The 49,655-nt window shown below is 61.7% G+C and carries 44 protein-coding genes and 2 tRNA genes; 38 read left to right on the top strand and 8 right to left on the bottom strand.

The window, feature by feature from the left end:
• Positions 1–618: 618 nt before the first annotated feature.
• The 3 genes from QZY07_RS15745 to QZY07_RS15735 all read left to right on the top strand — a co-directional run bounded on the left by QZY07_RS15745 (position 619) and on the right by QZY07_RS15735 (position 2,660).
• On the top strand, positions 619–846 hold the full coding sequence (locus QZY07_RS15745) for a DUF4160 domain-containing protein (RefSeq protein ID WP_295404679.1): 228 nt from the start codon (positions 619–621) through the stop codon (positions 844–846).
• A gap of 108 nt (positions 847–954) precedes the next feature.
• Complete coding sequence (locus tag QZY07_RS15740) at positions 955–1,446, top strand: hypothetical protein (RefSeq protein ID WP_295404676.1); 492 nt, start codon at positions 955–957, stop codon at positions 1,444–1,446.
• Positions 1,447–1,589: 143 nt separating this feature from the next.
• Positions 1,590–2,660, top strand: a complete 1,071-nt coding sequence (locus tag QZY07_RS15735) for an OmpA family protein (protein WP_295404673.1) — start codon at positions 1,590–1,592, stop codon at positions 2,658–2,660.
• A 20-nt stretch (positions 2,661–2,680) separates the two neighbouring features.
• On the opposite strand, the gene QZY07_RS15730 is transcribed toward QZY07_RS15735, so the two are convergent.
• Positions 2,681–3,634 (bottom strand): DUF808 domain-containing protein, encoded by a 954-nt coding sequence (locus QZY07_RS15730; protein ID WP_295404671.1) that lies wholly within the window; start codon positions 3,632–3,634, stop codon positions 2,681–2,683.
• A gap of 125 nt (positions 3,635–3,759) precedes the next feature.
• On the opposite strand from QZY07_RS15730, the gene QZY07_RS15725 reads away from it, so the two are divergent.
• Entirely contained in the window at positions 3,760–4,224 is a 465-nt protein-coding gene (locus tag QZY07_RS15725; protein WP_295404668.1) for an SCP2 sterol-binding domain-containing protein, read from the top strand.
• Between the two features lie 76 nt (positions 4,225–4,300).
• Here the strand turns inward: QZY07_RS15725 and QZY07_RS15720 are convergent, their stop codons facing one another.
• The 3 genes from QZY07_RS15720 to QZY07_RS15710 form a co-directional block, all read right to left on the bottom strand.
• Positions 4,301–4,954 carry a cytochrome b/b6 domain-containing protein gene (locus QZY07_RS15720; protein ID WP_295404665.1) on the bottom strand — a complete coding sequence of 218 codons (654 nt, stop codon included), beginning with the start codon at positions 4,952–4,954 and terminating at the stop codon, positions 4,301–4,303.
• Positions 4,954–6,597, bottom strand: coding sequence for a tetrathionate reductase family octaheme c-type cytochrome (locus tag QZY07_RS15715; protein WP_295404663.1), 1,644 nt, complete (start codon positions 6,595–6,597; stop codon positions 4,954–4,956). The genes QZY07_RS15720 and QZY07_RS15715 overlap by 1 nt, the downstream gene beginning before the upstream one ends.
• A gap of 276 nt (positions 6,598–6,873) precedes the next feature.
• Positions 6,874–8,580 (bottom strand): hypothetical protein, encoded by a 1,707-nt coding sequence (locus QZY07_RS15710; RefSeq protein ID WP_295404660.1) that lies wholly within the window; start codon positions 8,578–8,580, stop codon positions 6,874–6,876.
• A 199-nt stretch (positions 8,581–8,779) separates the two neighbouring features.
• Between QZY07_RS15710 and QZY07_RS15705 the strand changes: the two genes are divergently transcribed.
• Positions 8,780–9,193 (top strand): PilZ domain-containing protein, encoded by a 414-nt coding sequence (locus QZY07_RS15705; RefSeq protein WP_295404658.1) that lies wholly within the window; start codon positions 8,780–8,782, stop codon positions 9,191–9,193.
• Positions 9,194–9,370: 177 nt separating this feature from the next.
• On the opposite strand, the gene QZY07_RS15700 is transcribed toward QZY07_RS15705, so the two are convergent.
• A complete protein-coding gene (locus QZY07_RS15700; protein ID WP_295404656.1) occupies positions 9,371–11,005 on the bottom strand; it encodes an alpha-D-glucose phosphate-specific phosphoglucomutase in 1,635 nt (544 codons plus the stop codon).
• A 241-nt stretch (positions 11,006–11,246) separates the two neighbouring features.
• On the opposite strand from QZY07_RS15700, the gene htpG reads away from it, so the two are divergent.
• The 19 genes from htpG to QZY07_RS15605 all read left to right on the top strand — a co-directional run bounded on the left by htpG (position 11,247) and on the right by QZY07_RS15605 (position 31,917).
• Positions 11,247–13,166, top strand: a complete 1,920-nt coding sequence (gene htpG / locus QZY07_RS15695; RefSeq protein WP_295404654.1) for a molecular chaperone HtpG — start codon at positions 11,247–11,249, stop codon at positions 13,164–13,166.
• A 166-nt stretch (positions 13,167–13,332) separates the two neighbouring features.
• On the top strand, positions 13,333–13,992 hold the full coding sequence (gene adk / locus QZY07_RS15690) for an adenylate kinase (RefSeq protein WP_295404651.1): 660 nt from the start codon (positions 13,333–13,335) through the stop codon (positions 13,990–13,992).
• Between the two features lie 170 nt (positions 13,993–14,162).
• Positions 14,163–14,534, top strand: a complete 372-nt coding sequence (trxA, locus tag QZY07_RS15685; protein WP_295404649.1) for a thioredoxin — start codon at positions 14,163–14,165, stop codon at positions 14,532–14,534.
• A gap of 125 nt (positions 14,535–14,659) precedes the next feature.
• Complete coding sequence (locus tag QZY07_RS15680; protein ID WP_295404682.1) at positions 14,660–15,166, top strand: DUF1249 domain-containing protein; 507 nt, start codon at positions 14,660–14,662, stop codon at positions 15,164–15,166.
• 169 nt (positions 15,167–15,335) lie between these two features.
• On the top strand, positions 15,336–15,812 hold the full coding sequence (locus tag QZY07_RS15675; protein WP_295404648.1) for an Rrf2 family transcriptional regulator: 477 nt from the start codon (positions 15,336–15,338) through the stop codon (positions 15,810–15,812).
• Positions 15,813–16,008: 196 nt separating this feature from the next.
• The gene (gene prmB, locus QZY07_RS15670) at positions 16,009–16,932 is read left to right on the top strand and encodes a 50S ribosomal protein L3 N(5)-glutamine methyltransferase (RefSeq protein ID WP_295404645.1); all 924 of its coding nucleotides are present in this window, start codon (positions 16,009–16,011) and stop codon (positions 16,930–16,932) included.
• Positions 16,929–17,252, top strand: coding sequence for a general secretion pathway protein GspF (locus tag QZY07_RS15665; protein ID WP_295404642.1), 324 nt, complete (start codon positions 16,929–16,931; stop codon positions 17,250–17,252). Before prmB ends, QZY07_RS15665 begins: the two co-directional genes overlap by 4 nt.
• A 64-nt stretch (positions 17,253–17,316) precedes the next feature.
• On the top strand, positions 17,317–18,702 hold the full coding sequence (gene hemN, locus QZY07_RS15660) for an oxygen-independent coproporphyrinogen III oxidase (RefSeq protein WP_295404639.1): 1,386 nt from the start codon (positions 17,317–17,319) through the stop codon (positions 18,700–18,702).
• Positions 18,703–18,830: 128 nt separating this feature from the next.
• Positions 18,831–20,126: a trigger factor gene (gene tig / locus QZY07_RS15655; RefSeq protein WP_295404636.1), complete on the top strand. Its 1,296-nt coding sequence runs from the start codon at positions 18,831–18,833 to the stop codon at positions 20,124–20,126.
• Between the two features lie 88 nt (positions 20,127–20,214).
• Complete coding sequence (gene clpP / locus QZY07_RS15650) at positions 20,215–20,859, top strand: ATP-dependent Clp endopeptidase proteolytic subunit ClpP (RefSeq protein WP_295404634.1); 645 nt, start codon at positions 20,215–20,217, stop codon at positions 20,857–20,859.
• Between the two features lie 189 nt (positions 20,860–21,048).
• Positions 21,049–22,323, top strand: a complete 1,275-nt coding sequence (gene clpX, locus QZY07_RS15645) for an ATP-dependent Clp protease ATP-binding subunit ClpX (RefSeq protein WP_295404631.1) — start codon at positions 21,049–21,051, stop codon at positions 22,321–22,323.
• 208 nt (positions 22,324–22,531) lie between these two features.
• Entirely contained in the window at positions 22,532–24,997 is a 2,466-nt protein-coding gene (gene lon, locus QZY07_RS15640; RefSeq protein ID WP_295404628.1) for an endopeptidase La, read from the top strand.
• A 214-nt stretch (positions 24,998–25,211) separates the two neighbouring features.
• A complete protein-coding gene (locus QZY07_RS15635; protein ID WP_295404626.1) occupies positions 25,212–25,484 on the top strand; it encodes an HU family DNA-binding protein in 273 nt (90 codons plus the stop codon).
• A gap of 13 nt (positions 25,485–25,497) precedes the next feature.
• Positions 25,498–25,573: transfer RNA gene (locus QZY07_RS15630), tRNA-Val, on the top strand.
• A gap of 37 nt (positions 25,574–25,610) precedes the next feature.
• Positions 25,611–25,687, top strand: a tRNA-Asp gene (locus QZY07_RS15625).
• A gap of 76 nt (positions 25,688–25,763) precedes the next feature.
• Positions 25,764–27,686 carry a SurA N-terminal domain-containing protein gene (locus QZY07_RS15620; RefSeq protein ID WP_295404624.1) on the top strand — a complete coding sequence of 641 codons (1,923 nt, stop codon included), beginning with the start codon at positions 25,764–25,766 and terminating at the stop codon, positions 27,684–27,686.
• Between the two features lie 585 nt (positions 27,687–28,271).
• Positions 28,272–29,162 (top strand): electron transfer flavoprotein subunit beta/FixA family protein, encoded by an 891-nt coding sequence (locus QZY07_RS15615; protein WP_295404621.1) that lies wholly within the window; start codon positions 28,272–28,274, stop codon positions 29,160–29,162.
• A 6-nt stretch (positions 29,163–29,168) separates the two neighbouring features.
• Complete coding sequence (locus tag QZY07_RS15610) at positions 29,169–30,188, top strand: electron transfer flavoprotein subunit alpha/FixB family protein (protein ID WP_295404618.1); 1,020 nt, start codon at positions 29,169–29,171, stop codon at positions 30,186–30,188.
• 7 nt (positions 30,189–30,195) lie between these two features.
• Positions 30,196–31,917 carry an acyl-CoA dehydrogenase family protein gene (locus QZY07_RS15605; RefSeq protein WP_295404617.1) on the top strand — a complete coding sequence of 574 codons (1,722 nt, stop codon included), beginning with the start codon at positions 30,196–30,198 and terminating at the stop codon, positions 31,915–31,917.
• A gap of 173 nt (positions 31,918–32,090) precedes the next feature.
• On the opposite strand, the gene QZY07_RS15600 is transcribed toward QZY07_RS15605, so the two are convergent.
• Entirely contained in the window at positions 32,091–33,026 is a 936-nt protein-coding gene (locus tag QZY07_RS15600) for a histone deacetylase family protein (RefSeq protein WP_295404614.1), read from the bottom strand.
• Between the two features lie 146 nt (positions 33,027–33,172).
• Here QZY07_RS15600 and QZY07_RS15595 point away from each other — a divergent pair, with 146 nt between their 5' ends.
• Complete coding sequence (locus QZY07_RS15595) at positions 33,173–35,851, top strand: bifunctional acetate--CoA ligase family protein/GNAT family N-acetyltransferase (protein ID WP_295404612.1); 2,679 nt, start codon at positions 33,173–33,175, stop codon at positions 35,849–35,851.
• Between the two features lie 233 nt (positions 35,852–36,084).
• Positions 36,085–36,297 (top strand): hypothetical protein, encoded by a 213-nt coding sequence (locus QZY07_RS15590; RefSeq protein WP_295404609.1) that lies wholly within the window; start codon positions 36,085–36,087, stop codon positions 36,295–36,297.
• A gap of 152 nt (positions 36,298–36,449) precedes the next feature.
• On the opposite strand, the gene nadB is transcribed toward QZY07_RS15590, so the two are convergent.
• A complete protein-coding gene (nadB, locus tag QZY07_RS15585; RefSeq protein WP_295404606.1) occupies positions 36,450–38,078 on the bottom strand; it encodes an L-aspartate oxidase in 1,629 nt (542 codons plus the stop codon).
• A gap of 236 nt (positions 38,079–38,314) precedes the next feature.
• On the opposite strand from nadB, the gene rpoE reads away from it, so the two are divergent.
• The 11 genes from rpoE to pdxJ all read left to right on the top strand — a co-directional run bounded on the left by rpoE (position 38,315) and on the right by pdxJ (position 48,848).
• Complete coding sequence (rpoE, locus tag QZY07_RS15580; protein ID WP_295404603.1) at positions 38,315–38,893, top strand: RNA polymerase sigma factor RpoE; 579 nt, start codon at positions 38,315–38,317, stop codon at positions 38,891–38,893.
• 136 nt (positions 38,894–39,029) lie between these two features.
• A complete protein-coding gene (locus tag QZY07_RS15575) occupies positions 39,030–39,608 on the top strand; it encodes a sigma-E factor negative regulatory protein (RefSeq protein ID WP_295404600.1) in 579 nt (192 codons plus the stop codon).
• 7 nt (positions 39,609–39,615) lie between these two features.
• Positions 39,616–40,575, top strand: a complete 960-nt coding sequence (locus QZY07_RS15570; protein ID WP_295404598.1) for a MucB/RseB C-terminal domain-containing protein — start codon at positions 39,616–39,618, stop codon at positions 40,573–40,575.
• 235 nt (positions 40,576–40,810) lie between these two features.
• The gene (locus QZY07_RS15565) at positions 40,811–42,235 is read left to right on the top strand and encodes a DegQ family serine endoprotease (protein WP_295404595.1); all 1,425 of its coding nucleotides are present in this window, start codon (positions 40,811–40,813) and stop codon (positions 42,233–42,235) included.
• Between the two features lie 227 nt (positions 42,236–42,462).
• The gene (lepA, locus tag QZY07_RS15560; RefSeq protein ID WP_295404592.1) at positions 42,463–44,265 is read left to right on the top strand and encodes a translation elongation factor 4; all 1,803 of its coding nucleotides are present in this window, start codon (positions 42,463–42,465) and stop codon (positions 44,263–44,265) included.
• A 123-nt stretch (positions 44,266–44,388) separates the two neighbouring features.
• Positions 44,389–45,231, top strand: a complete 843-nt coding sequence (gene lepB, locus QZY07_RS15555) for a signal peptidase I (protein ID WP_295404590.1) — start codon at positions 44,389–44,391, stop codon at positions 45,229–45,231.
• 25 nt (positions 45,232–45,256) lie between these two features.
• The gene (locus QZY07_RS15550; RefSeq protein WP_295404588.1) at positions 45,257–45,646 is read left to right on the top strand and encodes a DUF4845 domain-containing protein; all 390 of its coding nucleotides are present in this window, start codon (positions 45,257–45,259) and stop codon (positions 45,644–45,646) included.
• Complete coding sequence (rnc, locus tag QZY07_RS15545; protein WP_295404586.1) at positions 45,643–46,317, top strand: ribonuclease III; 675 nt, start codon at positions 45,643–45,645, stop codon at positions 46,315–46,317. The genes QZY07_RS15550 and rnc overlap by 4 nt, the downstream gene beginning before the upstream one ends.
• Complete coding sequence (gene era, locus QZY07_RS15540) at positions 46,314–47,249, top strand: GTPase Era (RefSeq protein WP_295404584.1); 936 nt, start codon at positions 46,314–46,316, stop codon at positions 47,247–47,249. The genes rnc and era overlap by 4 nt, the downstream gene beginning before the upstream one ends.
• 14 nt (positions 47,250–47,263) lie before the next feature.
• Positions 47,264–48,022, top strand: a complete 759-nt coding sequence (recO, locus tag QZY07_RS15535) for a DNA repair protein RecO (RefSeq protein WP_295404582.1) — start codon at positions 47,264–47,266, stop codon at positions 48,020–48,022.
• Between the two features lie 70 nt (positions 48,023–48,092).
• Positions 48,093–48,848, top strand: a complete 756-nt coding sequence (gene pdxJ, locus QZY07_RS15530; protein ID WP_295404581.1) for a pyridoxine 5'-phosphate synthase — start codon at positions 48,093–48,095, stop codon at positions 48,846–48,848.
• 99 nt (positions 48,849–48,947) lie between these two features.
• Here the strand turns inward: pdxJ and QZY07_RS15525 are convergent, their stop codons facing one another.
• Positions 48,948–49,076, bottom strand: coding sequence for a hypothetical protein (locus QZY07_RS15525; protein ID WP_295404579.1), 129 nt, complete (start codon positions 49,074–49,076; stop codon positions 48,948–48,950).
• A 24-nt stretch (positions 49,077–49,100) separates the two neighbouring features.
• Here QZY07_RS15525 and QZY07_RS15520 point away from each other — a divergent pair.
• On the top strand, positions 49,101–49,655 hold a 555-nt coding region (locus tag QZY07_RS15520), incomplete at its 3' end, for a PAS domain-containing protein (protein ID WP_295404576.1).

Raw genomic sequence — 49,655 nt, 5'->3', positions numbered from 1 at the left:
GGGCATCGTTGAGCTCCCCCAGATACAGCACGTGGCGCTGCACTACCCGCCCGTCGGCCACGCGGCGGTTCTCCACCACGCTCCAGGAGCGATGCTCTTTGCCGTCTTTTTTGCGCGTCTTCGATCGCAGGAACATGCCGACAGTGTCAGCAAGAATGCCAACCCGTTCAACAGTTTAGGTCGGCACTACAGACACTTTTGCCAGGCTCAATCACGGACAATCAGCGACTTGCAGACATTTCGGCGTGGGAAACTGCCTCCAATTGGGCCGGGAGCGGCTCGAATCGCGGAAGTCGGGTTAGCGCAGATGGCATCGTTGGGCCGATCACCACCAAGGCGCTATTGGGCGCCGTGCATGGTACGGTGACGACCGGGAACGCGTTTTTTGGCTGATCGAAAGGTCTCAACCGCGGCATCGGTGCAGTGCCAGCCCATCTGGGAAAAGGTGCTAAGCGCAACTAACTGCACACAGTCACACAGTTAGGGGGCCATAGATATTCTTTATGGCTAGACCCCTGCGAATCGAATTTGCCGGCGCGCTGTTAAAGTCAGAAAAGGCTTGGAATCTGGAGTCACATTGAGCATCGCGGGCGACAAGCGAAAATGACTTGAAGGTAGATGCCACCAGTTCTCCGAATAGGTCCGTACAGATTCTTTTTCTACGCGGGTGATCGAGATGAACCACCGCACATTCATGTGGAAAGAGACGACGAGGTCTGTAAAATCTGGCTAGATCCGATAAGACTACAGAGAAGCGGAGGCTTCAACCGCGCAGAGAGCGGCCGCAATCATGATCTCGTACAAACGCATCAAGAAGACGTAGCCATTTTCACGAGTTGTCTCTAATCACGGCCGAGGTTAGCATCTGTTCTTTTCGTGCATCCGGTCGATGCTTGCCCTACGCATTGGCGTTCTGATTTTCCGGTCACGCATCACCCTCCGAGGACGAGAACCATGTTGCAGATAATAACGCGGGTAGCCGTGTATGCCCTCGCACTTAGCTTGGGCGCTAGTGGTTGCAGCGATTCCTCTGGCGACCACAATCTATCGTGTGATCTTGCACCGGCCAGCGAGGTCGACGCGACCCTCGGCTTGACCGGCCTGCTCGCGCCCGTTGCCGAGATCGAATTTCCTGGGACCGCCTACGCCGTCACGAGTTGCAGTTATGGCCTCGGCAACAACTCTCGCACGGTCATCATCAACTTCGACGCCGGGACCGATGCCGAAGGTTTTGCGGCCAGCAAACAGTCGTTCGTCCAGGCTGGCGTGCCCGTGACCGATGTCTCGGGCCTGGGAGAGGCGGCGTATTTCTGTGCCGCGGGTACCCAACAGATTGCCAGCAACACCCTCGTGGTGCTCAAAGGGAGCACCTCGGTGCTTATTACCTCCGGCGCCTCGCGCGCTCAGGAGGAAGCGCTGGCCAGACAGATCCTCGCCAAGCTCTAGTTCCAACGATCTAAATCCCGCGCGCGAGGCGTTTGACCCTGAGGGCGTCTCGGCCGGCGCGGCGCAAGGCGAGGATCGCCGGCGTTTGATTCGCCGCGTTCATCGACCGTTTCGATCCACCATCTGCCCGAGGAGTTGTCGCCATGCTTCGTACCATCCTGATCACGTTGAGCCTCTCCCTGTGCGCCGCTGGCGCCTGGTCAGACGCCACCCTTCCCACCAAGGATCTGGAGGGCACCCAGGACCACCCGCTGCTGAAGCGCTACGAGGGATCGTTCATCGTTGCCCATGACGGCAAAGCCTTCGACGAATTCGTTCTGCCAACAGGGCCGCTCCAGGAAGACGCGGACAAAGAACGGCGCGATCAGCATAACAACCATTGGTTTGCGCCGGAGCAGAGTCTGGCGTTGGAGGGGCGGACCACCCGCCTGGTCTATGTCGTCCCGGCGGGTCGCTCGCCCCTGGAGATCGTGCGCAATTACCAGGACGAGATCGAGGCGCTCGGGGGTCAGGTGCTGTTCGCCTGCAAGGGCGAGGCGTGCGGAGGAGACCCAGGCCGTTCGAGCAGCGGGGGTGGCGGCGAGATGAGCCTCGCGATGGTGTTGTACCCCGAGGAGCGGATCAACGCCCCCGCCTTTTCCAATGGCAACTGCGCGCTGACGGAGCGGATCAAGGACCAGCGCTACCTGGCGGCCGAACTGCCGGAGCAGCAGGCCCATGTCTCGGTGCTCGCCTACACCCTGAAAGCGGGACACTCGTGTCAGGCGCTCGACGGGCGCACGGTCGCCGTGGTGGATGTCGTGGAGGCCAAGGGACGCGAGCGGAAGATGGTCAAGGTCGACGCGGCCGCGATGGCGCGCGCCATCGCAACCACCGGGCGCATTGCCCTCTACGGCATCCTGTTCGACTTCGATCAGGCCACGGTGAAAGCAGAATCGGCACCGGCCCTGACGGAAATCGCCGCGCTGCTGACCGCCAACCCGGATCTCAAGCTGCTGGTGGTCGGGCATACGGACATGGCCGGCACCTTCGAGTACAACCGGACCCTCTCCCAGCGGCGCGCCGAAGCGGTGGTCGCGGCCCTGGTCCGCGACCATGACGTCGACAAAGCGCGGCTGTTGCCGGTGGGCGTGTCATTTGCGGCCCCGTTGGCGTCGAATCAGACGGAGGAGGGACGCGCGCAGAATCGGCGGGTGGAGTTAGTGCAGTATTGACGTCGCGGACTACATCAATCTTAATCCTGTCTCAACAGCGCCACCCGTAGTCCTCTCGCCAGGCTGACGACAGCCAGCACGGCCGCGCCGGAGATGGCGCCAATCAGGGCAGTGATTGAGATTGGGGCGATCGCGGCCAAGCCGCCGCCGGCTCCCGGAAAATTGGCCAGACCTTGGCTCAGATGGTGGATCCAGTCATGCAGGCCGGGGATTCCATGCACCAGGATTCCGCCGCCGACCAGAAACATCGCGATGGTGCCCGCGATGGAGAGTCCCTTCATGAGTAAAGGCGCCGCGCGCAGAATCCCGCGTCCGAAGGCGCGTTGCCACCGGCTGAAAAAACTTTCGCCGGTTCGGCGGCTCAGGGCGAGTCCGGCATCGTCCAGCTTGACGATCCCCCCGACCAGGCCATAGACGCCGACGGTCATCAGCAGGGCAATGCCGCTCAGAACCAGAATCTGGGTCAGGAGCGGAGCCGCCTCGACGGTCCCGAGCGTGATGACGATGATCTCGGCGGACAGGATGAAATCCGTTCTGACCGCGCCGGCGATCTTGTCTCGCTCCAGCGTCAGTAGATCCGTCTCGGGATCCGCGAGCGCGGCGGTCAGCGCGGCATGATGCGCATCGGTCTCGGCCCCGGCATGCAGAAATTTGTGCGCGACCTTTTCAACGCCTTCGTAACAGAGATAAAGCCCGCCGACCATCAATAACGGCAGGATCGCCCAGGGCGCGAACAGGCTGATCGCGAGCGCGGTCGGCACCAGAATGAGTTTGTTGATCAGCGAACCCTTGAACACGGACCAGACGACGGGCAGTTCCCGCTCGGCCCGGACCCCCTGAACCTGCTCGGCATTCAGCGCGAGGTCGTCGCCCAGGACGCTGGCGGTCTTTCTGGCCGCAACCTTGGTCAACAGAGACACGTCGTCCAGCACGGTCGCGATATCGTCAATCAATGCAAGCAGGCTGGTGGCCATGGTGTCCTTACTTCCTGTCTCTTGAACGAAGATGCGTATTTGACCTGCTGGATTCGCTTGTGTCGAGCCTGGAGAGCGTGGAAAATTCCCGGTTATTTTGTTGGATGATCCGAACGAGACCCGTCATGTCTGCTCCCCCACGTTTTCTCTACCCCTTGACCTTCCCCTTGCGGCTGATGCCGAGCGTCATGCACAGCCGGGTGCTCGCGACGCTGCTCAACCAGGTGATGAAGGACGCGCTGCTGGAAGGCGAACTGGATTTTCTGCAAGGGCGCCGGGTCGCGATCGAGATCGACGATATCGGGGTGCGTTATCTGTTGGGGCTCACCGATGGGCGCATCCGGGGATATGGCGACGAGGCCAAGGCCGATGCCAGCATCGCGGGCGGTCTGCGGGAGTTTCTGCTGCTTGCCGCGCGGCGCGAGGATGCGGATACACTGTTTTTTCAACGTCGGCTGAGGATGTCCGGCGACACTGAATTGGGTCTCTATCTGAAGAACTTTTTCGATGCCTTCGAGCCGCCAGCTCGCTGGGCGCCTTTGATGCGCGCACTGGATCGGATGGCGAGTATCCGCTTTCCCGGACGCTGACTTCGGATTGGCGCGGAGCGATCCGCGCCAATCCGAGGATTGACCGTGGGAAAAATCGCTTTGATGCGATCTCTCTCTAGCGAATGACCTCCGGCTCGTCCTTCAGCAGATAGGCTTCTTCCTCGGGAGTCAGATCCACTTCATCGAATCCGCTGATCATCGGCATGATGTGCTCGCGGAACGAATGACCGGTGGTCAGCATGTAGACGTGGATCAGCACGAATACCACCATCGTAAAGGCAGCCCCGGTATGGACCAGTGCTGCGCCTTCCAGCCACTCGGTCGCCTGGGGAGCATCCCGCCACAGAAAATAGAAGAGATAAGCCAACCCCGACACCCAGATCAGCGGGAACAGCACGATCTTGAGCATCAGATAGGTGAGTGCCTGCAAGGGGTTGTGCTTACGCCAGTAAGCCTTGCGGTAGGGATGGTGCTCGCCCTTGAAGATGCCGAGGATATAGTAACGAAGGACCTGCCACATCCCTTTGACGGTCGGGATGAAGTGACGCCAATTCCGGGTCGTGAAGAGCCAGAAGATACTGAAGGCCCACAGCAACAGCAGCGCGAAGGCGGCGAAAGTATGCACGGTGACCGCATGTTCGAAATTCAGCAGGTGATGGAAACCGTGCAGCCCGAATCCGGTGAACATCAGGGTCATGATCAACAGCATCTGCGACCAATGCCAGAAGCGCTCGAACAGACTGAAAATTTTAACGCGGCGAATGGCCATCAGTGTTTTGCCCCCTTGGGCGAGAAGAGACGGATCAGGGCATGACCCAAAATTGCAATCAAGGTTCCAGCAATCGCAATGATGCCGATCAGATCCAGCCATCGGTTGTGATCGCGGCCTGGCAGGTAGATGCCTTCCACTCCCTTGAGACGGCCCTGTTCGGCGTGGCACGACTCGCAGGCGAGCGCGTCTTCCTTCGGCGCGACCATGTGGGTGATGGGCCAGTAGGAGAGGGTTTCGACGAAGCCGAACTGGCCGGAGTAGGGCAGCCCGAATTCCTTCATTCCATGCTCGATGGCCTTGCCCATGTCGTAATTACCCCAGTAGGAGTCGTCATCCTCGCCCCACAGGTGGTTATAGACCAGGGTTCCGTTGCCGACATCGGCGGGCATCCAGGTACGCATGACCTTGAAGGGCCAGATGCGTGAGTCGCCATCCTCGCGCGAGCCGGTGAAGTCGTTGATCGCGACGGGTTGGTTCACATCGAACTTAGTGTCGATGGTGGTGTAACGCATCTGTCCGTCGAACCAGCGATAGAGCGGCACCAGGTTTTCGGCGTAGGTGAAGGACCCCTTGATGGACTTATAGGTGTAGCGGTGCGCGCCGTTTCCCTGGGTGTAGCCGCTCTCGTGATAGCCCGCGCCGTTGCGCGTTTTACCAGCGGTCCGCCAGTCCCAGTCGGTCATGGTGGCGACGCCGCCGCGGGCGAACTCGGGGATATGACAAGTCTGGCAGGCGACGCTCGATATATGGTCGTTACGTTTGAAGGCGGCAAGCGAATCGACCGGATGCGGGGCAAGACCGTGACAGGATTCGCAGGTGGCGACATCGCGGCGCTGGCCGGGTTTCCCGATTCCCTCATGATCCTTGGCGGCAATCTCATAACGGCTGCCGGCCCAGACATGCGACTTGGTGACGTGGCAGGCGGTGCAGGCGAAGTTGAGTCCGTCCACGCCCATGTGCACGTCGAGTTCCCGAGTGGGGCTCTTCAGGGCGGAAGAAAGGTCGCCATGCTTGACGTTGTCGCCACCACCACCATTGAAGTGACAGGCACCGCAGTTCGCGCGCTGCGGCAGGTCGACGCTTTGGGCCACCAGCGCCAGATCGATGGCCGGCTTACCCTCGAACATGACCGAACAGGCCGGACTGCCCGCGCTGTTCGGCGTCTTATAGTAGGTGCCGGTGGTGTCGTGACAGATCAGGCAGTCGATATTGGTCTCGTCGCTGAAGTCGAAGTTCTCGTCCTTCCAGCCATACCCGGCGTGACATTGGGCGCACATGCCTTCGTTGCCGCGGGCATTGGTGCAGAAGTTGTTCACCAGATGCTTCTTTCCGAGCAACTGACCGGTATCCGGGTTACGACGCTCCCAGGTCCAGTGGATATTCTTCATGAAGTGCTGCCCGGTCTCGGTATGGCAGCTCAGACAGGCCTTGGTGACTTCCGGACCCGAGGCGAATGGCTGTTTCAATGCCTCGAATTTGGTGTGATCGGCGGTTCCGCCGGTGAGCGGGCCGGAGATCTGCGGAGGAACTGGCGCGACCGTGGCGGGTGGCGTCGGCCAGTTGTCCGCCGTGGACTGGGTCGAGGTTAGCGCGAAAGATCCCAGCACCAGCGCCAGGAGAAATCCGATTGTGGGTCGCATAGGATGATGTGCTCCAATTCTGAAAGACCGGGCTGGGCGATCAATGAACCTGCGATCGCCAGTCTGCGGTCTAAGCCGCGTCATCCTGCTATCAATCGTTGTTTGTTTCCATGACTTGCGGCAAGGCGACAGCTTCTGCATATCGGTCATCGCCAAGTCATGCTGTCGTCGGGATCCAAACGGATATCCTGCGCATCCATGCTCAATGAACGCTGGCCGAAGGGACGATCGCGGCCGAATGTCTTCAGGTTCGGCGTTCCTAAATTTCCTCGCCCCTCAATACCGAACTCGCAGGATGTACAAATCCCCCCCCCGGCGCTCGAAGAGAAATTCGATGACGCTCGCTTGTGTGGCCAGATGCCCCTGAGCGTCCAGATAGCTGACCTGGAAGATGGCGATCGCCGCGCAACGTGACGGGTTGGCGGTCGGTTGCACATGCAGCTGCTCGAAAACGATCCGGCGCGCCGAGGTCTTTCCGAACCATTCGGCATAGGTGTGGCGGATGCTTAACCAGTTAACGAGGTCGTTTTCGCGCGACTCCGGACTGTAGAGCGCCATGAGTTCGTTGAGCGCGCCGGCTTCGTAGGCGCGCTGAAAATTCGCCAGAAGCTCGGGTACGGAGCCGCAGTCCACAGCCGCCGCATCGGCGCTTGAGGCGATGGCGGGGGCGAGCGGGGCGGCCAAGCCCGCGAGCGCGGGCGGGTTGGGCTGCGTCGGCGGCGCGGGGGCGCTTGGCGGCGAGACGGACGGAATCGTCATCCGGGGTCTGGTCGTCATCGGCGGGGGCGCGGGATCCGGCAACCTGTCTGGCAGGACGGGGCGGGGCGACTCCTGAGCTTGATCCGGCGGGCGCGCGACCGGCCCAGCGCTCGCTTGAGTCGAGGCGCTCGGCGGTTCCGACGGTTGGGTGATGACGTGCTCCCGGACGATCGGAGGCGCGCGTTCGACAGGAGTTGGCGTTGCGGGCTCGGCCGGGACGACGATGGGCGAGGGCGTCTCTGTCGCAACCATCGGTTCGGCCGGCGTCGGCGGTGTCGGTGCGGTCTCCGGGGTTTCTGCGTCCGGTTCCGGACGTGACTCGGGCCGTGGTTCAAGGTTGTCCGCGCGCTCGCTGCGCACCGTCATTCGGGAAGACTCCTCGGACTCAAGCCTGGGCTCGGCCGGGGGCTGCGCGGGCTCGGTGTCCGAGCTGACCGAGTCAGCCGGCGTGTCGGGCGCCTGGTCAGGCTGGTTCGCGACCGCAACCGCGGAGTTTGTTTCTCGGGTCTCCGCCGCGCCCGGCCGCGGTTCGCTCTGAGGCGTGGGTTGAGGCAGAGTTTCCACGCTCGGGCGGATCACTCTTGGGGCAGGGACGGGACGGGGCTCATGGGAAAAGATCCCAATGCCGATTGCCAGCAGGCAGGTCAAGGCAATACCAGCCAATAAGCGTCCACGAAAACCCTCGGTCATCTCCAGTGACCGGATGAGCCAGGACCAGACCGTCGGCCCGATCCAGGCCGGTGCAACGCTGTCTCGTTGCGGACGGTCGCCGGCGGTCGGATCGGTGGTGGCGCTCTGGCTCGTCCATCCATTGGCGCCCCGTCGATGGGCATCGAAAGCGAGATTGATCCGCTCGGTGCGATGCGTCGCCCAGGCGACTTGTGTTGGATGTCGATCAGGGTGATAGACCTGGATCAAACGCCGGTAACGCTGCTTGGCCAGGGTCGGGTTGGCATCCGGGGGAAGGCCCAGCGTGCGCGGCGAGGATCGGTTGGCATCGGCAAAGAGCCACTGGTCGAGTAGCTCATAGGCGCGCGCGGTAGCCTGCCGCCGGCTGAGACCGGCCCGGCGGAGCGCGCCGCCTATCTCGGCTGCGTGGGGATTGTCCGGGTTGCTCAGCCACAGCAGGAGCGCATCGAGGTGTGACTCAAGCGTTGACGTCAGCCGTCCAGCCGCTAAAGCGCGGGCGAGTTGGTGCGTCCAGTGGGAGGTTATCGAGGACAATGGCTAGGCGGCGCGTCGGGTGAAACAAACGTTAAAGACACGCGGGTTCTGTTGCGGGGTGCGTGCTGATGGCGGTCGCTCGATGATAAAGTTTGAGGCTAGCACTCGACGGATTCCTTCTGTTTGCCCCCTGAGTCCTGATCGGCTTTAGGCTATGCTTCGCCAGGATACAGCCAGCGTAGCCGGAAGCTTAATGCTCATGACCATGCGCCAATATCTACGCCATCCCTCCGACGTTCCACTCGCCTATCATCTCGGGGAGGTGGTAACCGACCGCAACCATTATCTTCGCAATATTGGCGCCGGCGGGCTGTGCTTCGCGTCGCGCATCGCCATTGCGCCGGGCGCCCATATCTATATCGAGATTCCGATCGCCGAACCCGTCTTCAAGGCCGACGGGGTCGTCGTCTGGTGCGAACCAGCCGAGGAATACTTCGAGGTCGGTGTCCGTTTCGATGGAGTGGATACCGAATACGGACTCCGGATGGTCGAGCAGGTTTGTCAGATCGAACATTACCGCCATGAAATTTTCAAGTCGGAAGGGCGGGTTCTGGGTAGCGAGGAGGCAGCGCTGGAGTGGATCCAGAAATATGCCGCGCGCTTTCCTCAGTGATCGGCAACGGCGTCTGGCGGCAAGCGTCCATCGCGAGCGCCAGCAGACGGTTGGCTGAACGGCTCCAAAACCAGCGACTGAACGGGTGACGGGCCTCTCGCCCGTCAGACGTGTCGGAGGTCCGTTCCCCGTGGGTAGCGTACCCCGATTTCCGCATCGCGAACCGAGCGGCCGCGATCAGGTCACCACATCCGGCTCGCCGCGCCCCGTCCGCGCCTCGATCTGCCCCAGTTCGCGGGCGATCAGGATCAGCGGCGCCATGGCCTCCTGCGTCTCGCGATGATGGCGGGTCGGATCCGGCTCGTAGAATTCGAGATAGACGCGCAGCGTCGCGCCCTCGGTGCCGGTGCCGGAGAGACGGAAGACGATGCGCGCGCCGCTCTCGAAGCCGAGGCGGATGCCCTGCTGTTTGGAGACGCTGCCGTCGATGGGGTCGGTATAGGCGAAATCGTCGGCGTAGCTGACGGTCTGGTCGCCCAGTTTGCGGCCGGGCAGTTCGGGCAGCAGAATCCGCAGATGGTCCATCAGACCCTCGGCGCCGGCGAGATCCACGCCTTCGTAGTCGTGGCGGGTGTAGTAATTGCGCCCGAAGCGGCGCCAGTGATCGCTGACGATGTCGGCCACCGACTGCTGACGCATGGCGAGCAGATTCAGCCAGAACAGCACCGCCCAGAGTCCGTCCTTTTCGCGGACATGATCCGAACCGGTGCCGAAGCTCTCCTCGCCGCAGAGCGTGATGCGCCCCGCATCGAGCAGGTTGCCGAAGAATTTCCAGCCGGTCGGGGTCTCGAAGCATTCCACGCCCATCTGCTCGGCGACGCGGTCGGCGGCCTGGCTGGTCGGCATGGAGCGGGCGATGCCGCGAATGCCGGTCTTGTAGCCCGGCGTCAGGTGCGCGTTGGCCGCCAGCACCGCGAGACTGTCGCTCGGGGTGACGAAAAAGTTCTTGCCGAGGATCATGTTGCGATCGCCATCGCCATCGGAGGCGGCGCCGAAGTCGAGTCCATCGGAGCCTTCGGTCAGGGCGACCAGTTCCTTGGCATGGGCTAGATTCGGGTCCGGATGTCCGCCGCCGAAATCCTCCAGCGGGATCGCGTTCATCACCGTGCCGGGCGCGGCGCCGAGCCGGTTTTCCAGGATGGCGACGGCATAGGGGCCGGTGACGGCATGCATGGCGTCGAAGCGCATCCGGAAAATGCCGGAGTTGAACAACTGATGGATGGCGTTGAAGTCGAACAGCGATTCCATCAGCGCGGCATAGTCGCTGACCGGGTCCATGACCACGACCTCCATCGCGCCGAGCAGGAAACTGCCGTCGTGGTCGAGATCGAGCGCCGGGGCGTCGAGCGTGAGATAGCGGTCGAGGGTGCAGGTACGCTCGAAAATGGCGTTGGTGACCGATTCGGGCGCGGGACCGCCGTTAGCGGAATTGAACTTGATCCCGAAATCCTCGTCGGGACCGCCGGGGTTGTGGCTCGCCGACAGCACGATGCCGCCCTGGGTCTTGTATTTGCGGATGACGCAGGAGACGGCGGGGGTCGAAAAAATGCCGCCGCGACCGACCAGCGTCTTGCGCACGCCATTCGCCGCCGCCATGCGCAGGATGACCTGGATCGCCTCGCGGTTATAAAAACGTCCATCGCCGCCGACCGCTAGCACGCCGCCGTTCAGCTCGGGCTGGGTGTCGAAGATCGCCTGGACGAAATTCTCCAGGTAATGCGGCTGCTGGAAGACCTTGACCTTCTTGCGCAGGCCGGAGGTTCCGGGGCGTTGCCCCTCGAAAGGCGTGGTGGCGATGATCCGTGGTTCCATTTTCAACCCCTTGAATGATGATCGGATGACCTGCACTGATGCGGATGAGTGCAAGCGTCGGGAGGCGGCAATGCGCGGTGAACAAGTCGGGCATTGTATCCCCCGGAGCCCGTGCGACAATACGCGGATTGGCAGCGAAGACGACTTCGCGCCAGTCTTGCGGTGGTTTCCAGCAGGGCAGTGACCCAGAAATCGCCGTCAACAACCCAATCGAAATCGAAACAGAAGGTAGCAAAACAAGATGATCGTTGAAGCGCATAAGGAAACATTGGACTTTAAGGCCGAGGTCAGCCAGGTGCTGGATCTCGTGATCCGGTCGCTGTATTCGAACAAGGAAATCTTTCTGCGCGAGTTGGTCTCGAATGCCTCGGACGCCGCCGAGAAGCTCCGCTTCGAGGCGTTGAGCGACGACGGGCTGTACGAGGGCGATACCGAGTTGCGCATTCGGGTCGAAATGGACAAGGACGCGGGCACCCTGACGATCTCCGATAATGGCATCGGGCTGGGCCGTGTCGAGGTGATGGAGACCATCGGCAGCATCGCCAGCTCGGGCACCCGCCGGTTCATCGAGAGCATGTCCGGCGACCAGGCCAAGGACAGCAAGCTGATCGGCCAGTTTGGCGTCGGTTTTTATTCCGCCTATATCGTCGCCGACAAGGTGACGCTGATCTCGCGCCGGGCGGGCGTCGGCGCCGAACATGGCGTGCGCTGGGAGTCCGACGGACGCGGCAGTTACACGCTCGAAACGGTCGAGAAGGCCACGCGGGGCACGGATGTCATTCTGCATCTGAAGGAAGAGGAAAAGGAGTTTCTGGATAGCTGGCGCCTGCGTTCGATCATCGGCAAGTTCTCCGATCACATCGCGCTGCCGGTGGAGATGCGCAAAGAGCTGTATGGCGAGGAGGCCGAGGCGAAAAAGGACGAGCCGCCCGAATACGAGCAGGTCAACCGCGGCACGGCGCTCTGGATGCGCAACAAGTCGGAGATTACCGAGGAGGAGTATCACGACTTCTACAAGCACGTTTCACATGACTTCGAGCCGCCGCTGGCCTATGCCCACAACCGGGTCGAGGGCACCAACGAGTACACGGCGCTGCTGTACCTGCCGAAGAAAGCGCCCTGGGATCTCTGGGATCGCGATCAGAAGCACGGCGTCAAGCTCTATGTGAAGCGCGTCTTCATCATGGACGAGGCCGACAAGCTGATGCCGCACTATCTGCGCTTTGTGAAGGGCGTGGTGGATTCGGACGACCTGCCGCTCAATGTCTCGCGCGAGATCCTGCAACACAATCGCAAGATCGACACCATCCGTCAGGCCAACACCAAGCGCGTGCTCGGCCTGCTGGAGACGATGGCGACGGAAGACGCCGAGAAATATGGCGCGTTCTGGGACGAGTTCGGGCGCGTCATCAAGGAAGGCCCGGCCGAGGATTTCGCCAACAAGGAACGTCTTTCGAGTCTCATGCGTTTCGCCACCACCCACCGCGAGGACGACGCCCAGCGCGAATCGCTCGACGCCTATATCGAGCGCATGAAGGACGGTCAGGACAAGATCTACTACATCACCGCCGACAGCGCGACCGCCGCCCGCCATAGCCCGCATCTGGAAGTCTTCCGCAAGAAGGGCGTCGAGGTGCTGCTGCTGTCCGATCGGGTCGACGAATGGCTGGTCAGCCATCTGACCGAGTACAAGGAAAAACACTTCCAGTCAGTCACCAAGGGCGATCTGGATCTCGGCGAACTGGCGGACAAGGAAGAGAAGGAAGCCAAGGAAAAGGCCGCCGCCGAGCATGGCAACCTGTTGGAGCGTCTCAAGACCGCGCTCGGCAACCAGGTCGAGGCGGTCCGTCCCAGTACCCGCCTGGTTGATTCGCCGGCCTGTCTGGTGGTCGGCGAGCATGATATGAGCGCCAACCTGGCCCGCGTCCTCAAGGCAGTCGGTCAGAACGCGCCCGAGAGCAAGCCGACGCTGGAGGTCAATCTGGATCATCCGCTGGTCAAGCGGCTGGAATCGGAGAGCGACGAGGGGCGTTTCGGCGATCTCGGGATGATCCTGTTCGATCAGGCGCAACTGGCCGAGGGCGGTCAGCTCGACGATCCGGCCGGGTTTGTCGCACGGCTGAACAGTCTGATGATGAAGATGATGATGGCGGGCGGCTAAGACGCTGGCGGTTCGGGCCATGTCCGGAACGCCAACCCGTTGGAGCGGGCCTCAAGCCCGCGCCGCGGCGATCGAGACGGGGCGATGCGTGACGAGTAATCGCGCCAGCGAACCCGTGGCACACTCCGGCCACGGATCCCTTTCAACCAATTGAGGAAGCACAGCGATGCGCATCATTCTGCTCGGCGGCCCCGGTGCCGGCAAAGGCACCCAGGCCGGGTTCATCAAGGCACATTTCAACATTCCGCAGATTTCCACCGGCGACATGCTCCGGGCGCATGTCAAAGCGGGCACCGAGCTTGGCAAGGCGGCCAAGAAGATCATGGACGAGGGCGGTCTGGTCTCCGACGACATCATCCTGGGCATGGTCAAGCAACGTATCGCCGATGACGATTGTGCGACCGGCTATCTGTTCGACGGCTTCCCGCGTACCTTGCCCCAGGCGGATGCGCTGAAGGAGGCGGGCGTGTTCGTCGACGCGGTGGTCGAAATCGATGTGCCGGACGCGGAAATCATCCGCCGGATGTCCGGGCGCCGGGTACATCTTTCCTCCGGCCGGACCTACCATGTCGCGTTTAACCCGCCACGGCAGGAGGGTCTGGACGACGAGACGGGCGAACCCTTGATCCAGCGCGAGGATGATCGGGAAGACACCGTCAAGGCACGCCTGAAGGTCTATCACGATCAGACCGAACCCCTGATCGACTACTATTCCTCGTGGGCCAGTCGGGGCGGCGAGGGCGCTCCGAAATATCTCAAGGTGCCTGGAATCGGTGGCGTCGAGGAGATTCGCGCAGGGATCCTCGGGCAACTCGACGTCGTGTAAGCCGCGTCCGGCATGACCGGCGGCGGGGGCGCGATGGCCGGGCCTTGCGGCTGCCGTAGACTGGTGCCGCGCGTAACGGCGCGCACCGTGACGGTTGGTTGGTCATGGAAAAACGCAGGGAGCCCCCCATTCTGATAAAATCTCCGCCATCTTTTTTACGGGAAACGCTCATGGCCGTCGTTGAACTCGAGACATCCAACTTTGAACAGACCATCCAGGACAACGATTTTGTGATCGTTGATTTCTGGGCGCCCTGGTGCGGACCCTGTCGTTCGTTCGCGCCGGTTTACGAGAAGGTTTCGCAAGATTTCGACGAGGTGGTCTTCGCCAAGGTCAATACGGAAGAGCATCAAGAGATTGCGGCGCACTTTCAGATCCGCTCCATTCCGACCCTGATGATCTTTCGGGAGCAGGTCATTATCTTCTCCCAGGCCGGCGCCTTGCCGGAGGGATCCTTCCGCGATCTTCTCGCGAAGGCCGGGGAACTCGACATGGTCGATGTGAAACGCCAGATTGCCGAACAAGCCGCCAGTCAAGCCTAGTCGCGCAGTCGGATGTCCGTCATCCACGCTGAGCGAACCTCACGTTATTGGATTGCGCGGTGAGTGACGTCGTCAGGTTCGCCACGGATCCGGCGATGTCGCATCGAGTGCCTTGAATTCCGATGATGCAGCCTTCCTCTCACCCCTGGTTCGCGGCTTGCCTGCTCTCGGGGCGTCCCACTGTGGGCGCCCTGATGAGTTTGTGCGAGGAAAACCACGGCCGGTTGCTGCGTCTGGCTCCGGGGCTTCGACAGGCCACGGGGCGACTCACCTCGCGTCGTTCCGGTGGCGTCGATCTGCACCTTGAGGTTGAGGAGCAGGCCCGCTATACCACGCAACTGCGTCTGACCCACGTTTTCCATCTCCCCGACTCCACGGATCCACGCCCCGAACCCAACGCGTGTCTGCGGGTCTACCACGATGCGCGACAGGTCGAGGTGCTGGATTTGCGTCAATCGGTGCTGCCGCTGCGGGGCGGCTATCAGCCGCCGGCGCTGGTGGACAAGTGGCAGGCCAACCTCTTCCTCGCAAAATGGCTAACTTTTTGTCTGCGTCAGGGACATTGTTTTCAGCATCCGGGGGTGGCGACGCCGCCCCTGGGGTCTGTCGCGTCCACGCCGTTCTGTACCTGAAACGCGTTCGGCTAGGCATGCGTCGTGGGTGTGTCGGTGCGGACTTCTCCCGAATCCACAAGCGTCGTCTTGAAATGGCGAAAATGTTGACTAATTTAGTCGATAAGACAAGGCGGTTGATCTGCCGACCGACTCGACCATCACAGACACGCTTGCAGGCACCCGAATTATGAGACTCTCGACAAAAGGCCGATATGCGGTGACCGCCATGCTTGAGCTTGCGCTGCATTCAGGCAAAGGTCCGGTGACCTTGGCGGACATCTCCGTGAGCCAGGGGATTTCGCTTTCCTATCTCGAACAATTGTTTGCTGCCTTACGCGCGAAAAAACTCGTGCGCGGCGTCCGCGGGCCGGGCGGGGGATACTATCTCGGCAACACGGCGGGGGAGATTACGGTCGCCAACATTATCTGTGCCGTGGACGAATGGGTCGAATTCACTCGCTGTGGAGGGCGGGAGAATTGTCGCGATGGACAACGCTGCCTGACGCATCATCTGTGGGATCAACTGAGCGATGAAATCTTTCGTTTCCTGGACGCGATCACGCTCCAGGATTTGATCGATCGCGGTCAGCGGCAAGTCCCGGCACCCTTGAAGGCCGAGCCGGAACCTGGTCTGAAGCAGGACAGAAAGCGCCGGGCGGCGTGAATCTCCGCGCTGGCCTGGCCGATCCGACGACGCGCCGGGTTTCTCGAAACCCCATCCACCGCGAAAATGCGTTCGCCAAAAGGTCAAGCTGAAAACATCCCCCTAGCGGTGTTATGCTTGACCGCTTATCTGCATGTCGCGGTCCTTGCCGCGACATCCCTTTTCTGGCCAAGGACCAACCTGACCGATATTCGCTATGGCAGAACAGCCGGACGGTTTGATCACGATTCAAGACTTCGTGCGCTGGGGCGCGAGCCGGTTTAACGCGGCGGGTCTTTTTTTTGGGCACGGCACCGACAATGCCATCGATGAAGCCGCGCAACTGGTGCTGGGAGGTCTGCATCTGGAGCCTGGACTGCCCACGGGCTTCTACGATTGCCGCTTGACTCCAGCCGAACGGGTGTTGGTGTGCGATCTGATCGAGCGGCGCGTCGTCGAACGGGTTCCCGCCGCCTACCTGACCGGACGCGCCTGGTTCGCCGGGCTGGAATTCGCGGTCAATCCGCATGTGCTGGTGCCCCGTTCGCCGATCGCCGAGCTGGTCGAGGCCGGCTTCGATCCCTGGATCGACAGCGAGCGGGTTGGCCGCGTCCTGGATCTCTGTACCGGCAGCGGCTGTATCGGGATCGCGGCGGCGACCTATCTCCCGGACGCGGACGTGGATCTGGCGGATATTTCGCCGGAGGCATTGGCGGTCGCTCGCCGCAATGTCGAACGTTCTGGCATCGGGGAGCGGATTCGGGTGCTGGAATCCGATCTGTTCGCCGCACTGGCGGGAAGTCGATACGACGTCATTGTCTCCAATCCACCGTATGTCTCGCGACTCGAACTCGCAGGACTCCCCGCCGAATATCACCGCGAGCCGGAATTGGGGCTGTTGGGCGGCGAGGATGGGCTCGACTTCGTGATCCGCATCCTCAGCGACGCCGCCCGGTATCTGACCGAGGGCGGCATCCTGATCATCGAGGTGGGTAATTCGGCCCAGGCCCTTCAACAACGTTTACCGATGGTTCCCTTTACCTGGCTCGAATTCGAACGCGGTGGCGAGGGCGTGTTTCTGCTGCTGCGCGAACAGCTTGTCGAGTACCAGCCGCAATTCGAGGAGGCATTCATCACATGAGTCTGAGACGCGCGCGGAGCGTCGACGAGTATGTCGAGTGGGTGCGTCAGGCCGTCTTCGAGGTGGACGATCTGCGCGACTGTCTGGACTACGAAAGCGAGGACATGGCGAGATTCCCCGCCTTTCTCGACCCGCTCGACGCCGGCATCAAGGCCATTTACACCGCCATGAAGGACGGTACTTACGCCTTCGGACGCGAGGATCTGCCGTTCATGGACCTGGCCGGCAAGTACGCGGAAGAGATTCCATTCCATACCCTGCTCAAACAGATCAACGAGACCCATCGGCGGGGGATCGAAGTGGGCGGGGATGATGCCTGAACAGGCTTTACGATCAATGTCGTTCGGGGGCCAGACGCGCGCCCCGCGGCTGGAGGACTGAACGGTGGAGCAAGGTGTTTCCTTTGATCTTGAGTTGATTCGTCGCTACGACCAGAGCGGTCCGCGCTATACCTCCTACCCGACCGCGGTGGAGTTCGACGAGTCCTTCGACGAGGCGGCCTATCAGGCGGCCTGCGCGCGCAGCAACGCGAGCGGGCGACCGCTGTCGCTCTATTTCCATATCCCATTCTGCGACACGGTCTGCTTCTATTGCGCCTGTAACAAGATCGCGACCAAGGACCGTTCGCTGGCGCCGCCTTATCTGGAGCGGGTCCATCGCGAACTGGCCATGCAGTCCGCGCTGTTCGATCGCTCGCGTCAGGTGGAGCAGCTGCACTGGGGCGGCGGCACGCCGACCTTCCTCAGCCACGATCAGATGACCGAGTTGATGGACGTGACGCGCCGCCACTTCACCCTGGCCGGCGACGACGTGGGCGAGTATTCCATCGAGATCGATCCGCGCGAGGCCGATGCCGCCACGGTGAAGCTGTTGCGCCGCATCGGCTTCAACCGCATGAGTCTGGGCGTGCAGGACTTCGATCCCCGGGTGCAGGTGGCGGTCAATCGCGTTCAGACCGAGGCCGAGACCATGGCGGTGCTGGACGCGGCGATCGCCGAAGGCTTCCGGTCGACCAGCATCGATCTGATCTATGGCCTGCCGTTCCAGACCGTCGAGAGCTTCTCGAAGACCCTGGAGCGCATCATCGCGGTCAATCCGCAGCGCCTGTCGATCTTCAATTACGCCCATCTGCCGGAGCGATTCAAGCCGCAGCGCCGCATCCAGGACGACGATCTTCCGGCCCCCGAGGTCAAGCTGGACATTCTCCAGTCCACCATCGCGCGGCTGACCGAGGCGGGCTATGTCTATATCGGCATGGACCATTTCGCGCGCCCCGACGACGAACTGGCCCTGGCCCAGCAGGCGGGGACGCTCTACCGCAACTTCCAGGGCTACTCGACCCATGCCGACTGCGATCTGATCGGCCTCGGCGTGACCTCGATCGGCATGATCGACAACACTTACGGTCAGAACCGCCGCGAACTCGACGAGTATTACGCGGACATCGACGCCGGGCGTCTGGCCGTGTTCCGCGGCATCGAACTGAATCGCGACGATCTGATCCGCCGCGACATGATCACCAAGCTGATCTGTCACTTCCAGTTGGATATCCGTGCCGCCGAGGCCGCCTGGGACATCCGGTTCGCCGAGTATTTCGCCGAGGCGCTGGCGAAGCTCAAGGGCATGGCCGAGGATGGTCTGGTGGAGATCGGCGCGGATCAGATTCGCATCCTGCCGCGCGGACGCCTGCTGGTGCGCAACATCTGCATGGCCTTCGATGCCTATCTGGCGACCAAGACGGGGCCGATCGGTTTCTCCCGGGTGATCTGATGGCGCTTGGAGCCTTCATCGCCCGCGGGCTATACTGGATGGCTTTTAACGGGACGGGCGAATTGTCCGTGTCAGAATTCAGCAAGGTACGGACCGGAGCTTCGGCCGGTGCCCACGGGAGAGAATGAATGCAAGTTTCGGTGGAAGCGGGCGAGGGGCTCGAACGACGGATGAAGATTGTCCTGCCTTTCGAGCAGGTCGAGGTTGAAGTCGACAAGCGTTTGCAGAAGCTGGCGCGGACGGTTCGGCTGCCCGGCTTCCGTCCGGGCAAGGTGCCGATGAAGGTGCTGCGGCAACGCTTCGCGGGGCAGGTGCATCAGGAAGTCTTCGGCGAGATGGTGCAGTCCAGTTACGAGGATGCGCTCACTCAGTCGTCCCTGCGCCCCGCCGGGATGCCACGGATCGAGCCGGAGATCGATCTGGACGAAAAACGCTTGAGCTATACGGCGGTCTTCGAGGTGATGCCGGAGTTCGAACTTGCGTCCCTGGAGGGCAAGAGCCTGAGGCGTCCCGTCTGCGAACTGACGGATGCCGACCTGGACGCGATGGTCGAGCGGCTACGCACTCAGCGCAAGACCTGGACACCGGTCGAACGGCCGTGCCAGAGCGGCGATCAGGTTACCCTGTCCTTTACCGGCAGCGTGGACGGAGAAGCCTTCGAGGGCGGATCCACGACCGGCTTGACCATCGAGCTTGGCGCCAGCCGGATGATCCCGGGCTTCGAGGAGGCGCTGATCGGCGCGCGCGTCGGCGAGCAGCGCACGCTTGATCTCGTCTTCCCAGAGGACTACCAAGCCGCTAACCTGGCCGGCAAACCGGTCCGCTTCGAGGTGACCCTGGACGCCGTGGCCGAACCCACCTTGCCGGCTGTCGATGCGGAGTTCGCGAAGGCGTTCGGTGTCGAGGACGGCGATCTGGAGCGATTTCTGGCCGACGTGCGCGCGAACATGGAACGGGAATTGAAAGAACGGCTCAATGCCCGCATCAAGGAACGTGTGATGGATCTGCTGGTCGAGGCCAATCCGCTCGATCTGCCCAGTGCGCTGGTCGAGAACGAGATGAACGCCATGGCAGGGAAAGCGGCCAAGTCGCTCGGTGGCACCAAGCTGAATCTGCCGCCCGCGCTGTTCGAGGCGGGTGCGCGACGACGCGTGGCGCTGGGGTTGATTCTCGGCAAGATCGTCAATGAACACAGTCTCAAGGTCGATGCCGGGCGGGTCCGGGGCATTATCGAGCAACTGGCATCCACCTACGATCAGCCGCAGGCGGTGGTCGACTATTATTACAGCGACCGCGAACGTCTCGGTGCGGTTGAGGTGGTCGTCCTTGAGGATCAAATCGTCGAGCGGATGATGGAGCGGATGACGGTCGAAGACGAGGCCATCGATTTCGCGGAATTGACGAACCCGACACCGGAGCTCTGAGCGTCATGCGTCGCATGCGCACGGAGCGACCGTCGCCAGGCGGTTCGCCCTGCGCACAATCATTCAGTTACAGGTGAAGACCCCTATCATGATCAATCCTCTGAGTCGTACCGACTGGCAGCCCCAAGGGCTCGGGCTGGTACCGATGGTCGTCGAGCAGACCGCGCGCGGCGAACGTGCGTTCGACATCTATTCCCGGCTCTTGAAAGAGCGTGTCATCTTTCTGATCGGTCAGGTGGAGGACCACATGTCGAATCTGGTGGTCGCGCAGCTCCTGTTCCTGGAGTCCGAGAATCCGGATAAGGATATCCACCTCTATATCAACTCTCCGGGCGGTTCGGTGACGGCCGGCCTCGCGATCTATGACACCATGCGCTTCGTCCGTCCCGATGTCAGCACCATGTGTATCGGGCAGGCCGCGAGCATGGGCGCACTTCTGCTCGCCGGCGGGGCGAAGGGCAAGCGTTATTGTCTGCCGCACTCGCGCATGATGATCCATCAGCCATTGGGCGGCTTCCAGGGGCAGGCGACCGATATCGATATCCATGCCCGCGAAATCCTCTACATCCGCGATAGCCTGAATCAGATCCTGGCCGAGCATACGGGACAGCCGATCGAAAAGATCGCCGAGGACACCGAGCGCGATCGGTTCATGAGCGGAGAAGTGGCCCAGAAATACGGGCTCATCGATAAAGTGATCAACGAGCGTGGACCCGCGCCCGGCAGAACCTGATTCAGGCGACCCTGACAAGAAATCCTCGGCGATCCGTTCTTGGGGTCGTCGTCATTTTGAATCTGTGATGCGCGACCAAGTGCGCATTGCCGAACTTGCCATATAAGTCCAAATGGTTATGATTGAAACGGCATTGACCGGGACTGCAGGTATCGCGTCCTCAAACGACCCACTGGAGACCCATCCTCGATGAGTGGAAACAATCACGGCAAGAGCGACGAAGGCAAACTGCTTTATTGTTCGTTCTGCGGCAAGAGCCAGCATGAAGTCCGCAAACTCATCGCCGGACCTTCCGTGTTCATCTGCGACGAATGCGTCGAACTCTGTAACGACATCATCCGCGAGGAGATGCAGGAAAACGTTGGCGAGACCACCAGCCACCTGCCCAAACCGCGCGAGATCAAGGCGCGACTGGATGAATTCGTGATCGGGCAGGAGAAGGCCAAAAAGGTGCTCTCCGTCGCGGTCTATAACCACTACAAGCGTCTTGAAGTGGCCGAGGCCAAGGAAGACATCGAAATTGCCAAGAGCAATATCATGCTGATCGGGCCGACCGGCTCGGGCAAGACCCTGCTCGCCGAGACCCTGGCCCGTTTGCTCAATGTACCCTTCACCATCGCCGACGCGACCACCCTGACCGAGGCGGGCTATGTCGGCGAGGATGTCGAAAACATCATCCAGAAGCTGCTGCAAAAGTGCGACTACGATGTCGAGAAGGCACAGACCGGGATCGTCTATATCGACGAGATCGACAAGATTTCGCGCAAGTCGGATAACCCTTCGATCACCCGCGACGTGTCGGGCGAGGGTGTCCAGCAGGCGCTGCTGAAACTGATCGAGGGCACCATCGCCTCGGTGCCGCCGCAGGGGGGTCGCAAACACCCGCAGCAGGAGTTTCTCCAGGTCGATACCTCCAACATCCTCTTCATTGTCGGCGGCGCCTTCGCCGGGCTCGACAAGGTCATCCAGAATCGTTCGCGCAAGACGGGCATCGGTTTCTCGGCCGAGGTTCACAGCAAGGACGACAGCCGTCAGATCGGTGAGCTCCTGAGCGCCGTGGAGCCCGAGGATCTCATTCGCTACGGGCTGATCCCGGAATTCGTCGGCCGTCTGCCCGTCATGGCGACGCTCGAAGAGCTTGACGAGCCGGCACTGATGCGGATTCTGACCGAACCCAAGCATGCGCTGGTCAAACAGTACGCGCGGCTGTTCGAGATGGAAGGCGTCGTCATGGAACTCCGCGATGACGCGCTGGGCGGGATTGCGCGCAAGGCCATGGAGCGCAAGACCGGTGCCCGCGGTTTGCGGACCATCATGGAGCAGGTGCTGCTCGACATCATGTATGACCTTCCCTCCATGGATCATGTGAGCAAGGTGGTGATCGACGCCTCCGTGATCGCTGGCGACAACAAGCCTTTCCTCATCTATGAAGGCATCGAGAAGCAGGCCGCCGTGGCGGAGTGAGCGGTTCCCCGATCAGCAGAACATCTAGCGCATCGGTTTGCGTGTCTCAAGGTCGGGGGTGAGCGGTCGTTGAACTGAATGCCTATCGCCCCGACCCTTTCCTTATTCCCATCACACCGACATCCGCGGTGGCGATTCGCCGGTCGCTGACCTAGACAACTCGCATCGCTAACCCCGTGGACTGTCGCTTGAACGAGTACAGGTATCCATGGCGCTACAGAATACTGCTTCCTCGACCGTCTCTTCCCAGGAAGTCCCGGTACTTCCGCTGCGGGATGTCGTTGTCTATCCCCATATGGTCATTCCGCTCTTTGTGGGTCGCGACAAATCCATTCGAGCGCTCGACGGGGCCATGACGACTGACAAGCAGATCCTCCTGATCGCGCAGAGGAGCGCCGATGTGGACGATCCGGGCGTCAAGGATCTGTACGAAATCGGAACCCTCGCGAACATTCTGCAACTCCTGAAACTGCCCGATGGTACGGTCAAGGTGTTGGTGGAAGGCAATCAGCGGGCTGTCATCAGTCGGTTCGTCGCCACGGAAGACTCCTTTTCCGCCATCATCAGGCCCATGGAGGAGATCCTGGATGCCGATGATCGCGAGCAGGAAGTGCTGATGCGATCGGCCATGACCCTGTTCGATCAGTATGTCAAGCTCAACAAAAAAGTGCCGCCCGAAGTGCCGCCCGAGGTGCTTACCTCGCTGGCCAGCATTGAGGATGCGGGCCGGCTCGCCGATACCATGGCCGCGCACATGGCACTCAAGCTCGACGAGAAGCAGCGTGTTCTGGAAATTATCGACGTGCAGGGCCGGCTCGAACATCTGATGGGCTTGATGGAGTCCGAGAACGATATCCTGCAGATGGAAAAGCGCATCCGTGGACGCGTCAAGCGTCAGATGGAGAAGAATCAGCGCGAGTACTATCTGAACGAACAGATGAAGGCGATTCAGAAGGAACTTGGGGAACTTGAGGACGCGCCCAACGAGATCGAGGATCTCGCCAAGCGGATTCAGGCCGCCGGGATGCCGCGGGAAGCCAAGAGCAAGGCGCAGGCCGAGTTGAACAAACTCAAGCTGATGTCGCCGATGTCAGCCGAGGCGACCGTGGTGCGCAACTATATCGATACCCTGGTCAGCGTTCCCTGGAAAAAGCGCACCCGGATTCACAATGACATCAAGGTCGCCGAGGCGGTTCTGGATAAGGATCATTACGGGCTGGAGCGAGTGAAGGAACGCATCCTGGAATACCTCGCGGTGCAGCAGCGCGTGCGCAAGCTGAAAGGGCCGATCCTCTGTCTGGTCGGACCGCCGGGCGTTGGCAAGACCTCGCTGGGTCAGTCGATCGCGCGCGCGACCAATCGCAAATTCGTGCGCATGTCGCTCGGTGGCGTGCGCGACGAAGCCGAGATTCGCGGTCATCGCCGCACCTATATCGGCGCTCTGCCGGGCAAGATCATTCAGAATCTGTCCAAGGCCGGATCGCGCAACGCCTTCTTTCTGCTTGACGAGATCGACAAGATGGCGATGGATTTTCGGGGCGACCCGGCATCCGCGCTGCTCGAAGTGCTGGATCCGGAACAGAACCACACCTTCGTCGACCACTATCTGGAGGTGGATTTCGACCTCTCCGAGGTGATGTTCGTTGGCACGGCCAATACTTTGAACATCCCGCCCGCGCTCCTGGATCGCATGGAAGTGATTCGTCTCTCGGGCTATACGGAAGACGAGAAGGTCGCGATCGCCGAACGCTACCTGGTCCCTAAGCAGACTCAGAACAATGGGCTCAAGGAGGGGGAGCTGGCGATTCGCGAAAGCGCCCTGCGCGACATCGTCCGGCATTACACCCGCGAGGCGGGGGTACGGAATCTGGAGCGCGAGATTTCCAAGATTTGCCGCAAGGTCGTAAAGGAGGTTCTGCTCAAGAAGCGGGATACGCCAACGACGGTGAGTTCCAAAACGCTCGAAAAATATCTGGGTGTCCAGCGTTTTCGCTATGGTCGCGCCGACGAGCACGATCAGGTCGGGCAGGTCACCGGACTGGCCTGGACCGAGGTTGGCGGCGAGTTGCTGCGGATCGAGTCCGCGCTCGTGCCTGGCAAGGGGAAATTCAGCTATACCGGCCAACTGGGCGATGTGATGCAGGAGTCCATCCAGGCCGCCATGACCGTGGTGCGCTCGCGCGCAGACGCCCTCGGCGTGCCGCCGGATTTCCATACGAACTTCGATGTGCATATCCATGTGCCCGAGGGCGCGACCCCCAAGGACGGTCCGAGCGCGGGCGTTGCGATGTGCACGGCCCTGGTGTCCGCCCTGACCAAGATCCCAGTCCGTTCGAGCGTTGCGATGACCGGCGAGATCACCCTGCGTGGCGAAGTCTTGCCGATCGGCGGACTCAAGGAAAAATTGCTGGCCGCGCACCGCGGCGGCATCGAGACGGTGATCATCCCACTGGAAAACGAACGCGATCTGACTGAAATTCCGAAAAACATCAAGCAACATCTGAAAATCTATCCGGTGCGCTGGATCGATGAAGTGCTTGAACTAGCGCTGACGGAGCGCCCAGAGGCGGTTGGGTTAAAGATCGACGGCGATGATCCGGTGACGGTCGACGCCGATACCCATGAGTCGACTGCCGATACGGCGCGCGATCAAACCGCACGGCTGCATCATTAAACCGCGTTGATCTGGCCTGCCGCATCGTTTGCGCATGGAGAGAAGGTTGAAAAAGTCGGTTGCCCTCGTGCTGTCTCCGTCTTAGCATGCGGCATCGTTTCAGGATGCCTTCGAGAGGGATCCTGGCCCGCCTCGATGGCGAGCCCTTTTGGTCAGATCACGTTGGGCGCGCCGCTGGACTCTCGAAAACTCAGTCAGTTAATAGGGGAAATAAATGAATAAATCGGAACTCATCGAAAAAATGGCGGATGCCGCCGATATTTCTAAGGCCGCCGCGGCGCGTGCCCTGGACGCAATGACCGATGAGATCGCCATCGCCTTAAAGGATGGCGGCACGGTTTCGCTGATCGGCTTTGGCACCTTTTCGATCAAGGAGCGGGCCGCGCGCACCGGACGCAATCCTCAGACCGGCAACCCCATTGAAATCAAGGCATCCAAAACACCTTCATTTAAAGCTGGCAAAGCGCTCAAGGACGCCGTACAATAGTCCCTCGCTTGAAGGGTGCTTAGCTCAGCTGGGAGAGCATCGCCCTTACAAGGCGAGGGTCGCAGGTTCGATCCCTGCAGCACCCACCAAGATTTCTGATTCGTCAGATTTCGGAGTCAGAATTTAGGAGCGGTAGTTCAGTTGGTTAGAATACCGGCCTGTCACGCCGGGGGTCGCGGGTTCGAGCCCCGTCCGCTCCGCCATCTCGGATAGAACGGGGTACCCAAAGGGTACCCCGTTCTCTTTTCCACGTCCCACTCGCTATCTCTACCTATCGCCATGCTTCAAACCATACGGGATCGTGCTCAAGGTTGGATTGCCTGGGTCATCGTCGTGCTGATCAGCGTTCCATTCGCTCTCTGGGGGATTCAGTCCTATCTGGGTGTCAGTGGAGAGCTGATCGCGGCCAAGATTAATGGCGTGGAGATTCCCGCCCGTGATGTAGATCGACGGGTTCAGGAGGCTAGAATCGAACTCCGGGAGCGTCTCGGCGCGGCCTATGACCTTGCGGCCTTCGATGACAAGCAACTCCGCGCCGAGGTGCTCGACGAGATGGTTCGCGAGGTTCTGTTACTGGATGTGACACGGCGTCTGGGGCTGCGTGTGTCGGATCGTGAAATCCAGATTCAGGTGCTCTCCGAGCCGGCGTTCCAGCAGAATGGGCGCTTCGATCAGGGTGCCTATGAGCGAATTCTTGAACTCCAGGGAATGACGCCCGCCCTGTTCGAGGCGCGTCTGCGCCAGCAGATGACCGGCACTCAGCTGGTGCGCGCCGTGGCTGGCAGCGAATTCGTCACCCGATCCGAGCTCTCGCAGTATCGGCGTCTGGCGAAGCAGAAGCGCGAATTGGCCTATGCGCGCTTCCCCGTCGCCGATTTTGCGTCCGCGGAGCCAATAGACGAGACCGCGATCGCGGCCTACTATGCATCGAATGCAGCACGCTTTCAGACTCCCGAGCAAGTCAAACTCGACTACCTGATCCTCGACGCGAGCACGCTGTCAGGTAAGGCCGAGATCGGCGAAGAGGAACTGCGCCGTCATTACGATGACGATCAGGCGCGTTTCACTCAACCAGAGCGTCGCAAGGTTAGCCATCTGCTGCTCAGTGTCCCGAGCGATGCCGATGAGGCCGCGGCCGATCAGGTCTTGTCCGACATCAAAGGGGTTCGCGAGCGTCTCCAGGCCGGCGAATCCTTTGCGCAATTGGCCAGCGAATTGTCCGACGATCCCGGCAGTGCCGAGAAGGGCGGTTCGCTCGGCGTGATCGAGAAAGGCGTCATGGTGCCGGCCTTCGAACAGGTCGCGTTTACGCTTCCAGTGGGCGAACTGAGCGAACCGGTGCGGACCCAGTTCGGTTATCACCTGATCCGGGTCGACGAAATCGTGCCCTCGGTGGTCAAGCCCTTCGAGGATGTTCGCGACCAGTTACGCGCGGAACTCGTCAAGCAAAGCGCCGACACCCTGTTCTATGAGCTGGGCGAGCGACTGGCCACTCTCGTCTACGAATCCCCGGACAGTCTGGAACCGGCCGCCGAGGAATTGGGGCTCGCGATCCAGCAAAGCGACTGGATCGGTCGCGAGGGCGGCGAGGGGATCCTTGGCCAGCCCAAGGCGCTTGCCGCCGCATTCAGCAATGAGGTGCTTGTCGAGGGTAACAACAGCGACCTGATCGAGCCGGAGCGCGACGCGCTTCAGGCAATCGTGTTGCGGGTTGTCGAGCATCGCCCCGCGGCGACCAAACCGCTGGACGAGGTGCGCGAGGAGATCGTCGCCGAGATCGGCAGTGAAAAAGCCCGGCTGGCCGCCCAAACGGCCGCCGAGTCCGCTGCCACGAAGTTGCGCGCCGGGGCGGACTGGGCGGCGACGCTCGGAACGCGCAAACTGGAGGAGCCAGGCCTGGTGGATCGACAGGCGACGAACGTGCCCGCGTCAATTCTCGACACCGCCTTCAAGCTGCCATTCCCGAGCGAAAAAACCATCAGTGTTGGGACGTCTACCCTCGATCATGGCGACGCGGCGGTCGTGCGTCTGATCCGCATACAGGATGGAGAGGTCGAGTCGGAGGATGCCGGTCAGGCGGCGCCAGAGGCTTCCATGCTCTCTCAATTGATGGCGCGTCAGCTCTATGCGGATATGCTGCGCGACATGGAGAGTCGTGCAAACATCGAGCGAACGTCTGTTAGTGCCCTGGAAGATCTCTGATTGCGTCAACGCGATGCTTGCTTTTTTCGCACCACGCCGCGGTGATGTCGGGGATAGCCCCTGCCGCTTTTTCCGTTCGCCCTTCGACCAGCCTGTCCTGAGCGAAGTCGAGGGGCTCAGGGCAAACAGACAAACGTCACCGCCGGAAATTTAATCCGTTGCGCGGATAGGCCATTCTGGCCTGTCCCGTCAGGGCTGGACGCCCGCATCGCCGCTGGAATGGCCCGCCATACCCGCCTAATGCGGTTGAATTTCGGATCCGTATCCGTCAACATGGGTCCGGAGTCCCTGAAGTTCATAACCTAACCTGAACGCCCCACGCGAATCGCGCCGGTCGACAAGATCAAGGTTGGAATTTCGCGCCCTTTTTTCAGGTGGTGGCAAGCGTCGACACTCAAGGGATCCCATTCAACCGCCCCGACTTTGGCATGCCGGCCTGAACTATCGGCGGCTCCGGGTTTGGCTGGACGTCGACACGAACTACCTTCCGGGCGATGTCGCCATCGCAGCCCCGCGTCCTCTGATCGCCGGGCCTTGCCGTGACCGCGTCCCCAACGCTTCCAGACGAATGTGACAAGGCAGAGCATGAGCTACCATTCCATCGTAATGGTCAAACAGGTTCCCGACACGGCCAATATTTCCGGTCAGGTGATGAAGCCGGACGGGACCGTCAACCGCAGTAAACTCCCCACCATCTTCAATCCCGAGGACAAGGTCGCCCTGGAACTGGCGCTGCAACTGCGGGACCGTTACGGCGGCACCGTGCGCGTGATGACCATGGGGCCATTGAAAGCCTCGGATCTGCTGCGCGACTGTCTCTACATGGGCGCCGACGAGGCCATCCTCATCAGCGACCGCAAATTCGCCGGCGCCGATACCCTCGCGACCTCCTATGTGCTGTCCGAGGCGCTGCGTCAACTGGCGCCCTACGATATCGTCTTTGCCGGACGGCAGGCGATCGATGGCGACACCGCCCAGGTCGGCCCTCAGACCGCTGAAAAACTGGGCCTGCCGCAGATCACCTATGCCGAAGAGATCCTCCAGGCGGATGGCGCGAAGATCACCGTCAAACGTAAGGTGGATCACGGCTTCGAGATTCTGGAAGGCACATTGCCTCTGTTGATCACCGTGATCAAGGACGCCGCCACGCCCCGGCCCTTCATGGCCAAGCGGGTCATGGCCTACAAGAATGCCCATACCCTGCTTGAACTGGAGAAGATGACCGAGGGCAATTCGTTGCTCTACATGGATCAGCTCAAGGAAGAGTATGTCTCCAAGGGTTTGTTTATCCCCACCCTGACCGCCGACGATCTGGATGTCGATCTTGAACGTTGTGGTCTCGGCGGTTCGCCGACCAAAGTCCACAAGATCGAGTCGGTGGTGTTGGGCGGTGGCGCGCATGAAATCATCCCCGCCACCAAGGATGGCATGTATGCGCTGATCGATAAACTGATGGAAGATCACATCTTCGGATAAGCCCCTATGAGCGAAAATCAACAACAGGTCTGGGTGTTCATTGAGCAGCGCGAGGGCAAGCCCGCCGATGTGAGCTTCGAGCTGCTGTCCAAGGGCAGAAAGCTGGCGGAAAGCCTGCACGGCGAATTGAAGGCGGTACTGATCGGTCATGACCTGCAGGCCCTGGCCGCGGAGACCTTTCGGTATGGCGCCACCGAAGTCCTGCTGGCGGATCACCCCGAACTGAAGCACTACAACACGCTGCCCTACAGTCGTATCGTGAGCGCGCTGGTCGACCAGCATCAACCGCGCATCCTGCTGTTCGGCGGCACCTTCATCGGGCGGGATCTGGCGCCTCGGGTGGCATCCCATACCCGCAGCGGATTGACCGCGGACTGCACGGATCTGCAAATCTCCGATGTGACCTATCTGCGCCAGGAGTATTCGCAGCTCCTGCTCCAGATTCGCCCGGCCTTCGGCGGCAACATCATCGCCACCATTATCTGCCCGGACGCCCCGGTCCAGATGGCGACGGTGCGCGAGGGGGTGATGGAAAAGATCCCGCTGGCGCAGCCGGTCGCCGGACGCATCACGCCCGTCCCCTATACGCCCGACGCTGCCGACCGGCTCGTGCGTATCATCGAGCAGCATCACGAAGCGAGTAAAGTCAATCTCAAGGCCGCCCCGATCATCGTCTCCGGCGGCTACGGCATGGGCAACTTTCAGAACTTCCAGATCCTCTACGATCTGGCCCATGTCATCGGGGGCGAGGTCGCCGGTACGCGCGCGGCAGTGGACGCCGGCTTTATCGATCATGTTCGGCAGGTCGGACAGACCGGCGTCACCGTGCGGCCCAAGCTCTATATCGCCTGCGGCATTTCCGGCGCGATCCAGCACCGGGCCGGCATGAGCGACTCCAACAAGATCATCGCCATCAACGAGGATCCCGACGCGCCGATTTTCGGCGTCTGCCATTACGGTATCGTCGGCGATGTGATGGACGTGATTCCGAAGCTCATCGATGCCTACAAGCACAAATTAAAGTAGTCGAGCCATGGCCAACTATTTCACCGACAACACCGATCTACTCTTTCATTTCGACCGCCTGAAGCTTCAGGAGGTGGTCGACATCGCCGAGCACGGCTACACCGAGTCCGCTGACTACAACTTCGCCCCGGTCGACTACCAGGATGCCCTGGATAACTATCGCAAGGTGCTGGAGATCGTCGGCGACATCACGGCGAACAACGTGGCCCCCCAGGCCGCCGCCGTGGACGAGGAGGGGAGCCATTTCGCCGACGGCAAGGTCGCCTACGCCAAGGGCATCCAGGAGGCGCTGGCTCTGCTGACCCAGGCGGAATTGATGGGCTTCACGCTGCCCCGGCGTTATGGCGGTCTGAATATCCCGACCACCCTCTACACCATGGCGATCGAGATGGTCTCCCGTGCCGAGGCCTCGCTGATGAACCTGTTCGGCCTACAGGACATCGCCGAGACCATCAACAAATATGGCACCGAGGAGCAGCGTCAGGAATTCCTGCCGCAATTCGCCAGCGGCGCGGCCACGGGCGCGATGGCGCTCACCGAGCCGGACGCGGGTTCCGACCTGCAGGCCGTCAACATGCTGGCCTATCTGGACGATGACGGGCAATGGCGGCTCAAGGGCGTCAAACGCTTCATCACCAACGGCAACGCCGAGATCCTGCTGGTCCTGGCCCGTTCCGAGCCCGGCACCAAGGATGGCCGCGGACTGAGTCTGTTCGCCTGCTACGGCAAGGATAACGTCGTCGTGCGACGCATCGAGAACAAGCTCGGGATCCATGGCTCGCCGACCTGCGAGTTGCAGTTCAACGATACCCCGGCGCAGCTCATCGGCAAGCGCAAGTTCGGCCTGATCAAGTACGTCATGGACATGATGAATGGCGCGCGTCTCGGCGTTGCCGCGCAGGGTCTGGGCATCTCTCAGGCGGCCTATGACGAGGCGCTGCGTTACGCTAAGGCGCGCGAGCAGTTCGGCAAGAGCATCTACGCGATCCCCGTGATCACCAATCTGCTCATGGACATGCGCGTGACCCTGGAGAGCGATCGCTCGCTGCTCTACGCCGCCTGCCACTGGGTCGACCTGCGCAACAAACTGGAAGAGAAAGTCGAGGAACTCAAGGCCGAGGGCAAGGATTCCAGCGCGCAAAGCGCCAAGCTCAAGGAGGCGACCCGGGTTGCCGCGCTGCTCACCCCGATGGCCAAGTATGTGCTAAGCGAGAACGCCAACCGGGTCACCTATGACGCCCTGCAGATCCACGGCGGCACGGGCTACATGAAGGAGTTCAACGTCGAGCGCCTGACCCGCGACGCGCGCATCACCAACATCTACGAGGGCACCTCGCAACTCCAGATCGTCGCCGCCACCGGCGGGGTGATCAACGACATTCTCGCCGAGGAGTTCACCGCCCGCGAGCAAAAGGAGACGTCCGGCAGTCTGGCGCGTCTGGCGGATGAACTGAAGGAAATGCGCGTGCTGTTCCTGGACGCGCTGAAATATGTCACCGACAAGACCGACAAGCATTTCCAGAGCATCGCCGCCAAGGAACTGGTGGAGATCTACTCGTATCTCTATACGGGCTGGCTGCTGATGGACGAGGCGGAAGAGGACAGCCGCAAGGTCTTCATCGCCCGCCGCTACATCATCGGCGCGGCGGCCAAGACCCGCCGGAATTGGGACGTGATCAAGAAAGACCAGTTCGCCGACCTGCTCCACGCCGACGAAATTCTGATCTGATCGAGGATGACCGGGAGGCGCGGCGTCGGCCGCTGTCTGGCGTCTCCCGGTGGTTGTCCTGCTCCCGATCATTCCTTTGAAGGCCATCGCCCGTGCCGCGCCAAGGGAATTGCAACCCGCCAGTGACCGGACTATCCTGATGCTGCATTGCAGCAAAAGCGTCTGCAACCCGCTCAGGCATGTCCGATCAATTCGTCGAGATGGGTGCTCACGCAACGCCCGAGCGCCGACAGCGTGTAGCCGCCTTCCAGACAGGACACCACCCGCTCCTGACAATGTTTGAGCGCGAGCTTGCGGAGTTCACGCGTGATCCAGCCATAGTCCGCGGTATGCAGGTTGAAGTGGGCCATGTCGTCCTCGATGTGACCGTCGAAGCCGGCGGAGATCATGATCAATTGCGGGGCGAAGGCGTCGATGCGCGGCAGCCAGGCGGACTCGACAGCGGCCTTGTAGGCAGCGCCGTCGGTGAGTTTGGGTAGCGGCAGGTTGATGACGTTGGGGGCCGTGCTGTCGGCCCCGGTGCCAGGATAGAAGGGGTGCTGGAAGCTGGAACAGAAAAGCACCCGCTCGTCGCCGCTGAAAATATCCTCGGTGCCGTCGCCATGGTGCACGTCGACATCAACGATGGCGATTCGCTCCAGTCCATGCTGTTCGAGCGCGTGGGCGGCGCCGACGGCGAGGTTGTTGAAGATGCAGAAGCCGCCGCCGTTGCGCCGACCGGCATGATGGCCCGGCGGACGGACGCCGCAGAAGGCGGCATGGTGCCGGTCGCTCATCACCAGATCCACGCCCAGGATCGCGGCCCCGGCCGAATGCAGCGCGGCCTCCAGCGTGTGCTGGTTCATCGCGGTGTCGCCGCCGTCGATCCAGGCCAGCGTCTCGCCGTCTTGCGGCGCGCTGTCGAAGATGTGCTGGAGATAGTCGCGATCATGGACGCGGGCAAGTTGTTCGACGCTGGCCGCCGGGGCGTCATAATGGGTCAGTAACATCTCCATGCCCGAAGCGATCAGGCGATCCTGAATGGCGTAAAGTCGCTCGGGGCATTCCGGGTGATGCGTGCCCATGCGGTGTTCTTTGCAGGACGGATGAGAAATGAAGGCGAGGTTCATGTCGGCTCCTCTAAGGCTCGATCGCGGTGCGTGACGCGACGGGTCACAGGCGATTCTCGATGCGGGCAGTGCCCGGATGTTTCATTGTCGCGCTCCGGCGACAGTACCGAAGATTAACCGCTTTTTTGCCCCGGAGGGCAAACCCCATGCGCTTGTCGGACATCGATCAACTCTTCACACCCAGTGCCGTGGCGGTTTTTGGCGCGAGCGACAGCGAGGGCTCGATCGGCGGCATGGTGTTTCGCAACCTGCTGGCGGGCGGGTTTAAGGGTCACTGTTACGCCATCAATCCGAAATACGACGAGGTGGCGGGCGAACCCTGCCATGCCAATCTGAAGGCACTCGACAAACAGGTGGATCTGGCACTGATCGCCGCGCCAGCCGAGGCGGTCCCGGCGATTCTCGATCAGTGCGGCGGTTATGGCGTCAAGGTGGCGGTGGTCCACTCGGCCGGGTTCGGCGAGCACGGCGAACGCGGCAAGGTGTTGCAGGAGAAGATGGTGGAGGCGGCCCGGCGCAATCGCATCCGGGTGCTCGGGCCGAATTGTCTGGGGGTGATGCGCCCGCAGCAGGGACTCAATGCCAGCGTGGGTCAGGATCTGCCGCGCCAGGGCAATGTCGCGCTGGTCTCGCAGTCCGGCGCCATCTGTACCGCGATGATCGACTGGTCCGAACGACGCAAGGTGGGCTTTTCCGCCGTGGTGTCCCTGGGCGCGGCGGCTGACGTGGATTTTGGCGACATCCTGGATTATCTCGCGCTCGACACCCAGACCCAGTGCATTCTGCTCTATGTGGAAGGTATTCGCAGCGCCCGTCATTTCATGAGCGGATTGCGCGCCGCCGCGCGTCTCAAACCGGTCATCGTCGTCAAGGCGGGTCGACATCCAGCCGGCACCCGCGCCATCAAGTCGCATACCGGCGGTTATGTCGGCTCCCCGGACGTGTTCCGGGCCGTGACCGAGCGCGCGGGCGTGGTCCAGGTGTCGAACCTGGATCAGTTATTCGCCGCCGCGCAAGTGTTCGGCACCCGCCGCCGACTGGCCGGGGACCGCATCGCCATCATCACCAACGGTGGCGGACCGGGTGTCCTGGCGGCGGACCGGACCGTTGACCTGGGTCTGACGCTCGCGCAGTTCAGCGATGCCACCCGCCAGACCCTGGAACAGGGGCTGCCGGGGTACTGGTCTCACGGCAATCCGATCGACATCATCGGCGACGCGCCGCCCGAGCGCTATCGGCTGGCGCTCGACGCCTGTCTCGCGGATGCGGAGGTCGATGGCGTGCTCTGCATCCTGGCCCCACTGGTCTTCGGGGATCCGGTCGCGACCGCCAATCAGGTGATCGAGGCGGCCAAGGCCAGTCGCAAGCCGGTGCTGACCTGCTGGATGGGCGGCAAGCGGGTTGCCGAGGCGCAGGCGCTGCTGTCCGAGAACGACGTGCCCCAGTTCGAAAGCCCCGAGGCGGCGGTCGAGGCCTTTTCTTTCCTGGCCACCCATCACCGCAATCAGAAGCTGCTGATGCAGTCGCCCGCGCCGCTGTCAAACGAGGAACTGCCCGATGTCGAGGGCGCGCGTCTGATCATCGAGGGCGTGATGGCCGAGGGCCGTAAGACGCTCGGCACGGTGGAGGCCAAGGCGATCCTGTCGGCCTTCCGCATCCCGACCATGCAGGCGGTGCTGACGCGCACGCCCAACGAGGCGCTGATGGCCGCCGAGGTGCTCGGCTTTCCGGTGGTGATGAAGATCAACTCGCCGGATCTGGAACATAAATCCGATGTCGATGGGGTGCGGCTGAACATCGACGACGCTCAGTCGGTGCGCCGGATCTTCACCGAGATCGTCGACCGCGCCCGGCGGCTGCGTCCCGAGGCGCGGCTCGAAGGCATCACCGTGGAGCACATGGCCTCGACGCGGGCCGCGCGCGAGATGATGGTCGGCGTGACGCGCGACAAGATCTTCGGTCCGGTGATCAGCTTCGGGGCCGGCGGCACCAAGGAGGAGGTGCTGGAGGATCGGGCGCTGGGTCTGCCGCCGCTCAACGCCTTCATCATCGAGACCATGATCGATCACACCCGCATCGTGCGTTTGATGGGCGCCTTCCAGCACATGCCGCCGATGAATCGCATGGCCTTGGCCAAGATCCTGCAACGGGTCTCGGAGATGGTCTGCGAGCTGCCGGAGATCATCCGCATGGACATCAACCCGCTGATCGGCAACGACAAGGAGGTGATCGCAGTCGATGCGCGCATCCATGTCGACTATCGCCCGCCCCAGCAGCCGACCTATGGGCACATGGCGATTCATCCCTATCCGAGCCATCTGATCGAACGCGCGCAATTGCCCGACGGTCGGGATCTGGTGATCCGTCCGATTCGCCCGGAGGACGCCGAGCTGGAGCAGGATTTCGTGCGCGGTCTGTCGGAGCAGACCAAATATTTCCGCTTCATGCAGGCGATCAAGGAACTGTCGCCGGAGATGCTGGTGCGCTTCACCCAGATCGACTATGACCGTGAGATGGCCCTGATCGGCGTGGTCGAGAGCGACGGAGTCGAGGTTGAGGTCGGCGTGGCCCGCTATATGTCCCGGCTGGGCGGCGAGGACTGCGAGTTCGCCATCGTCGTCTCGGACACCTGGCGCAATCTCGGGATCGGCGCCCGGCTGATGCGCTCGCTGATGCAGAACGCCCGCGCGCGCGGGTTCCGGGTCATGGACGGCGAGGTGTTGACCGCGAATACCCGGATGCTGGCGCTGGTCAAATCGCTCGGTTTCCGCGTCGAGAGCGATCCGCAGGATCTGGCGATCAAGCTGGTGAGTAAGGTTCTCTAGCCGGGCGAATGCGGTATCTTTTTTCTGAAATGTGATCGAGCGCACGATTTCCACAAAGGATAAATTGTTTTTTTTGGTCGGTTAGGGTCAAATACCTAATGATTGCGGCGACTGCTCTGCTGCTTATGTGTGCTCATGAGACCGGGTTCATCGCTTGGAATGACACGCTGGTCGAAGATGGCGGAGGCGGTTTGGTTTGAATGATTTTTTTGCCTGTGTTATGGAGAGATTGCATGGAAAACGCGTTGACACCTCCTATTCGTGTCCTTGGGAATGTTTGGAAGCGTTGGATGCGTTGGTGGATCGATGAGGTGCCTGATGATCTCGCGCGATGTCAGTTCGACTGTGAAAAAATTAACAACTGCTCGAAAACCGAATGGGAAAGTTGCCAGCTTCGCCTGGATTATGTGGCAATGCTTCAAGAGTCAAGGAAGATTCAAGCCTAACGCGCCGCTGGAACGATTTGCGCTTTCCGACTAATTGTTATTTGACTCCAGCGCTTGCATCGCAAGCGCTGGAGGCTTCTGCCTCAATCCTGTCCTGCTTCCGGTCACCCGACCGCAATTGATCGACAGCACACCGGTTGGTCGGCACAGATTCAACGATCCACGCGCGGTTGATAAAAATCCGGAATCAGAATCGTCGGCATGCACTGGCTGGCGTCCTTGTTGGGGTAATCCAGCGTGTAATGCAGCCCTCGGCTCTCGCGGCGGCGCAACGCCGATTGAATGATGAGGTCCGCGACTTCGAGCAGATTGCGCAATTCGATCAGGTCGTTGCTCACCCGGAAATGGCTGTAATATTCGATCACCTCCTGGGCGAGCAGATCGGCTCGCCGCTTGGCGCGACGCAGCCGTTTATTGGTTCGCACGATACCGACATAGTCCCACATGAATCGGCGCAACTCGTCCCAATTGTGCGTCACCACCACCTCCTCGTCGGGTTCGGTCACCCGGCTCTCGTCCCAGCCTGGCACGTTCGGTGGCGCTGGATATCCGCCGATTCGCCGCTCGATATCCTGGGCCGCTGACTCCGAGTAGACCAGACATTCCAGCAGCGAATTGCTCGCCATGCGATTGGCGCCATGCAGCCCGGTGTAGGCGGTCTCGCCGCTGGCGTAGAGACCATCCAGGTCGGTTCGGGCATGCTGATCCACCATCACGCCGCCACAGGTATAGTGCGCGGCCGGGACGACCGGAATGGGTTCGCGGGCGATATCGATCCCAAGTTCAAGGCAGCGCTTGTGGATGGTTGGAAAGTGCTCGCCGATGAAGGCCGCGGGGCGATGGGAGATGTCCAGATAGACGCACTCGCTGCCGAGCCGCTTCATTTCGTGGTCGATGGCGCGCGCGACGATGTCTCTGGGCGCCAGTTCGGCGCGGGTGTCGAAGCGCGGCATGAAGCGTTCGCCGTCGGGCAGCAGCAGATGCGCGCCCTCGCCACGTAGGGCCTCGGTGATCAGGAAGGTGCGCGCTTCCGGATGATAGAGGCAGGTGGGGTGGAACTGCATGAATTCCATATTGGCGACCCGGCAGCCCGCGCGCCAGGCCATGGCAATGCCGTCACCAGTCGAGACATCGGGATTGCTGGTATAAAGGTAAACCTTGTTGGCGCCGCCGGTCGCGAGCACCACGAAGCGGGCGAGGAAGGTCTCGACCCGGCCAGTCCCCCGATTGAGGATGTAGGCGCCAAGACAGCGGTGTTCCCGGCGATCCTGGAGATGCCTGGAGGTGATGAGGTCGACCGCGATATGCTGTTCGTAGAGCTTGATGTTGGGTCTGGCGCGTATTTTGGCCTCCAGCGTGGTCTCGACGGCGTACCCGGTGGCATCGGCGGCGTGTACCACCCGTCGATGGGTGTGGCCGCCCTCGCGGGTCAGGTGGTAACCGCCCGCGGAGATGGATTCCTCGTCACGCGTAAACTCGACGCCCTGGTCGAGCAGCCAGCGGATGTTGTCGGGGCCGCGTTCGACGACGTGCCGGACCACCTTGCGGTCGCAGAGCCCCGCGCCGGCCTTGAGGGTGTCCTGAACATGCGATTCGATCGAGTCCTGAGCGTCCATGACGGCGGAGATCCCACCCTGGGCATAGAGTGTGCTGCCCTCGACGAGTTCGCGCTTGGAGATGACCGCCACGGAGATGTCTTGGCGCAGACGCAGCGCCAGGCTCAGGCCCGCGGCGCCGCTGCCGAGGATCAGTACATCATGACGAAACAACGATTCGGACATGGAGTGTGCTCACTTGCAAGGCGGGAATGATTCGGTCCGCGACGGTCTCGGTTGCGCAAGCGCCGCTGCGCGGGTAAGGCCCGGTGGTATCCAGTACCCATCCTTGAGTCGAGATCAGGATTTGGTTGATGATTTGGGGTACCGCAGCCACATCTCATCCGGTTTCAAGAACTTCTTTTTCGGTGAATTGTCCATGCCAACGGAACCGATAGCCGCAGGCCCGGCGGAACCAGTTCATGTCTGAGCGCCAAGCCGATCATGAACTCGTTGGGCGTGCTCAGTCGGGAGACACGCGTGCCTTCGATCTGCTGGTCCTGAAATATCAGCAGAAGGTAGCAAACTTGATCTCTCGATACATCCGGGATTCGAGCGAAGTCATGGACGTGACCCAGGATGCCTTTATCAAGGCATATCGTGCCTTGCCTGGGTTTCGTGGCGAAAGCGCTTTTTATACCTGGCTTTATCGGATCGCGGTCAACACCGTCAAGAATCACCTGGTCGCCCAGGGGCGCCGGCCGCCCGGCGACGATGTCGAGGCCGAGTTGGCCGAACAGATGGACATGGGGCGCCGCCTGCGCGAGTCGGCGACACCCGAGCGGCTTCTGCTGACCGATGAGATTGCCCTGACGGTCCAGCGCGCGCTTGACGAGTTACCCGACGATCTGCGCACGGCCATCGTGCTGCGGGAATTTGAAGGAATGAGTTATGAAGAAATCGCCACTGCCATGGACTGCCCAATCGGCACCGTTAGATCGCGGATCTTTCGCGCCCGGGAGGTCATCGACAAACGGCTGCGGCCCTTGCTTGAGGACTGATGCGATGAAGCGCTTGCACCCGGCTCGATCAGGTGGCGCACAAGCAGGCCCGGACCTTCGAGGTGGCTTATGGCGCCACCTCGATCGCTCGGAACCCAATTGAAATCCGACGATATCCAGCTCAGGCGTGAAATCTATGACCGATGAGCATCGACTGATTGACGAGCAACGACAACGGCTTTCCGCACTGCAGGATGGCGAACTCGACCCGGCGAGCGCTGCGCGCCTGCTCGATGCCCTGGCAGAGGATGCGAGCCTCCGCAAAACCTGGGAGCGTCATCATCTGATCGGACTCGCGATTCGTGGCGAGCATTTTGCTCATGAACACCGCATGATCGCGGACCGGGTACGCGAATCGCTCGCCTTGGAACCGCTTCGGATCGTCCCGCGTCGACGCGAACGCCCTACGCGGCTTCAGTCTTCCTCGCTCGTCGGGATGGCGCTCGCCGCCAGCGTCGTGTTCCTGGCGATCTTCGTGGCTCCAACCCTGTGGCAGGAGGCCGCGATTCGCTCCAGCGGCGCAACCCAGGCGACGCCACTCGCGAGCCGCGAGCCGCTTCCCGATCGGATGAACGGGCGTTGGCAGTTGGATCGCCCCGATCTCGCCAGCAAGCTCGATCAATTTCTGGTAACCCATCAAGAGACCGCGCCTGCTACCGGTGCCAAGGGTATGCTTCGCTATGCGACATTCGTCGGTTATGAACTTCCACGCTAGTCCGCGGATGTCCTTTTGGCTGTTTGGACTTCTCTGTCTGTATGGGCTTAGTGCCGCCGGTCTGGCCCTGAGCGCCGTGACCGAGGACGAGACGCCGCCCGCGGACGCGACACGGCAGGTCGGGGTTCTGCTCGAACGCATGGCCGAGGCATTGCGATCGTTAAACTACGAGGGGATCCTGGTTTATCTGCATGAAAATCGTCTGGAGACGCTCAGCCTTCTGCATCATGTCGAGCAGGGACGGGTCCAGGAGCGGCTGATTTCATTAAGCGGGCCAGTGCGCGCGGTGGCCAGGGAGCGCGATCGCGTCTTGTGCGCGCTCCCCGATGGGCATCCGCTCTCGGTCGAGCGTCATGGCGGCGGTCATATCCTCGCGACCGACGGGATCGATCCCGCCTTGCTGGGGGACCATTACCGCGCGGGAATTCTTGGAACCGCCCGCATCGCGGGCCGCGATACCGATGTCGTCGGCATTATCCCACGGGATCGGCTCCGTTACGGCTATCGGTTTCATATCGACCGAGAGACCGCTCTACCGCTGAAGTCCGATTTGATCGACGAGGATCAGGAACCGCTTGAGCAACTGATGTTCACCTCCATCGTCTTTAACGCCTCGGATGGCGTGACTCCCGCCCTGGTCGGGCAGCCTGTTCGCAATGCTCCCGTCACCGAGTCGACGAGTCGCTGGCGCTTCAATGATCCTCCGAAGGGTTTCCAACTCGTGATGCACCATGAAATCAAACAGCCGGATGGGTCCGCGGCCGAACAATTCCTGTTTACGGATCGACTGTCCGCCTATTCGATCTATGTCGAGGACGGTGCCCAGGAGGGTCTGGATGGGCTGGCTAATATTGGCGCCGTGCATGCCGTCGGCAGGAAAATCGACGGGCATCGGGTGACTGTCATTGGCGAAGTGCCGACGGCAACAGTCGAGGCCGCCATCGCGGGCGTGCGGTTGGCGCCATGATCGAGGAGCAGGGCTGGGTGGCGCCCATGCCGAGGCCGGCAGCTTGCGGGCGCCATCCTCGGTCTCGTGCTGGCAATGCTCTGGCTGCGCGGCTACAGTGTCTCCTGTGCGCCGAATCCGTTGATCCCGCGGCGGCTTGAAGTCGCTTCGATCACGGTGCCGCCGCCAGAGATTCGCAAAAATTTCCAACAATGAAAATATTCAATCACTAATCTTCTAGATGACCGGAGTCACCATGCGACCCATGCCTGCCCTGTCGCTCGCCCTGACCGCGTTACTGGTTGTAACGCTGGCCCCTGGGATTGCCTTGAGTCGTGATTTGCCCGATTTTACGTCATTGGTGCGCGAGAATGGCCCGGTCGTGGTCAATATCAGCACCAAACAGTCGGCTCAATCGCTGGCGGCCCCGCGCGGCTTTTCCGTTCCTGACCTGCCGGAAGACAGTCCGTTAAACGATTTTTTCCGCCATTTTTTCGGCGAAGAGGGTGAGACCCCAGACGATGCGCTACAGTCGCGCTCGCTCGGCTCGGGCTTCATCGTCTCGCCGGATGGCTATGTCCTGACCAATTCGCATGTCGTGGATGGCGCCGACGAGATCCTCGTGCGGACCAGCGATCGCCGCGAGTTCGTCGCAACCCTGGTCGGAACCGATAAGCGCAGCGACATGGCTCTGTTGAAGGTGGACGCCGAGGGTCTGCCGGTTGCCCGGGTCGGTTCCTCGAAGGATCTGCAGGTGGGCGAATGGGTGCTGGCGATCGGCTCGCCCTTCGGATTCGAGGCATCGGCCACCGCCGGCATCGTCAGCGCCAAGGGCCGCAGCCTGCCGACCGAGAATTACGTGCCCTTCATTCAGACGGACGTGGCCATCAATCCCGGCAACTCGGGCGGTCCGCTCTTCAACCTGAATGGCGAGGTGGTCGGCGTCAACAGCCAGATCTACAGCCGTACCGGCGGCTTCATGGGGTTGTCGTTCGCCATCCCCATCGATGTTGCCATGGACGTGGTCAATCAGCTCAAGACCAAGGGCAAGGTCAGTCGTGGCTGGCTGGGCGTGCTGATCCAGGATGTGACCCGAGAGTTGGCCGAAACCTTTGGCATGCCCCAGCCGCGCGGCGCGCTGGTGGCGCAGGTGTTGCCCAAGAGCCCGGCGGCGGCGGCGGATCTGCGTCCGGGCGACGTGATTCTGAGTTTCAATGGCCGCGATGTCCTGGCCTCCAGCACCCTGCCGCCCTTGGTGGGCGCGACCGCCGTCGGCGAAACGGCGACCCTTCAGGTGTTGCGGCGGGGCGAAAAAGTCGATCTCAGGGTCAAGATCGAGGAGCTTCCCGAAGAGGAGCAGACGGCGGGCGAAGAGACACCGCGCAATGATCTGTCCGCCAATCGGATCGGTCTGATCGTGCGCGACCTGACCGCCGAGCAGCGCCAACTGCTGGAGATCGAGCAGGGCGGCGTGCTGGTGGAAAGTATCGACGCCGGACCCGCCGAACAGGCCGGGCTACGCGCGGGCGATCTCATTCTCATGCTCGACAACCAGCCCGTGAACGATTTGGGCGAGTTTAACCGGATCCTCGAGACCCTGGCGCCGGGCCGCCCGGTCGCGGTGCTGATTCAGCGAGCCGACAGCCGCATGTTTTACGTGATTCAGATGCCGAAGACCTGACGCGGGGGAAGGGCGTCACGCCCGTTCCCCGTCACCTAGCCAAGCGGATCGGTGCGCCGATCCGCTCCTGTCTGTTACTATTGCACGGTTCTCCGTGCAGGCCCGTTCATGAGGTGACCGATGGTCTCGGCCACCGCCGTTGTTCCCGGTTGGCGTCCTCGTCGCGACCGGCTGTCATGGCCCCCTGTCCCCACTGCATTTATTAGCCCCCGGCGTCCAGATTCTCGATGACCGACATCAGCCATATCCGCAATTTTTCGATCATCGCCCATATCGATCACGGCAAGTCGACCATCGCCGACCGTTTCATCCAGCTCAGCGGCGCGCTGACCGACCGCGAGATGTCCAGCCAGGTGCTGGACTCCATGGATCTGGAGCGCGAGCGCGGGATCACCATTAAGGCCCAGAGCGTGACGCTCGACTATCTGGCCCGCAATGGCGAGACCTATCAGTTGAACTTCATCGATACGCCGGGGCATGTGGACTTTTCCTATGAGGTCTCGCGCTCGCTGGCCGCCTGCGAAGGCGCGCTGCTGGTGGTCGATGCCGCCCAGGGCGTCGAGGCGCAGAGTGTCGCCAACTGTTACACCGCCATCGAGCAGGGTCTGGAGGTGCTGCCAGTCCTGAACAAGATCGACCTGCCGTCCGCCGAGCCGGAGCGGGTGATCCGGGAAATCGAGGAGATCATCGGCCTGGATGCCGAGCACGCGCTGCGCGTCAGCGCCAAGACCGGCGAGGGCATCCCGGATCTGCTGGAGGCGCTGGTCGCGCACATTCCCGCGCCGACCGGCGATCCCAAGGCGCCGCTGCAGGCGCTCATCATCGACTCCTGGTTCGATCCCTACGTGGGCGTGGTGTCGCTGGTGCGGGTCATGAACGGCGAGATGCGCCGGCGCGACAAGATCCTGATCATGACCACCGGCCGCACCCAGCAGGTCGATGGGGTCGGTGTCTTTACCCCCAAGAAGACCGAGCGCGACGTCCTGAGCGCCGGCGAAGTCGGTTACATGGTCGCCGGCATCAAGGAGATCGACGGCGCGCCGGTCGGCGATACCATCACCCGCCCCGACCAGCCGGCGCCCAAGCTCCCCGGTTTCAAGGAGATGCGGCCGCGGGTGTTCGCCGGGCTCTACACGGTGATCACGGACGATTACGAGGATCTGCGCGAGGCGCTCGGCAAGCTGCGGCTCAACGATGCCGCGCTGCATTACGAGCCGGAGGTGTCGCAGGCGCTCGGGTTTGGCTTCCGCTGCGGCTTCCTTGGGATGCTGCACATGGAGATCGTCCAGGAGCGTCTCGAACGCGAATACGATCTCGATCTCATCACCACCGCGCCGACCGTGGTCTACGAGGTACTGCGCAGCGACGGCGAGCTGATCAAGATCGACAATCCCGCCAACCTGCCCGAGCCGGGCAAGTTCAGCGAGGTGCGCGAGCCGATCATCGAGGCCCATATCCTGGTACCGCAGGATTATCTGGGCGCGGTCATCAATCTCTGTATCGAGAAGCGCGGCGTTCAGAAGCAGCTTCAGTATCTGGGCGGTCAGGTGCAGGCGACCTATGAACTGCCGTTGAGCGAGGTGGTGCTCGACTTTTTCGACCGGCTCAAGTCGTGCAGCCGGGGCTTTGCCTCTTTCGAATATGAATTCAAGCGTTTTCAGGCGGCCGATCTGGTCAAGCTGGATATCCTCATCAATGGGGATAAGGTCGACTCGCTGTCCTCGATCGTGCATCGCGCCGTTTCGCAGACGCGCGGCCATGACGTGACCGTGCGCATGAAGGATCTCATCCCGCGCCAGATGTTCGAGGTCGCGATCCAGGCCGCCATCGGGTCCAAGATTATTGCCCGCACCACGGTCAAGCCCCTGCGCAAGAACGTCACCGCCAAATGTTACGGCGGCGACGCGACTCGCAAGCGCAAGCTGCTGGAGAAGCAGAAGGCGGGCAAGAAACGCATGAAGCAGGTCGGCAAGGTGGATATCCCACAAGAGGCCTTCCTTGCCGTGCTGCAAGTCGGTAAGGATAATTAAAATCAAATCACGTAAACCGCGTCCGCGAAGACGTTTGCTGGATCCTGCGGGGTCTCGTCAATGTGTAAACACGACATGCCACGCTGGACGCGGTTTAACACCCTCAATCAGGATGGTTCGCAGATGACGTTTGATTTCCCCGCTTTTCTCGTGCTGGCCTCGGTCCTGACCGGTGGCATCTGGCTGGGCGATTCACTGCTGTTCGCGCCGCGCCGACGTCGCTTGGCCGATGCCGCTGGCGCACCGGTCGAGGAGGGCAAATCCAGCCTTCGCGAGCCGGTTCTGGTCGAATACGCGCGCTCCTTTTTCCCGGTCATTTTCGCGGTTTTGATTCTGCGCTCCTTTCTGGTTGAGCCGTTCCGGATTCCCTCCAATTCGATGATGCCGACCCTCTTGACGGGCGATTTCATCCTGGTCAATAAATTTGCCTACGGTCTGCGGCTGCCGGTGCTGAATCGCAAAGTCGTCGAACTCGGCGAGCCCCAGCGCGGCGATGTGATCGTGTTCAAATTTCCACTGGATCCCACGACCGACTACATCAAGCGCGTGATCGGTCTGCCGGGTGACGAAATCGACTATCGGAACAAGACCGTCATCGTCAACGGCGAGCCCATGGGCCAACTGCCGATCAGCACCTTCTCGGGCGAGGGTTCCGGGATCGAAATGACCGGCGCGCGCGAGGCGCTGGAGAGTCTGGACGGGGTCGAGCATCGGATCCTGACCCGCTCCAACGCACCGAATCTGCCCTTCGGCTGTCAAAAGCTGGCGCTCGGTCCGATTCGGGTTCCGCCGGGGCACTTTTTTGTGATGGGCGACAATCGCGACAACAGCAACGATAGCCGGTGCTGGGGTTTCGTGCCGGATACGAATCTGGTCGGCAAGGCCTTCGCGATCTGGATGCATTGGGACGGGGAGCGCGACGGCCTGCCGATCGCCTGGTCGCGTCTGGGCGATGGCATTCACTAAACCGCGTCCTTAGGAGAGAGATGTAATGCGTAAACTATCAGGGTTCGGTTCGCGCCAGCGTGGCATGGGGATGCTCGGTATCCTCTTGACCGTGGGGCTGGTCGCCTTCTTCATGACGGTCCTGCTGAAACTCGGCCCGCTCTATCTCAACTTCTGGACCATCCGTTCCATCATGACTGGCGTGGCCGAGCAGTCCGAGACGATCCAGGGCGGGGCGCGCGGGATCGCCGATACGATCGGCAAGCGCATGGATGTCAACAGCGTGGCCAATATCACCTCCAAGGATTTCGACATCAAAAAGCTGGAACAGAATACCTATCAAGTGACGGTCAACTATGAACAGCGCGTGCATCTCTTCTTCAATGTCGATGCAGTCGCGATGTTCACCTACCAGGTGGATGTAAAGACCCAGTGAACGCGGATCCACGCCGGCTGGCGCTTGCCCTGGGGCATTCATTCAAACGCGAAGACCTGCTTGAACAGGGACTGACGCACCGCAGCGCGGGGGCGTTCAATAACGAACGACTGGAATTTCTCGGCGATGCCCTGATCGGTTTCATGATCGCCGAGGCGCTGTGGGCGCGTTTTCCCGAGGCCGACGAGGGCACCCTGAGTCGCATGCGGGCCTCGCTGGTGAAACGCGAATCGCTGGCGGGTCTGGCGCGCGGCCTGCGTCTTGGCGATTATTTGAGACTGGGCGCGGGCGAGTTGCGCACCGGCGGTCATGCGCGCGATTCCATCCTGGCGGATGCGCTGGAGGCCGTGCTGGGCGCCGTCTATCTGGATGCCGGTTTCGCGGCCACGCAAACCGTGGTCATGGCGCTGTTCGCCGAGCGGCTCGACGACACCGGCGCGGAGCAGTCGGGCAAGGATCCGAAAACCCGTCTCCAGGAGTGGTTGCAGTCGCGTAAATGGCCCCTGCCTGACTATGCCGTGACCGAGATCGGCGGCGACCAGCACGATCAGATCTTTACCGTCAGTTGTCTGTTGACCGACAGGAATCTTCGCACCTTCGGCGCGGGCAGCAGCCGCCGGCGCGCCGAGCAGTCGGCCGCCCAGGCCATGTTGGAGCAAATCGAAAAATGACCGACCAAAAGCTGCCGGACGAGAGTGTCGCCGACGCCGCGCCCGGACATTGCGGCTACGTGGCCATCGTCGGCCGCCCCAATGTGGGAAAATCGACGCTGCTCAATCGCATCCTTGGCCAGAAACTGGCCATCACCTCCCACAAGGCCCAGACCACGCGCCATTCCATCCTCGGCATCAAGACCCGTCCCGAGGGTCAGATCCTGTTCGTCGATACGCCCGGCATCCATCAGCGCGGCGGCAGCGCGCTCAACCGCTATCTGAATCGCGCCGCGCGCACGACGCTCAGCGACACTAATCTGGCCCTGCTGGTCGTCGAGGCGCTGCGCTGGACCGAGGAAGACGCCAAGGCGCTGGAGGCGGTCGCCCTGGCCGGCGTGCCGGCGATCGCGGTGGTCAACAAGGTTGATCGGGTGGCCGACAAGCAGGCCTTGCTTCCCTATCTGCAAACCCTGTCCAAACGGCATGATTTTGTGGCCCTGATCCCGGTCTCCGCGACCCACGGGGATCAGGTCGAGGCACTGGAACAGGCGGTGCTGGCGGCCCTGCCGAAGGGCGCACCGCTGTTTCCGGAGGATCAGCTCACCGACCGTTCCGAACGCTTCTTTGCCGCCGAACTGGTGCGCGAGCAACTGATGCAGCGTTATGGCGAGGAACTCCCTTACCGGACATCGGTCGAGATCGAACGCTTCGAGCAGGCGGACGGACGCTACCAGATCCATGCGTTGATCTGGGTGGAACGCGCGAGCCAGAAGGCGATCATTATCGGCAAGCAGGGCGAGGCGCTCAAGGCGGCGGCCAGTCAGGCCCGCCAGGAGATGCAGAAGCTGTTCGGCTGCCCGGTGCATCTGGAAGTCTGGGTTAAGATCAAGAAGAGTTGGTCGAGCGACGAGGCGGCCATCGCCAGTCTCGGGTATAGCGAAGACCATTAAACCTTAACAACGATATGAGCGGACTCGTCCCCGCGCCTGCTCGCGATGGACTCTTCCAGGCGTTCGTCCTGCACCGGCGCGACTATACCAATACCAGTCTGCTGCTGGAGGTCTTTGGGATTGGTCTCGGACGCTTTGCCGCGATCGCCAAGGGCGCGCGTCGGCCGCGCAATCCGGCGAGTGCGCTGCTGCAACCCTTTCAGCCCTTGTGGCTCTCGGCGGTCGGGCGCGGCGAGGTTCGTACCCTGACCCGCAGCGAGGGCGCGGGTCGCCCGATCGCGCTCGAAGGGCGCGCCCTGCTGGGCGGTTTTTATCTCAATGAACTGCTGATTCGCCTGCTTGCCCGGCACGAGGCGCATGACCCGCTTTTCGCCTTCTATCAGGACGCGCTCGCGCGTCTGGCCGAGGGCGGCGAGCTTGAGACGCCGCTGCGTCGGTTCGAGCTGCGTCTGTTGGGCGAATTGGGCTATGCTCCGACCCTGGATCGGGAGGCGGGCGGTCGCGAACCCGTGCTGGCGGAGCGGTCTTATCGCTACGAGGCGGAACGGGGATTACGCCGGGCGGCGGCGGTCGAGACGGGGCCGGTGCTGTCCGGCGCGACGCTGCTGGCCCTGACGCGGGGCGAGGATCTGGATCCCGCGCAGCGACGGGAGGCACGGATCCTGCTGCGCGGGATACTGGCGCACTATCTGGGCGAGCGCCCGCTGAACAGTCGCGAACTCTATCGACGCTGGTATGGCGCCCGGAATCCGACCGAAGCCCTCGCCCAATAAACCGCGTCTCATGCCAGGCGCAATCGCACGACCATCGACGACACGTCCTTTAACTGCAATGGAAACCTCAATGCTAACGGACATTCAACGCCCCAACGAAATGCTGCTGGGCGTCAATATCGACCATGTCGCCACCGTTCGACAGGCGCGCGGTACCCGTTACCCCGAGCCGATTCAGGCCGCGCTGGTGGCCGAACAGGCCGGCGCGGATTCCATCACGCTGCATCTGCGCGAGGATCGCCGGCATATCCAGGATCGGGACGTGGAACTGCTGCGCGACATCCTCCACACCCGCATGAACCTGGAGATGGCCGCAACCGCCGGGATGGGTGCGATCGCCTGCCGTCTCCAGCCGGCGGACGTGTGTCTGGTTCCGGAACGGCGGGAGGAACTGACGACCGAGGGCGGTCTGGACGTGGCCGGCAATCAGGCCCATCTGACCGACTTCCGCGCGCGGCTGACCGAGGCCGGCATTCGGGTCTCGCTGTTCATCGACGCGGAACCGGCGCAACTCGAAGCGGCGTGCGCGGTGGGGGCGCCAGTCATCGAGATTCACACCGGACACTATGCCGATGCACGCACGCCGCGCGAGCGGGCGGATGCCCTGACGCGCATCCGTCAGGCCGTCGAGCTGGGGCTGGCGCTGGGTCTGGAGGTCAATGCCGGACATGGACTCGACTATCGCAACGTCCGGGCGGTCGCGGCCATTCCCGGCGTGCGCGAACTCAATATCGGCCACTCCATCATCGCGCGGGCGCTGTTCGTCGGGCTGGATCGGGCGGTGCGGGACATGAAGCGCATCATCCAGACGCCGTTTGACGCGTAAAGAGATCAACCGCTCATGCGCCACATCGATCTTCCGAAGCATTTCAGCAAGATTGCATCCAATCGGGAGGCCAAGAAAGCTATTCTCGCCGCCCGGGATTTAGATCTCGATGGGTTCGCGGTCGAGTTCAAGCGGATCATGCAAGCACATGTCGACCATTTCGTTGTCGGCATAACGCTTGATGACGTTCGCGCCGCAGCGATGGAATGGTGGCAATATCTGCAACATCTCAGGCAGATTCGGACCGAATGCATGCCCCTGCTGGAAGCAGTCAGCGACATTGCCCCTCCCCCGATAAAGGCACGCTTTGCGACCATTCGGCTGCCAGCGGCGAACGCCTTCAGGCCAGCGCGGTCGGAGTCGCCGATCGATGATCCATACACACATCAGGCTGAGCTGGCGGCGCAGAACGAAGAACTGCGACGAGCCAGGAATGTCCTGGAGATGTTGCTGGCGCGTTCTGTCGACCTCTTTAATCTGGCCCCGATGAACTATTTGATCCTCAGCGACGCCGGGTTGATTCGGGAGTCCAACTTGATGGCGACTGCCCTCCTGAACTCATCGCAGGACAACCTGATCGGTCAACCGCTGACCTCGTTTATCCTCCCCGAGGATCAGGACATCTTCTATCACTGCTGCCGCCGACTCTGGGTCACCAGCGAGCGACAGTCCTGCGAACTGCGTGTGCAACGGAAAGACGGCGAACCGCGCTGGGTCCGTCTGGTGACCAGCCTCGCGCCACCGAACGAAAATGACGCGCCCCGGTGGTGGATCGTCCTGAACGACATCGCCGAGTGCCAACGCTGC

It is taken from the genome of uncultured Thiocystis sp. (genome assembly GCF_903866365.1).
GTDB lineage: Bacteria > Pseudomonadota > Gammaproteobacteria > Chromatiales > Chromatiaceae > Chromatium.
The sequence above is the reverse complement of the archived record's forward strand: the minus strand, read 5'-3'. Positions and strand labels throughout refer to the sequence as shown.

Bases quoted from the DNA above. Each gene is read 5' to 3' on its own strand.
- htpG (WP_295404654.1), top strand. From the start codon at position 11,247: ATGATCGTTGAAGCGCATAAGGAAACATTGGACTTTAAGGCCGAGGTC.
- QZY07_RS15715 (WP_295404663.1), bottom strand. From the start codon at position 6,597: ATGCGACCCACAATCGGATTTCTCCTGGCGCTGGTGCTGGGATCTTTC.
- QZY07_RS15565 (WP_295404595.1), top strand. From the start codon at position 40,811: ATGCGACCCATGCCTGCCCTGTCGCTCGCCCTGACCGCGTTACTGGTT.
- QZY07_RS15570 (WP_295404598.1), top strand. From the start codon at position 39,616: ATGTCCTTTTGGCTGTTTGGACTTCTCTGTCTGTATGGGCTTAGTGCC.
- QZY07_RS15680 (WP_295404682.1), top strand. From the start codon at position 14,660: ATGCAGCCTTCCTCTCACCCCTGGTTCGCGGCTTGCCTGCTCTCGGGG.
- pdxJ (WP_295404581.1), top strand. From the start codon at position 48,093: ATGCTAACGGACATTCAACGCCCCAACGAAATGCTGCTGGGCGTCAAT.
- clpP (WP_295404634.1), top strand. From the start codon at position 20,215: ATGATCAATCCTCTGAGTCGTACCGACTGGCAGCCCCAAGGGCTCGGG.
- QZY07_RS15575 (WP_295404600.1), top strand. From the start codon at position 39,030: ATGACCGATGAGCATCGACTGATTGACGAGCAACGACAACGGCTTTCC.
- QZY07_RS15675 (WP_295404648.1), top strand. From the start codon at position 15,336: ATGAGACTCTCGACAAAAGGCCGATATGCGGTGACCGCCATGCTTGAG.
- tig (WP_295404636.1), top strand. From the start codon at position 18,831: ATGCAAGTTTCGGTGGAAGCGGGCGAGGGGCTCGAACGACGGATGAAG.
- clpX (WP_295404631.1), top strand. From the start codon at position 21,049: ATGAGTGGAAACAATCACGGCAAGAGCGACGAAGGCAAACTGCTTTAT.
- QZY07_RS15665 (WP_295404642.1), top strand. From the start codon at position 16,929: ATGAGTCTGAGACGCGCGCGGAGCGTCGACGAGTATGTCGAGTGGGTG.
- QZY07_RS15735 (WP_295404673.1), top strand. From the start codon at position 1,590: ATGCTTCGTACCATCCTGATCACGTTGAGCCTCTCCCTGTGCGCCGCT.
- trxA (WP_295404649.1), top strand. From the start codon at position 14,163: ATGGCCGTCGTTGAACTCGAGACATCCAACTTTGAACAGACCATCCAG.
- lon (WP_295404628.1), top strand. From the start codon at position 22,532: ATGGCGCTACAGAATACTGCTTCCTCGACCGTCTCTTCCCAGGAAGTC.
- era (WP_295404584.1), top strand. From the start codon at position 46,314: ATGACCGACCAAAAGCTGCCGGACGAGAGTGTCGCCGACGCCGCGCCC.
- QZY07_RS15720 (WP_295404665.1), bottom strand. From the start codon at position 4,954: ATGGCCATTCGCCGCGTTAAAATTTTCAGTCTGTTCGAGCGCTTCTGG.
- QZY07_RS15740 (WP_295404676.1), top strand. From the start codon at position 955: ATGTTGCAGATAATAACGCGGGTAGCCGTGTATGCCCTCGCACTTAGC.
- QZY07_RS15725 (WP_295404668.1), top strand. From the start codon at position 3,760: ATGTCTGCTCCCCCACGTTTTCTCTACCCCTTGACCTTCCCCTTGCGG.
- QZY07_RS15635 (WP_295404626.1), top strand. From the start codon at position 25,212: ATGAATAAATCGGAACTCATCGAAAAAATGGCGGATGCCGCCGATATT.
- rpoE (WP_295404603.1), top strand. From the start codon at position 38,315: ATGTCTGAGCGCCAAGCCGATCATGAACTCGTTGGGCGTGCTCAGTCG.
- lepA (WP_295404592.1), top strand. From the start codon at position 42,463: ATGACCGACATCAGCCATATCCGCAATTTTTCGATCATCGCCCATATC.
- QZY07_RS15600 (WP_295404614.1), bottom strand. From the start codon at position 33,026: ATGAACCTCGCCTTCATTTCTCATCCGTCCTGCAAAGAACACCGCATG.
- QZY07_RS15620 (WP_295404624.1), top strand. From the start codon at position 25,764: ATGCTTCAAACCATACGGGATCGTGCTCAAGGTTGGATTGCCTGGGTC.
- QZY07_RS15615 (WP_295404621.1), top strand. From the start codon at position 28,272: ATGAGCTACCATTCCATCGTAATGGTCAAACAGGTTCCCGACACGGCC.
- prmB (WP_295404645.1), top strand. From the start codon at position 16,009: ATGGCAGAACAGCCGGACGGTTTGATCACGATTCAAGACTTCGTGCGC.
- nadB (WP_295404606.1), bottom strand. From the start codon at position 38,078: ATGTCCGAATCGTTGTTTCGTCATGATGTACTGATCCTCGGCAGCGGC.
- adk (WP_295404651.1), top strand. From the start codon at position 13,333: ATGCGCATCATTCTGCTCGGCGGCCCCGGTGCCGGCAAAGGCACCCAG.
- QZY07_RS15610 (WP_295404618.1), top strand. From the start codon at position 29,169: ATGAGCGAAAATCAACAACAGGTCTGGGTGTTCATTGAGCAGCGCGAG.
- QZY07_RS15605 (WP_295404617.1), top strand. From the start codon at position 30,196: ATGGCCAACTATTTCACCGACAACACCGATCTACTCTTTCATTTCGAC.
- lepB (WP_295404590.1), top strand. From the start codon at position 44,389: ATGACGTTTGATTTCCCCGCTTTTCTCGTGCTGGCCTCGGTCCTGACC.
- QZY07_RS15525 (WP_295404579.1), bottom strand. From the start codon at position 49,076: ATGTTGCAGATATTGCCACCATTCCATCGCTGCGGCGCGAACGTCATC.
- QZY07_RS15700 (WP_295404656.1), bottom strand. From the start codon at position 11,005: ATGGAACCACGGATCATCGCCACCACGCCTTTCGAGGGGCAACGCCCC.
- QZY07_RS15595 (WP_295404612.1), top strand. From the start codon at position 33,173: ATGCGCTTGTCGGACATCGATCAACTCTTCACACCCAGTGCCGTGGCG.
- QZY07_RS15550 (WP_295404588.1), top strand. From the start codon at position 45,257: ATGCGTAAACTATCAGGGTTCGGTTCGCGCCAGCGTGGCATGGGGATG.
- recO (WP_295404582.1), top strand. From the start codon at position 47,264: ATGAGCGGACTCGTCCCCGCGCCTGCTCGCGATGGACTCTTCCAGGCG.
- QZY07_RS15745 (WP_295404679.1), top strand. From the start codon at position 619: ATGCCACCAGTTCTCCGAATAGGTCCGTACAGATTCTTTTTCTACGCG.
- QZY07_RS15590 (WP_295404609.1), top strand. From the start codon at position 36,085: ATGGAAAACGCGTTGACACCTCCTATTCGTGTCCTTGGGAATGTTTGG.
- QZY07_RS15730 (WP_295404671.1), bottom strand. From the start codon at position 3,634: ATGGCCACCAGCCTGCTTGCATTGATTGACGATATCGCGACCGTGCTG.
- QZY07_RS15705 (WP_295404658.1), top strand. From the start codon at position 8,780: ATGACCATGCGCCAATATCTACGCCATCCCTCCGACGTTCCACTCGCC.